Annotated in this window: 50 protein-coding genes and 1 tRNA gene (1 of these 51 cut by a window edge); 21 read left to right on the top strand and 30 right to left on the bottom strand. The window is 67.8% G+C overall.

All coding sequences use genetic code 11. The features are described from left to right. On the top strand, positions 1-107 hold the 3' end of the coding sequence (rimO, locus tag ABUE11_RS13180) for a 30S ribosomal protein S12 methylthiotransferase RimO (RefSeq protein WP_367065716.1). The gene continues 1,285 nt to the left of window position 1, outside the view; only the last 107 of its 1,392 coding nucleotides appear in the window; its start codon lies off the left edge, out of view; its stop codon occupies positions 105-107. Between the two features lie 88 nt (positions 108-195). On the opposite strand, the gene ABUE11_RS13175 is transcribed toward rimO, so the two are convergent. Then, positions 196-555, bottom strand: coding sequence for an FKBP-type peptidyl-prolyl cis-trans isomerase (locus ABUE11_RS13175; protein WP_367065715.1), 360 nt, complete (start codon positions 553-555; stop codon positions 196-198). A gap of 104 nt (positions 556-659) precedes the next feature. Further along, positions 660-965 (bottom strand): winged helix-turn-helix transcriptional regulator, encoded by a 306-nt coding sequence (locus ABUE11_RS13170; protein WP_367065714.1) that lies wholly within the window; start codon positions 963-965, stop codon positions 660-662. Positions 966-1,220: 255 nt separating this feature from the next. On the opposite strand from ABUE11_RS13170, the gene ABUE11_RS13165 reads away from it, so the two are divergent. After that, positions 1,221-2,429: a CaiB/BaiF CoA-transferase family protein gene (locus ABUE11_RS13165; protein ID WP_367065713.1), complete on the top strand. Its 1,209-nt coding sequence runs from the start codon at positions 1,221-1,223 to the stop codon at positions 2,427-2,429. 90 nt (positions 2,430-2,519) lie between these two features. Here ABUE11_RS13165 and ABUE11_RS13160 read toward each other — a convergent pair whose 3' ends face one another. Both ABUE11_RS13160 and ABUE11_RS13155 read right to left on the bottom strand, forming a co-directional pair. Then, positions 2,520-3,470 carry a ketopantoate reductase family protein gene (locus tag ABUE11_RS13160; protein WP_367065711.1) on the bottom strand — a complete coding sequence of 317 codons (951 nt, stop codon included), beginning with the start codon at positions 3,468-3,470 and terminating at the stop codon, positions 2,520-2,522. Between the two features lie 169 nt (positions 3,471-3,639). Next, positions 3,640-5,199: a fumarate hydratase gene (locus ABUE11_RS13155; protein ID WP_367065710.1), complete on the bottom strand. Its 1,560-nt coding sequence runs from the start codon at positions 5,197-5,199 to the stop codon at positions 3,640-3,642. 174 nt (positions 5,200-5,373) lie between these two features. Here ABUE11_RS13155 and fumC point away from each other — a divergent pair, with 174 nt between their 5' ends. Next, positions 5,374-6,759 (top strand): class II fumarate hydratase, encoded by a 1,386-nt coding sequence (gene fumC / locus ABUE11_RS13150; protein WP_367065709.1) that lies wholly within the window; start codon positions 5,374-5,376, stop codon positions 6,757-6,759. 49 nt (positions 6,760-6,808) lie between these two features. Here the strand turns inward: fumC and ABUE11_RS13145 are convergent, their stop codons facing one another. The 4 genes from ABUE11_RS13145 to proV form a co-directional block, all read right to left on the bottom strand. Continuing rightward, positions 6,809-7,597 carry a Crp/Fnr family transcriptional regulator gene (locus ABUE11_RS13145; RefSeq protein WP_367065707.1) on the bottom strand — a complete coding sequence of 263 codons (789 nt, stop codon included), beginning with the start codon at positions 7,595-7,597 and terminating at the stop codon, positions 6,809-6,811. A 114-nt stretch (positions 7,598-7,711) separates the two neighbouring features. Continuing rightward, on the bottom strand, positions 7,712-8,722 hold the full coding sequence (gene proX / locus ABUE11_RS13140) for a glycine betaine/L-proline ABC transporter substrate-binding protein ProX (RefSeq protein ID WP_367065705.1): 1,011 nt from the start codon (positions 8,720-8,722) through the stop codon (positions 7,712-7,714). 65 nt (positions 8,723-8,787) lie between these two features. Continuing rightward, positions 8,788-9,960, bottom strand: a complete 1,173-nt coding sequence (proW, locus tag ABUE11_RS13135) for a glycine betaine/L-proline ABC transporter permease ProW (protein ID WP_367068817.1) — start codon at positions 9,958-9,960, stop codon at positions 8,788-8,790. A gap of 26 nt (positions 9,961-9,986) precedes the next feature. Continuing rightward, entirely contained in the window at positions 9,987-11,279 is a 1,293-nt protein-coding gene (gene proV, locus ABUE11_RS13130) for a glycine betaine/L-proline ABC transporter ATP-binding protein ProV (protein ID WP_367065704.1), read from the bottom strand. A gap of 501 nt (positions 11,280-11,780) precedes the next feature. Between proV and acs the strand changes: the two genes are divergently transcribed. Continuing rightward, positions 11,781-13,775, top strand: a complete 1,995-nt coding sequence (gene acs, locus ABUE11_RS13125) for an acetate--CoA ligase (protein ID WP_367065703.1) — start codon at positions 11,781-11,783, stop codon at positions 13,773-13,775. A gap of 106 nt (positions 13,776-13,881) precedes the next feature. Here the strand turns inward: acs and ABUE11_RS13120 are convergent, their stop codons facing one another. Further along, a complete protein-coding gene (locus tag ABUE11_RS13120) occupies positions 13,882-14,052 on the bottom strand; it encodes a hypothetical protein (protein ID WP_367065702.1) in 171 nt (56 codons plus the stop codon). 7 nt (positions 14,053-14,059) lie between these two features. Further along, complete coding sequence (locus tag ABUE11_RS13115; protein ID WP_367065700.1) at positions 14,060-14,362, bottom strand: c-type cytochrome; 303 nt, start codon at positions 14,360-14,362, stop codon at positions 14,060-14,062. Between the two features lie 107 nt (positions 14,363-14,469). Between ABUE11_RS13115 and ABUE11_RS13110 the strand changes: the two genes are divergently transcribed. Then, positions 14,470-14,709: a TIGR04438 family Trp-rich protein gene (locus tag ABUE11_RS13110; protein ID WP_367065699.1), complete on the top strand. Its 240-nt coding sequence runs from the start codon at positions 14,470-14,472 to the stop codon at positions 14,707-14,709. 26 nt (positions 14,710-14,735) lie between these two features. Here the strand turns inward: ABUE11_RS13110 and ilvD (ABUE11_RS13105) are convergent, their stop codons facing one another. Then, the gene (gene ilvD / locus ABUE11_RS13105) at positions 14,736-16,448 is read right to left on the bottom strand and encodes a dihydroxy-acid dehydratase (RefSeq protein WP_367065698.1); all 1,713 of its coding nucleotides are present in this window, start codon (positions 16,446-16,448) and stop codon (positions 14,736-14,738) included. Between the two features lie 244 nt (positions 16,449-16,692). Between ilvD (ABUE11_RS13105) and ilvD (ABUE11_RS13100) the strand changes: the two genes are divergently transcribed. Both ilvD (ABUE11_RS13100) and ABUE11_RS13095 read left to right on the top strand, forming a co-directional pair. After that, positions 16,693-18,552 (top strand): dihydroxy-acid dehydratase, encoded by a 1,860-nt coding sequence (gene ilvD / locus ABUE11_RS13100; RefSeq protein ID WP_367065697.1) that lies wholly within the window; start codon positions 16,693-16,695, stop codon positions 18,550-18,552. Positions 18,553-18,694: 142 nt separating this feature from the next. Next, on the top strand, positions 18,695-19,117 hold the full coding sequence (locus tag ABUE11_RS13095) for a PaaI family thioesterase (protein WP_367065696.1): 423 nt from the start codon (positions 18,695-18,697) through the stop codon (positions 19,115-19,117). Position 19,118: 1 nt separating this feature from the next. On the opposite strand, the gene ABUE11_RS13090 is transcribed toward ABUE11_RS13095, so the two are convergent. From ABUE11_RS13090 to bfr, 3 genes are all read right to left on the bottom strand, one after another. Continuing rightward, on the bottom strand, positions 19,119-19,409 hold the full coding sequence (locus ABUE11_RS13090) for a hypothetical protein (protein WP_367065695.1): 291 nt from the start codon (positions 19,407-19,409) through the stop codon (positions 19,119-19,121). A gap of 111 nt (positions 19,410-19,520) precedes the next feature. Next, a protein-coding gene (locus tag ABUE11_RS13085) for an IS5 family transposase (RefSeq protein ID WP_367065164.1) occupies positions 19,521-20,284 on the bottom strand; the annotation gives its coding sequence in 2 pieces (ribosomal slippage) (positions 19,521-19,969 and positions 19,969-20,284; 765 coding nt in all). A gap of 110 nt (positions 20,285-20,394) precedes the next feature. Further along, positions 20,395-20,874: a bacterioferritin gene (gene bfr / locus ABUE11_RS13080; RefSeq protein ID WP_367065693.1), complete on the bottom strand. Its 480-nt coding sequence runs from the start codon at positions 20,872-20,874 to the stop codon at positions 20,395-20,397. A 97-nt stretch (positions 20,875-20,971) separates the two neighbouring features. On the opposite strand from bfr, the gene lgt reads away from it, so the two are divergent. Next, the gene (gene lgt, locus ABUE11_RS13075) at positions 20,972-21,781 is read left to right on the top strand and encodes a prolipoprotein diacylglyceryl transferase (RefSeq protein ID WP_367065692.1); all 810 of its coding nucleotides are present in this window, start codon (positions 20,972-20,974) and stop codon (positions 21,779-21,781) included. Positions 21,782-21,947: 166 nt separating this feature from the next. Here the strand turns inward: lgt and ABUE11_RS13070 are convergent. Together ABUE11_RS13070 and ABUE11_RS13065 are read right to left on the bottom strand one after the other, a co-directional pair. After that, positions 21,948-22,023, bottom strand: a tRNA-Lys gene (locus tag ABUE11_RS13070). Positions 22,024-22,106: 83 nt separating this feature from the next. Beyond that, on the bottom strand, positions 22,107-23,084 hold the full coding sequence (locus tag ABUE11_RS13065; protein WP_367065690.1) for a GMP reductase: 978 nt from the start codon (positions 23,082-23,084) through the stop codon (positions 22,107-22,109). 204 nt (positions 23,085-23,288) lie between these two features. Between ABUE11_RS13065 and ABUE11_RS13060 the strand changes: the two genes are divergently transcribed. Both ABUE11_RS13060 and parC read left to right on the top strand, forming a co-directional pair. Continuing rightward, complete coding sequence (locus ABUE11_RS13060) at positions 23,289-25,724, top strand: UvrD-helicase domain-containing protein (RefSeq protein WP_367065688.1); 2,436 nt, start codon at positions 23,289-23,291, stop codon at positions 25,722-25,724. A 233-nt stretch (positions 25,725-25,957) separates the two neighbouring features. After that, complete coding sequence (gene parC, locus ABUE11_RS13055; RefSeq protein WP_367065687.1) at positions 25,958-28,309, top strand: DNA topoisomerase IV subunit A; 2,352 nt, start codon at positions 25,958-25,960, stop codon at positions 28,307-28,309. A 27-nt stretch (positions 28,310-28,336) separates the two neighbouring features. Here parC and ABUE11_RS13050 read toward each other — a convergent pair whose 3' ends face one another. From ABUE11_RS13050 to ABUE11_RS13035, 4 genes are all read right to left on the bottom strand, one after another. Further along, positions 28,337-28,795 (bottom strand): RidA family protein, encoded by a 459-nt coding sequence (locus ABUE11_RS13050; protein WP_367065685.1) that lies wholly within the window; start codon positions 28,793-28,795, stop codon positions 28,337-28,339. A gap of 91 nt (positions 28,796-28,886) precedes the next feature. Beyond that, the gene (locus ABUE11_RS13045; RefSeq protein WP_367065683.1) at positions 28,887-29,261 is read right to left on the bottom strand and encodes a DsrE family protein; all 375 of its coding nucleotides are present in this window, start codon (positions 29,259-29,261) and stop codon (positions 28,887-28,889) included. Between the two features lie 13 nt (positions 29,262-29,274). After that, positions 29,275-29,643, bottom strand: coding sequence for a DUF5368 domain-containing protein (locus ABUE11_RS13040; RefSeq protein WP_367065682.1), 369 nt, complete (start codon positions 29,641-29,643; stop codon positions 29,275-29,277). 73 nt (positions 29,644-29,716) lie between these two features. After that, entirely contained in the window at positions 29,717-31,072 is a 1,356-nt protein-coding gene (locus tag ABUE11_RS13035; RefSeq protein WP_367065681.1) for an FAD/NAD(P)-binding oxidoreductase, read from the bottom strand. 75 nt (positions 31,073-31,147) lie between these two features. Between ABUE11_RS13035 and ABUE11_RS13030 the strand changes: the two genes are divergently transcribed. Both ABUE11_RS13030 and ABUE11_RS13025 read left to right on the top strand, forming a co-directional pair. Next, complete coding sequence (locus ABUE11_RS13030; RefSeq protein WP_367065679.1) at positions 31,148-33,592, top strand: DNA internalization-related competence protein ComEC/Rec2; 2,445 nt, start codon at positions 31,148-31,150, stop codon at positions 33,590-33,592. 151 nt (positions 33,593-33,743) lie between these two features. Further along, entirely contained in the window at positions 33,744-35,180 is a 1,437-nt protein-coding gene (locus ABUE11_RS13025; RefSeq protein WP_367065678.1) for an NAD-dependent succinate-semialdehyde dehydrogenase, read from the top strand. Positions 35,181-35,328: 148 nt separating this feature from the next. Here ABUE11_RS13025 and ABUE11_RS13020 read toward each other — a convergent pair whose 3' ends face one another. From ABUE11_RS13020 to ABUE11_RS13010, 3 genes are all read right to left on the bottom strand, one after another. Beyond that, positions 35,329-36,186: a sulfurtransferase gene (locus ABUE11_RS13020; protein ID WP_367065677.1), complete on the bottom strand. Its 858-nt coding sequence runs from the start codon at positions 36,184-36,186 to the stop codon at positions 35,329-35,331. 70 nt (positions 36,187-36,256) lie between these two features. After that, positions 36,257-37,168 (bottom strand): DMT family transporter, encoded by a 912-nt coding sequence (locus tag ABUE11_RS13015; protein WP_367065676.1) that lies wholly within the window; start codon positions 37,166-37,168, stop codon positions 36,257-36,259. A 95-nt stretch (positions 37,169-37,263) separates the two neighbouring features. Beyond that, positions 37,264-38,403 carry an aromatic ring-hydroxylating dioxygenase subunit alpha gene (locus ABUE11_RS13010; protein WP_367065675.1) on the bottom strand — a complete coding sequence of 380 codons (1,140 nt, stop codon included), beginning with the start codon at positions 38,401-38,403 and terminating at the stop codon, positions 37,264-37,266. 249 nt (positions 38,404-38,652) lie between these two features. Here ABUE11_RS13010 and ABUE11_RS13005 point away from each other — a divergent pair, with 249 nt between their 5' ends. The 4 genes from ABUE11_RS13005 (at position 38,653) to dctP (ending at position 43,042) form a co-directional block, all read left to right on the top strand. Continuing rightward, complete coding sequence (locus tag ABUE11_RS13005) at positions 38,653-38,895, top strand: exodeoxyribonuclease VII small subunit (protein WP_367065674.1); 243 nt, start codon at positions 38,653-38,655, stop codon at positions 38,893-38,895. Continuing rightward, positions 38,895-39,788, top strand: a complete 894-nt coding sequence (locus tag ABUE11_RS13000) for a polyprenyl synthetase family protein (RefSeq protein ID WP_367068816.1) — start codon at positions 38,895-38,897, stop codon at positions 39,786-39,788. The genes ABUE11_RS13005 and ABUE11_RS13000 overlap by 1 nt, the downstream gene beginning before the upstream one ends. An 83-nt stretch (positions 39,789-39,871) precedes the next feature. Next, the gene (dxs, locus tag ABUE11_RS12995) at positions 39,872-41,764 is read left to right on the top strand and encodes a 1-deoxy-D-xylulose-5-phosphate synthase (protein ID WP_367065672.1); all 1,893 of its coding nucleotides are present in this window, start codon (positions 39,872-39,874) and stop codon (positions 41,762-41,764) included. A 195-nt stretch (positions 41,765-41,959) separates the two neighbouring features. Next, positions 41,960-43,042 (top strand): TRAP transporter substrate-binding protein DctP, encoded by a 1,083-nt coding sequence (dctP, locus tag ABUE11_RS12990; RefSeq protein WP_367065670.1) that lies wholly within the window; start codon positions 41,960-41,962, stop codon positions 43,040-43,042. Between the two features lie 104 nt (positions 43,043-43,146). Here the strand turns inward: dctP and ABUE11_RS12985 are convergent, their stop codons facing one another. The 3 genes from ABUE11_RS12985 to ABUE11_RS12975 all read right to left on the bottom strand — a co-directional run bounded on the left by ABUE11_RS12985 (position 43,147) and on the right by ABUE11_RS12975 (position 46,818). Next, complete coding sequence (locus tag ABUE11_RS12985; RefSeq protein ID WP_367065669.1) at positions 43,147-45,000, bottom strand: TRAP transporter large permease subunit; 1,854 nt, start codon at positions 44,998-45,000, stop codon at positions 43,147-43,149. Between the two features lie 23 nt (positions 45,001-45,023). Beyond that, positions 45,024-45,620, bottom strand: a complete 597-nt coding sequence (locus ABUE11_RS12980; protein ID WP_367065667.1) for a TRAP transporter small permease subunit — start codon at positions 45,618-45,620, stop codon at positions 45,024-45,026. Positions 45,621-45,843: 223 nt separating this feature from the next. Beyond that, on the bottom strand, positions 45,844-46,818 hold the full coding sequence (locus ABUE11_RS12975) for an inositol monophosphatase family protein (protein ID WP_367065665.1): 975 nt from the start codon (positions 46,816-46,818) through the stop codon (positions 45,844-45,846). Between the two features lie 156 nt (positions 46,819-46,974). On the opposite strand from ABUE11_RS12975, the gene ABUE11_RS12970 reads away from it, so the two are divergent. Genes ABUE11_RS12970 through ABUE11_RS12960 form a run of 3 tightly spaced genes read left to right on the top strand, consistent with a single transcriptional unit; the run spans position 46,975 to position 49,304 of the window. After that, complete coding sequence (locus ABUE11_RS12970; protein ID WP_367065664.1) at positions 46,975-47,757, top strand: RNA methyltransferase; 783 nt, start codon at positions 46,975-46,977, stop codon at positions 47,755-47,757. 36 nt (positions 47,758-47,793) lie between these two features. Next, entirely contained in the window at positions 47,794-48,585 is a 792-nt protein-coding gene (cysE, locus tag ABUE11_RS12965) for a serine O-acetyltransferase (RefSeq protein ID WP_367065663.1), read from the top strand. 56 nt (positions 48,586-48,641) lie between these two features. Further along, the gene (locus ABUE11_RS12960; protein ID WP_367065662.1) at positions 48,642-49,304 is read left to right on the top strand and encodes a nitroreductase; all 663 of its coding nucleotides are present in this window, start codon (positions 48,642-48,644) and stop codon (positions 49,302-49,304) included. Between the two features lie 164 nt (positions 49,305-49,468). Here the strand turns inward: ABUE11_RS12960 and ABUE11_RS12955 are convergent, their stop codons facing one another. From ABUE11_RS12955 to yjgA, 3 genes are all read right to left on the bottom strand, one after another. Next, positions 49,469-50,566 (bottom strand): NAD(P)-dependent alcohol dehydrogenase, encoded by a 1,098-nt coding sequence (locus tag ABUE11_RS12955; protein WP_367065661.1) that lies wholly within the window; start codon positions 50,564-50,566, stop codon positions 49,469-49,471. Positions 50,567-50,676: 110 nt separating this feature from the next. Continuing rightward, positions 50,677-51,270, bottom strand: a complete 594-nt coding sequence (mog, locus tag ABUE11_RS12950; protein WP_367065659.1) for a molybdopterin adenylyltransferase — start codon at positions 51,268-51,270, stop codon at positions 50,677-50,679. Continuing rightward, positions 51,251-51,934, bottom strand: a complete 684-nt coding sequence (yjgA, locus tag ABUE11_RS12945; protein WP_367065658.1) for a ribosome biogenesis factor YjgA — start codon at positions 51,932-51,934, stop codon at positions 51,251-51,253. The genes mog and yjgA overlap by 20 nt, the downstream gene beginning before the upstream one ends. A 78-nt stretch (positions 51,935-52,012) precedes the next feature. Between yjgA and pmbA the strand changes: the two genes are divergently transcribed. Together pmbA and ABUE11_RS12935 are read left to right on the top strand one after the other, a co-directional pair. Next, the gene (pmbA, locus tag ABUE11_RS12940) at positions 52,013-53,458 is read left to right on the top strand and encodes a metalloprotease PmbA (protein WP_367065656.1); all 1,446 of its coding nucleotides are present in this window, start codon (positions 52,013-52,015) and stop codon (positions 53,456-53,458) included. A 39-nt stretch (positions 53,459-53,497) separates the two neighbouring features. Further along, positions 53,498-54,418, top strand: a complete 921-nt coding sequence (locus tag ABUE11_RS12935) for an EamA family transporter (protein WP_367065654.1) — start codon at positions 53,498-53,500, stop codon at positions 54,416-54,418. Between the two features lie 191 nt (positions 54,419-54,609). On the opposite strand, the gene ABUE11_RS12930 is transcribed toward ABUE11_RS12935, so the two are convergent. Further along, positions 54,610-55,413: a glucose 1-dehydrogenase gene (locus tag ABUE11_RS12930; protein WP_367065653.1), complete on the bottom strand. Its 804-nt coding sequence runs from the start codon at positions 55,411-55,413 to the stop codon at positions 54,610-54,612. Between the last annotated feature and the right edge of the window lie 112 nt (positions 55,414-55,525).

Below are 55,525 nucleotides of genomic sequence, written 5' to 3'. Positions count from 1 at the left end.
ACCTGCTGCCGCCCGAGAAAATCAGCAAGACCTACAAGGTGGGCGACTTCGTCAAGGCGCGCATCGTGGGCACCCAGGGCCATGACCTGGTCGGCCTGCCGGTGTGACGGTTGCACATAAAAAAAGGAGCGTGGGGACCACGCTCCTTTTTTGTTGGCGGCTGCCCCAGGCGGGGCAGGGCGCCAGCACAGCCACTCAGCCCTGGACGGCCAGCAGCTCCACGTCGAACTTGAGCGTGGCGTTGGGCGGGATCACGCCGCCCGCGCCGCGCGCGCCGTAGCCCAGTTCGGGCGGGATGATGAGCGTGCGCTGGCCGCCGATCTGCATGCCCTGCACGCCCTCGTCCCAGCCCTTGATGACCATGCCCGCGCCCAGGGGGAATTCGAACGGGTCGTTGCGGTCGCGGCTGGAGTCGAACTTGGCGCCCTGCTGGCCGTCCTTGTAGAGCCAGCCCGTGTAGTGCACGCGCACGGACTGGCCGCGCGTGGCCGCGGCGCCCGTGCCGACGACGGTGTCTTCATACTGCAGGCCGGAGGCGGTGGTGGTGAAGGCCATGGGTTTCCTTGTCGTTGAAAAAATGATAGCTGCTCGCGCTTGACCAGCAAGCGCTGCAGCTCGAAAACACGCCAGGCGGGGACGGCGTGTGTCTTGCAGGGCGCTTACTTCTTGACGCGCGCGGCTGACCAGCGGTTGGCAAAGGCCTGCACGTCGGACAGGCGCTTGAGCAGGTCCTGCCCCGAGGGCGTGACGATGTAGCCGTCGCTGCCATGATCGAGAAAGCCGGCCTCGCGGAGCTCCTTGATGCGGGTGTTGAGCGTGTTGGGCGTGATGCCGCCCACGCTGTCCTGCAGCAGGCGGAAGGTCTGCGGATGGCCGTCGCGCAGGGCCCACAGCACGCGCAGCGCGTAGCGGCATTCGAGCTTCTCGAACAGCTGGAAGACGGCGGCGTTTTCTTTGGAGCTCATGAACGCTTCTCCTTGCGCTTGGGTTGGGTGAGGGTTGCCGCCCTGGCGGGCCAGGCGGTGGGTCGAAAAACCATAGCAGTATGGTAGCGTGGATTTTGGGATGCTACAAGTTTGGTAGCTCCTGGCGTATGACTACCGTGTCTGTTCGTCTGAAAAGAATCACAGGCCACGTTGACGCTCACCGGGAGTGCTTGCACCCCGTGGCATGCTCGGCGGCCCGCCATCTTCTGTCCCGTCTCTCTTCTTCGCTGCGTCATGAATACGACAACATCTGCTGGCACCGCCCTGCCGCTCGACGGCCTGCGCGTGGTGGAGTTCACCCACATGGTCATGGGCCCCACCTGCGGCATGGTGCTGGCCGACCTGGGGGCCGAGGTCATCAAGGTCGAGCCCATAGACGGCGACCGCACGCGCCACCTGCTCGGTGCGGGTGCGGGGTTCTTTCCCATGTTCAACCGCAACAAGAAAAGCATCGCCATCGACCTGCGCAACCGCGCGGGGCTGGAGGTGGCGATACGCCTGGCCAGCAGCGCCGACGTGGTGGCGCAGAACTTCAAGCCCGGCGTGATGGCCCGCCACGGGTTGGACTACGCGTCCCTGTCGCGCCTCAACGAGGGCCTGATCTACGTGAACCACAGCGGCTTTCTGCCCGGGCCGTACGAGCACCGCACGGCGCTCGACGAGGTGGTGCAGATGATGGGCGGCCTGGCCTACATGACGGGCCGCCCCGGTGACCCGCTGCGCGCGGGCAGCAGCGTCAACGACATCATGGGCGGCATGTTCGGCGCCATCGGGGCCATGGCCGCGCTGATGCAGCGCGGGCGCACGGGCCGCGGTCAGGAGGTGGACGCGGCGCTGTTCGAGAACAACGTGCTGCTCGTGGGCCAGCACATGATGCAATACGCCGTCACCGGTGAGCCGGCCGCGCCCATGCCCGAGCGCATTTCCTCCTGGGGCGTGTACGACGTGTTCGGCGTGAAGGACGGGGGGCAGATCTTCCTGGCCGTCGTCAGCGACGCGCAATGGCAGACCTTTTGCGATGCCATGGGCTATGCCGACCTGAAGGCCGACCCGCGCCACGCGAGCAACAACGACCGCGTGCGCGCCCGCGCCACGCTGCTGCCCGAGCTGCGCCGGCGCCTGGCCGCGCACCGGGCCGAGGAGCTGGCCGCCACGTTCGAGCGCCATGGCCTGCCGTTCGCGCCCATCCTGCGGCCTGAGCAGCTGTTTGACGACCCGCACCTGAACGCCACGGCAGGCCTGGCAGAGATCACGCTGCCCGACGGCGAGCGCGCGGGCCAGCGCGCGCGCACCACGCTGCTGCCGCTGCGCCTGGCGGGCCGACGCCCGGGCGTGCGTGCCGACCCGCCCCGCCTGGGCCAGCACACCCGCGAGCTGCTCGCGGGGCTGGGCTATACGCCGGACGAGGTGGCGGCGCTCCATGAGGCCGCTGCCGTTGCATAGCCAAAATGGCCGCTGGCGCGCCATGGACAAGCGCGAACAGCTATTGTTTTTGCGGATTCCGCACCCGCTTTGCGCGCTGCGTTCCATGGACTACGGGCTGGGGTGCGCCGCCTGCGCCATGCGCACCAGCACCAGCAGCGTGCGGTTGACGGGCGTGGCCACGCCCAGGGCCGCGCCGCGCTGCACCACATAGCCGTTCAGGTGTTCGATCTCCGATGGCCGGCCGCGCGCGAGGTCCTGCGCGGTGGAGGACAGCTGAGCCGGCATGGTCTGTGCAATGCCGCGCACGGCGTCGTGCACGTCGCCCGGCAGCTGCACGCCGTCGGCCTGCGCGACGGCCAGGCATTCGGCCACGAGGTCGGCGATCACCTCCTGGGCCCCGTCCTGCTGCACCAGCCAGCCGTAGGGTTCTTGCACGATGGCCGACAGCGCGTTGTAGGCGCAGTTGATGACCAGCTTGGCCCAGAGTGCGCCGCGCACGTTGTCCGACACCTGGGCCCGGATGCCCGCCGCGCTCAGCTCGCGCGTCAGGCGCGGCGCGAGCGGCGAGGGCGCGATCACCAGCTCGCCGCGCCCGAAGTGGCGCACATGGCCCGGCCCGGCCATGGCCGTGGCCACATAGACCACGGCCGCAGCCACGCTCTGCCCCGGGCCCAGCACGGCGCGCACGCGCTCGTCGTTGTCCACGCCGTTCTGCAGCGTGAGCACCAGGGCGCCGGGCGTGAGGTGGGGCTGAATCTGCCGGGCGGCGGACTCGGTGTCGGTGGACTTGACGCACAGCAGCACCACGTCGGCGCCGGCCACGGCGGCGGCATCGGTGCTCGCCCCCATGGGCAGATGCACATCCTCGGTGGCCGTCTGCAGCCGCAGGCCGCGCGAGGCGATCGCCTGCACATGGTGCGGGCGACCGATGAGGGTGACGGCATGGCCGGCGCGCGCCAGCAGCGCGCCGAAATAGCAGCCCACGGCGCCCGCGCCCATGATGGCAAAGCGCAGGCGCTCGGATGCGGGTGGGGCGGCAGGGATGGGGGAAGGAGACATGGCAGGCCCTGTGCGGTGGCGACGATGGTGCGGCACTGTAGCGCCTGCGGGCCCAGGCCGCATGGCGCGGGGGGCACAAAAAAAGCCGCCAGTCGGCGGCTTCTCATGGGCGGGCAGGGGGCTGCCCGTCCGGTCAGGCTTCTCGGGCCTCTCGTGCTTCCCGAGCCTTTCAGGCCGAGGCGACCTCGATGCCCTTGAACTCGCCCGCGGCGATGCGCTTTTGCCATTCGGCCGGGCCGGTGATGTGGGCGCTGGTGCCGCCCGCGTCCACGGCCACGGTGACGGGCATGTCCACCACGTCGAATTCGTAGATGGCTTCCATGCCCAGGTCTTCAAAGCCGACCACCCTGGCCTGCTTGATGGCCTTGCTCACGAGGTAGGCGGCGCCGCCCACGGCCATCAGGTAGGCGCTCTTGTTGTCCTTGATGGCCTCGATGGCGACCGGGCCGCGCTCGGACTTGCCGATCATGGCGATCAGGCCGGTCTGCTCGAGCATCATGCGCGTGAATTTGTCCATGCGCGTGGCCGTGGTGGGGCCGGCGGGGCCGACCACCTCGTCACGCACCGGGTCCACGGGGCCGACGTAGTAGATGACGCGGTTGGTGAAGTCCACGGGCAGCTTCTCGCCCTTGGCCAGCATGTCCTGGATGCGCTTGTGCGCGGCGTCGCGGCCGGTGAGCATCTTGCCGTTGAGCAGCAGGCGGTCGCCGGGCTTCCAGCTCGCGACCTCTTCCTTGGTCAGCTGGTTCAGATCCACGCGGCGGGACTTGGTGTAGTCCGGCGCCCAGTCGATCTTGGGCCACAGGTCCAGGCTCGGGGCCTCCAGGTACACGGGGCCGCTGCCGTCCATGACGAAATGCGCGTGGCGCGTGGCCGCGCAGTTGGGGATCATGGCCACGGGCTTGCTCGCGGCATGCGTGGGGTACATCTTGATCTTCACGTCCAGCACGGTGGACAGGCCGCCCAGGCCCTGGGCGCCAATGCCCAGCGCGTTGACCTTCTCGTAGAGCTCCAGGCGCAGCTCCTCGACCTGGTCAAGCTTCTCGCCGCGCGCGGCCTTGGCCTGCAGCTCGTACATGTTCAGGTCTTCCATCAGGCTTTCCTTGGCCAGCAGCACGGCCTTTTCCGCCGTGCCGCCGATGCCTATGCCCAGCATGCCCGGCGGGCACCAGCCGGCGCCCATGGTGGGCACGGTCTTCAAGACCCAGTCGACCAGGTTGTCGCTCGGGTTCATCATGACCATCTTGGACTTGTTCTCGCTGCCGCCGCCCTTGGCGGCCACGGTCACGTCGAGCTTGTCGCCCGGCACGATCTGCACGTTGATGACGGCGGGGGTGTTGTCGCGGGTGTTCTTGCGTGCAAACAGCGGGTCGGCCACAACGCTGGCGCGCAGCGTGTTGTCCGGGTGGTTGTAGCCGCGGCGCACGCCCTCGTTGACGGCGTCCTCCAGGCTCTGGTCGGCGGCAAAGCCCTCAAAGCGCACGTTCATGCCGATCTTCAGGAACACGTTGACGATGCCCGTGTCCTGGCAGATCGGGCGGTGGCCCGTGGCGCTCATCTTGCTGTTGGTGAGGATCTGCGCCATCGCGTCCTTGGCCGCGGGGCTTTGCTCGCGCTCATAGGCGCGCGCCAGGTGCGCGATGTAGTCGGCAGGGTGGTAGTAGCTGATGTACTGCAATGCTGCAGCGACGGACTCCACGAGGTCGTGGTACCGGATGGTAGTGGTCATGGTGGGGCGCGTAGTAGTTGGAAAGCAAACCCTGGGATTATCGCCCTGCACCTTGCGCCAGGCTGAAGTGCGCCTATTCGTTTGGTTTGCAAATGAGAATGGTTTTTATCTGGGTGTATTCTTGCCGGTTGACCATCGCTCACATTCCTCCACTCCCTGTCCTGTTGCATCACCATGACCACTCGCATTGAACGTGACACCTTCGGCCCCATCGATGTCCCTGCCGACAGGCTCTGGGGCGCGCAGACGCAGCGCTCGCTGCAGAACTTCGACATCTCGGGCGAGCGCCAGCCGCGCGAGATCATCAAGGCGCTCGCCCAGGTCAAGCGGGCGTCTGCCACGGTGAACCACGCGCTCGGTCTGCTGGGCGCCGAGAAGAAGGACGCCATCGTCGCCGCCGCGCAGGAGGTCATCGACGGCCGGCACCCCGATGAGTTCCCGCTCGTGGTCTGGCAGACCGGCTCGGGCACGCAGACCAACATGAACCTCAACGAGGTCATCGCCAACCGCGCGAGCGAGCTGCTGGGCGGTGAGCGCGGCGAGAGCCGCCTCGTGCACCCCAACGACGACGTGAACAAGAGCCAGTCGTCCAACGACGTGTTTCCCACCGCGGCGCATGTCGCGGCGGTCGACGCGTTGACCAATCGCTTGCTGCCCGCCATCGAGGTGCTGCGCAAGACCTTGGCGCAGAAGGCGCAGGACTTCGACGACATCGTCAAGATCGGCCGCACCCATCTGCAGGACGCCACGCCGCTCACGCTGGGGCAAGAGATTTCTGGCTGGGTCGCACAGCTCGAACATGGGGCCAGGCATGTGCGGGACGCGCTGCCACACCTGTGCGAGCTGGCCCTGGGCGGCACGGCCGTGGGCACGGGCCTGAACGCGCCCAAGGGCTACGCCGAAGGCGTCGCCAAGGAGCTGGCCGCCATCACGGGACTGCCCTTCGTCACCTCACCCAACAAGTTCGAGTCGCTTGCCTCGCAGGATGCGCTGGTGCACGCACACGGCGCGCTCAAGACCCTGGCTGCGAGCATGAACAAGATCGCCAACGATGTGCGCTGGCTCGCCAGCGGGCCCAGGAGCGGCATCGGCGAGATCTCCATCCCCGAGAACGAGCCGGGCTCGAGCATCATGCCGGGCAAGGTCAATCCCACGCAGAGCGAGGCCATCACCATGCTGGCCGCGCAGGTCATGGGCAACGACGTGGCCATCAACATCGGCGGCATGTCGGGCAACTTCGAGCTCAACGTGTTCCGTCCCCTGGTGGCGCACAACTTCCTGCAGAGCGTGCGCCTGCTGGCCGACGGCATCGTGAGCTTCAACAACCACTGCGCCGTGGGCATCGAGCCCAACCGCGAGCGCATAGCCCATCTGGTGCAGCAGTCGCTGATGCTGGTGACCGCGCTGAATCCGCACATCGGCTACGACAAGGCCGCGGCCATCGCCAAGAAGGGGCACAAGGAAGGCACCAGCCTGCGCGAGGCGGCCATCGCCTCGGGCCATGTCACGGCCGAGCAGTTCGACGAATGGGTGGTGCCCGGGAAAATGGTGGGGCGCTGAGCCCCTGCGCGGACTGGCGCAGGGGACGAGGTACGCCTCTCGCCGCCTCTCAGTCGGTCGCCACGTCCTGCGCACCCTCGGCCGCGGCCTGCGCGACGAGCGCCTGCATGGCCTCTTCGTCAAGCACCTCGATGCCGCGGGGGCGCACGCTGATCATGCCCTGGCGCTCCAGCCATTTGAGCTCCACGTTCAGGCGCTGGCGCGAGCTGCCCACGAGGCCCGCCAGTTCCTCCTGCGCCAGCGACAGGCCCAGGGGGCGGCCGGACTGGGCCGGCGCATGGCGTGAGCCGAAGCGCTCGAGCAGGTGCAGCAGCTGCTTGGCCAGACGCGCGCGCAGCGGCATCGTGGCCATGTCCTCCATCACGAAGTAGAGCGAGCGCATGCTCTTGGCCTGCAGCGTGAGCAGGGCCTGGCCGAAGCTCGGGTGCTCCTGCAGCAGGTTGCGCAGCACGGGCTCCGGAACGCTCAGCACCGTGGTGGCCCCATGGGCGTGCGCGTCGTAGGTGCAGGGTCGGCCGTAGAGCACCTCCGCCTCGCCCACCCAGATGCCGGGCTCCACATAGGCCAGCGTGACCTGCTTGCCCGCGGCGGTATGGCGCCGGAAACGCAGTGCGCCGCTGGCGCAGGTGAACCAGTGGCGTATGGGCTGGCCTTGCTCGACGATGGTGTCGCCATGTGCGTGGCGCGTGACATGGCCCAGGCGCAGGATGTCGTGGCGCAGCGATGGCGTGAGTGCGGAGAACCAGGCGTTGCGGCCGATGGCCTCGCGCTCCGCAGCGGTCAGCAGGGGGCGGACAGAGGACGGTGTGTCAGGGATAGGGCGCTGAATGGCATTCATGATGTGTCGCAGGCGGCGGCTCACCGCCTTCGAAATCCATTTTAGGGTTTATCACCTATTCAGGCATCCCCCTCTGAACTGTGGGGTGCACGGGCGCCCGTCCCCTGGTCGGAATCAGCGCGCCGCCGCGCGTGCCTGGTTGATCCAGCCGTCGAACGTCGCCTGGTGCGCACGAATCCAGGCGTTGGTGTGGCGCTCGATGTCGGCGGCCTTGTTCTGGCCCTGGCTCATCAGGTGGTTCTGGGCGTTGATGTCGGCCACCGGCAGTTGCATTACCTCGAACAGCCTGGCGGCGGCGGGGTTCTTCTCTGCCCATGCCTTGTTGGCGACGATCTGCTGGTTGTTCACCACAAAGCCGTAGTTCTTGCCGTTGGGCAGCTTGGTATCCAGCCCCTTCTGCGCGCCCGGCAGCGAGGAGAACGGCACCTCCAGCCACACCACGTCGCGGCCGGGCTTGAGCTCGTTGCTCACCCAGTAGGGTGTCCACGTGTAATAGAGCACCGGCTTGCCTTCGCGATAGCGCGCAATGGTGTCGGCAATCAACGCCGAGTAGCTGCCCTGGTTGTGCGTCACCGTGTCGCGCAGCTGGTAGGCGTCGAGATGGTGCTCGATCACCGCCTCGCAACCCCAGCCGGGGTTGCAGCCGGTCAGGTCCGCCTTACCGTCACCGTTGCTGTCGAACAGCCTGGCAATGGCCGGGTCCTTGAGCTGGCCGATGTTGGTGATCTTGTGCGCGTCGGCGGTCTTCTTGTCGATGAGGTAACCCTGCGCGGCGTTGCCGGAATAGATGCCCTTGCGCCAGAGCTTGGCGTCACCGCCCGCGTTCTTGTAGTAGTCGGCGTGCAGTGGATTCCAGTGGTCGGCCATGAAGGTGGCGTCGCCGTTGGCGATGGCGATGTGCGCCGTGGGGTATTCCACCTCCTTGATGGGCTGCACCTCGTAGCCCAGCTTCTCCAGGGCCTTCATGACCAGCAGGGTCTGGAAGGTTTCCTCGGCAATCGAGCTCTTGAGCGGCTGGACCGTGACACCCTTGTCGGGCAGATCGGCGGCCTGGGCCGTCAGGCCGGCCAGGGCGATGCCGGCTGTGGCAGCCAGCAGGCGCAGGGTCTTGAAGCGTTGTTGCATGCGTATCTCCTGTGTTGAATATGGATAAAAATGGCTTCAATAGCTTGTCTGTAAAGCGCTAGCAGCTATTGTTTTTGAGTGGACTTGCCGCGCGGGCGCAGCAGCAGGCCCAGGGGCCCGGTGTGCCACCAGCGCTGGCCGCTGCGGCGCGGCTCGCCCATGGCCTGGGTGATGCGGTCGAGCACGATGGCCAGCAGCACGATGCCCAGGCCGCCCACCGTGGCCAGGCCCATGTCCAAGCGGCCGATGCCGCGCAGCACCATCTGACCCAGGCCGCCGACGGCAATCATCGAGGCGATGACCACCATGGACAGGCTGAGCATGAGCGACTGGTTGATGCCCGCCATGATGGATGGCATGGCCAGCGGCAGCTGCACCTTCCACAGCAGCTGCCAGGCGGAGGCGCCGTAGGCGCGGCTCGCTTCCACGAGGTCGGGCCGCACCTGGCGCAGGCCCAGGTTGGTCAGGCGCACCAGCGGCGGCAGTGCGAACACGATGGTGACGATGACGCCCGGCACGTTGCCGATGCCGAACAGCATGACCACGGGCACGAGATAGACGAAGGCGGGCGTGGTCTGCATGGCGTCCAGCAGCGGCCGGGTGAGCCTTTGCGCGCGGTCGCTGGTGGCCAGCACGATGCCCAGCGGCAGCCCGATGACGACGCAGAACAGCAGCGAGGTGAGCACCAGCGCCAGCGTGACCATGGCGTCGCTCCAGATGCCCAGCACCACCACGGCGGCCAGTGACACGGCCGTGGCCACGGCCAGCGCGCGCCCGGCAAACTGCCAGGCCAGCAGGGCCATCACCACCACCATGACCGGCCAGGGCAGGGCCAGCAGCGCGTCGGTCATGCCGGTGAGCGTGGCGTCGATGGGCGCACGCACGGCCTGAAAGAAGGGACGGAAGTGCTCCACCACCCAGTGCAGGCCCTCGTTGATCCAGCCCTGGATGGGCAGGCCCTCGGCACTGATCTGTTGCCACAGCGCGCCCAGGCCCTCGCCCTGCTGCGGCTCGGGCGTGGCGGCGGAGCCGTGGAGCCAGTCGCTGCCGGCCGCCGGGGCGGAGGTGGCGTCGGCGCCCCAGGGGTCGGCGGCCGCGCCGGCGGCGTCGGGGGTGTCCGCAGGTGGGGTGCCAGCGGTGTCCGCGGTGGTGTCGGTGCCGCTTTCGGCGGCGGCCCAGGGATCGTTCTGGGCAATCGTGGTGTGGGTGGCGTTGGTGGTGTAGGTGCTGTCGTCAATCATGCGATGAATGGCTCCTCGGGCATTCAGGCGGAGGGCGCCACGGGGTTGGTGGCGCCATGCGGGAATTGCGGGTTCAGGGTCAGCGGGGGGCGCTCGGTCTGCGGCGGCTGCACCGGCGGGGTGTCGCGGTCCAGGAACTTCATCAGCGTGGTGCGGCTGATGACGCCCAGAAAGCGCCCGTCCTCATCCACCACGGGCAGCGGGCAGGGCGCATCGGCCATCACGCCGAACAGCTCCGCCACCGGCGTGTCGGCCGCCAGCGCAGGTGCATTGGGCACAAAGGCGTGCTGCAGCCCCAGCGGGCCGTGGTGCCCATGCAGGGCGCGGCGCAGCGACTGCGAGGACACCGTGCCCAGGAAGCGCTTGCGACTGGAGAGCACATAGGCGTAGTCGCGGTCCGAATCCTCGAGCAGGCGCAGCGTCGCACGGCTGCCGCGGTCGCTGTGCTCGGACACGACGGTGAAGGCCTGGCGCGCAATGTCGCGCGCCTTGAAGACGGCGGCCGTGTCCACGCCGCGCACGAAGTCGCGCACATAGTCGTTGGCCGGATGGCGCAGGATCTCGTCGGGCGTGCCCACCTGCACCACCTGGCCGTCCTTCATGATGGCGATGCGGTCGCCAATGCGCATGGCCTCGTCCAGGTCGTGCGAGATGAAGACGATGGTGCGTCGGCGCACCTGCTGCAGGCGCAGCAGCTCACTTTGCATCTCGGTGCGGATGATGGGGTCGAGTGCCGAGAAGGCCTCGTCCATCAGCAGGATGGACGGGTCCGCCGCCAGAGCGCGCGCCAGGCCCACGCGCTGCTGCATGCCGCCCGAGAGCTCGTCCGGGTAGCTTGCGCCCCAGCCCGCGAGGCCCACCTGCGCAAGCGCCTCCTGCGCCGCCTTCTCGCGTTCGGCGCGGGGCACGCCGGCCAGTTCCAGGCCGAAGGCCGTGTTCTCCAGCACCGTCATGTGCGGCATCAGCGCAAACGACTGGAACACCATGGAGATGTCCTTGCGACGCAGCTGGCGCAGGGCCTTGTCGGACAGCTGGTTGATGTCCTGGTCATTGATCAGGATGCGTCCGCTGGTGGGCTCGATCAGCCGGTTGAGCATGCGCACCAGCGTCGACTTGCCGGAGCCCGACAGGCCCATGACGACGAAGATCTCGCCGGTGCCGATCGTGAAGCTGGCGTCGAAAACGCCGATCGAACTGCCTGTGCGCTGCAGGATCTCCTGCTTGCTCAGGCCTTGCCGAACCAGGTTCATGGCCTGCTCCGGCGCGTCGCCGAAGACCTTGAACACCTGGTCGATGGTGATGATGGGAGTGGCCATCAAGTCTCTCCTTCGAAACACTGGGCCGAACATCCATCCACGCACGCGCAGACGCAGCCGCGACGGCTGTGTCTGGGCGCGCGGTGCCTGGACGATCCAGGACGTTCGGCGAAAGTGACTGAAAGTGGCTCGGATGGCACCAGGGGCGGTGCGCAAGAGCCTCTGTCTAAAGCATTGCGTGCGGCCGCGTCGTGGCGACCGTGGGTTGGCAATGGCGCTGCTGCTGCAGGCACAGCCAACCTGCTCAAACCCCGTCCTGATTCACAAAACAGGAGCGGACAACCTGCGTGGCAGGTGGTGATACACGCAAAAAGTATATGAACGTGAGGTAATTTCGGTCAAAACATATGTTTTTGCGAGCATGCTATACGCGCGTAGGCGGTGTAACGGTGTAAAAGCCACCTTGCGCATTGCTCCTGTCTGTCACTGATGCGTCAGTGGCCTGTAAGTAGCAGAGTCGACAGTACGCCCGGATTTTTCAAGCCAATGGAGACAAACCACATGAGTGCATCCCCTTCCGCCATCGAGTCCGTTCTGGTCGAGAACCGCGTCTTCCCCCCGGCCGAAAGCCTGGTGAAGGCGGCACGTATCTCCGGCATGGCCGGCTATGAGGCCCTGTGCGCCGAAGCCGAGAAGGACTTCGAGGGTTTCTGGGCGCGCCTGGCGCGCGAAAACGTGGTCTGGACCAAGCCCTTCACGCAGACCCTGGACGAATCCAATGCCCCGTTCTACAAGTGGTTTGCCGACGGTGAGCTCAACGCCAGCGCCAACTGCCTGGACAAGCACATGGGCACGCCGGTCGAGAACAAGACCGCCATCATCTTCGAGGCCGACGGCGGCGAGGTCACCAAGGTCACCTACAAGGAACTGCTCGCGCGCGTGAGCCAGTTTGCCAACGCACTCAAGGCGCGCGGCGTGAAGAAGGGCGACCGTGTGCTCATCTACATGCCCATGACCATAGAGGGCATCGTGGCCATGCAGGCCTGCGCGCGCATCGGCGCCACGCACAGCGTGGTCTTCGGTGGCTTCTCGGCCAAGGCCGTGCAGGAGCGCATCCAGGATGCAGGCGCCGTGGCCGTGGTCACCGCCAACTACCAGCTGCGCGGCGGCAAGGAGCTGCCGCTCAAGTCCATCGTCGACGAGGCCATTGCCTCGGGCGGCTGCGAGAGCGTCAAGACCGTGCTGGTGTACGAGCGCACGCCCACCGCCTGGAACCGCGTCGACGGCCGCGACATCTCGTTTGCCGAGGCCCTCGAAGGCCAGAGCACCGAATGCGCGCCGGTGCCCGTGAACGCCGAGCACCCGCTGTTCGTGCTCTACACCTCGGGCTCGACGGGCAAGCCCAAGGGTGTGCAGCATTCCACGGGCGGCTACATGCTGTGGGCCAAGCTCACCATGGACTGGACCTTCGACATCCAGCCCAGCGACGTCTTCTGGTGCACGGCCGACATCGGCTGGGTCACGGGCCACACCTACATCACCTACGGCCCGCTGGCCGCCGGTGCCACCGAGGTGGTCTTCGAGGGCGTGCCCACCTATCCCAAGGCCGATCGCTTCTGGAAGATGATCGAGCGCCACAAGGTCAGCGTGTTCTACACGGCGCCCACGGCCATCCGCTCGCTCATCAAGGCCGCCGACTCCGACGAGTCCGTCCATCCCAAGCAGTCCGATCTGTCGAGCCTGCGCATCCTGGGCAGCGTGGGTGAGCCCATCAACCCCGAAGCCTGGATGTGGTACTACAAAAACGTCGGCGGCGAGCGCTGCCCCATCGTCGACACCTGGTGGCAGACGGAGAACGGCGGCCACCTCATCACGCCGCTGCCTGGCGCCACGCCGCTGGTGCCGGGCTCGTGCACGCTGCCGCTGCCGGGCATTGCCGCCGCCATCGTCGACGAGACGGGCAACGACGTGCCCAATGGCTCGGGCGGCATCCTGGTCATCAAGCGCCCCTGGCCGTCCATGATCCGCACCATCTGGGGCGACCCCGAGCGTTTCAAGAAGAGCTACTTCCCCGAGGAGCTCAAGGGCTACTACCTGGCCGGCGACGGCGCGGTGCGCGATGCCAAGACCGCGTACTTCCGTGTCACGGGTCGTATCGACGACGTGCTCAACGTCTCGGGCCACCGCATGGGCACGATGGAGATCGAGTCTGCCCTGGTCGCCAAGACCGATCTGGTGGCCGAGGCCGCCGTGGTCGGCCGCCCCGACGACCTGACGGGTGAGGCCATCTGCGCCTTCGTGGTGCTCAAGGGCCCGCGCCCCACGGGCGATGAGGCAGCACGCATCGCCAAGGAGCTGCGCGACTGGGTGGCCAAGGAGATCGGCCCCATTGCCAAGCCCAAGGACATCCGCTTCGGCGAGAACCTGCCCAAGACCCGCAGCGGCAAGATCATGCGCCGCCTGCTGCGCTCGCTGGCCAAGGGCGAGGCCATCACCCAGGACACCAGCACCCTGGAAAATCCGGCGATCCTGGATCAGTTGGCGCAGAACAACTGATGCAGGATGGCGCCGCAAGGCGCCTGCGCGCAGCGCACGCCGGATGGGACGGCACTCATATCGGTGCAGCCGATGTGATGTGCCGGCAAAACCTCGCGATCCTGGATCAGTTGGCGCAGAACAACTGATGCAGGATGGCGCCGCAAGGCGCCTGCGCCATCTTCACCAAGCCGCCCTTGCCGGGCGGCTTTTTCATGGCTTGGTTGCGCAAAACAAAAGCCGCGGCGCAGGGTGCGCGGCGGCTCTTTTGATTGCGCCCTGCGGGCGCAGGGGGCAAGGGTGGATTACTTGAGCGACAGAATCCAGGCCACGAGCTTCTTGGCCTCGGCCTCGTTGACCTGTGCGTTGGCGGGCATGGGTACCGGGCCCCAGATGCCCTTGCTGCCCTTCATCACATGCTCGACCAGCGTGGCCTCGGCGCCCTTGCCGGCGTATTTCTTGGCCACTTCCTTGTAGGCAGGACCGACGAGCTTCTTGTCGACGGCATGGCAGGCCATGCAGTTCTTGGACTTGGCCAGAGCCTCGTCCGCCATCGCAGGTGCTGCGACGGACAGTGCCATTGCGAGGGTGATCAGGGAGCTTTTCATCGCGTGGTTCCTCTTGGGGTTGGAGTACAGTAAACCTTCAATGGGATTGTAGTGTTCACGGTTGACGGGCTTGAAACAAAAGCTCGCACGGTCTGGGGGGACTGATCATGTACGCGTTGCTTTTGGGCGTTTTGCTGATTTTGCTCAAATTCCTGGAGATAGGGCCGGTGGCGAACTGGTCGTGGTGGTGGGTGTTGTCGCCGCTTGCCGGGGCCGTGGTCTGGTGGGCCTGGGCCGATGCCACGGGCTATACCAAGCGCAAGGCCATGGAAAAAATGGAGCAGCGCAAGCAGGATCGCATCAACAAGCAAAAGGAGGCGCTCGGCATGCGCCGCAGGACGCGCTGAGCCAGCGCACCGCTGCCGTCTGCGCATCAAGCCTTGCTCCCCGGTGGGTCGAACAGATCGAGCACAGCTCCCTTGCTGGCGCTCGCCGCATTGAAGGCGAATTTGGCCTGCACGCCGCGCGTGTAGCGTGGCGCGGGCGGGGCCCAGCCGGCGCGGCGGCGCGCCAGTTCCTCGTCGCTCACGTTCAGCTGCAGCAGCAACTGATGGGCGTCTATGGTGATGCTGTCGTCCTCGTGCACCAGGGCGATGGTGCCGCCGACAAAGGCCTCGGGCGCGACATGGCCCACGACCATGCCCCAGGTGCCGCCGGAAAAGCGCCCGTCGGTGATCAGGCCCACGCTCTCGCCCAGGCCCTCGCCGATGAGTGCGCTCGTGGGTGCCAACATCTCGGGCATGCCGGGCCCTCCCTTGGGGCCGAGGTAGCGCAGCACCATCACGTCGCCGGGCTTGATCTTTCCCGACAGGATGGCGGCCAGGGCCGACTGCTCGTCGTCGAACACGCGCGCCGGCCCGGTGATGACCGGGTTCTTGAGGCCGGTGATCTTGGCCACCGAACCCTCGGGACTCAGGTTGCCCTTGAGGATGGCGAGGTGCCCCTGCGCATAGAGCGGCTGGGTGATGGGCCGGATCACGTCCTGGTCGGCCCGCGGCTCGTCGGGCACGTCCTTGAGGGTCTCGGCAATAGTTTTGCCGGTGATGGTCATGCAGTCGCCGTGCAAGAGGCCCGCGTTCAGCAGCATCTTCATGACCTGGGGAATGCCGCCGGCCCTGTGCAGGTCCACGGCCAGGTATTTGCCGCTGGGCTTGAGGTCGCAGAACACCGGCACCTTCTTGCGCATGCGCTCGAAATCGTCGATGGACCATTCGACGCCCGCCGCGTGGGCGATGGCCAGGAAGTGCAGCACGGCGTTCGTGGAGCCGCCCACGGCCATGATGACGGCCACGGCGTTCTCGATGGATTGGCGCGTGACGATGTCGCGGGGCTTGAGGTCGCGGCGTATGGCCTCTATCAGCACCCTGGCCGACTCGCGCGCGGAATCGACCTTTTCCTGGTGCGGATTGGCCATGGTGGAGGAGTAGGGCAGGCTCATGCCCAGGGCCTCGAAGGCCGAGGACATGGTGTTGGCCGTGTACATGCCGCCGCAGGAACCCGTGCCGGGAATGGCGTGCTGCTCGATATCCTTCAATTCCTTGTCGCTGATCTTGCCCGCGGCGTTCTCGCCTACGGCCTCGAACACGCTCACGATGTTCAGGTCGCAGCCATGCAGGCAGCCGGGCTCTATGGTGCCGCCATAGACATAGATGCTGGGCACGTTGGCACGCAGCATGCCCATCATGCCGCCGGGCATGTTCTTGTCGCAGCCGCCTATGACCACGCAGCCGTCCATCCACTGGCCCTGCACGCAGGTCTCGACACAGTCGGCGATGACCTCGCGGCTCACCAGGCTGTACTTCATGCCCTCGGTGCCCATGGCCATGCCGTCGCTGATCGTGGGCGTGCCAAAGGTCTGGGCATTGCCACCCGCCTCGCGTATGCCCTCGACGGCCGCATCGGCCAGCTTCTGCAGGCCGCTGTTGCAGGGCGTGATGGTGCTGTGGCCATTGGCCACGCCGACCATGGGCTTGTCGAAGTCTGCCTCGGTGTAGCCCATGCCGTAATACATGGAGCGGTTGGGCGCGCGCGCCTTGCCCTGAGTGATGTGGGCCGAGCGGCGGTTCAGGGGCGCGGAATCGGTCATGCTGCAGTCCTCGCGCAATGCGGTGATGGGGCCAAGTGTGGGCGCCTGCGTCCCGCCTGTCCAGTGCGGGCGCCGGCGCACCCGGCGCGGGTAAGGATTGCAGGGCTGCGACATAATCAAACGGTTTGCCCGCAAACCGGCCCAACAGGCCCAAGAAGCCCAAGAGGCCCTGTGCTGCGGTGCGGACCGGCCCCCAAGCGCACGGGCCACAGAATTCCCTTTGCCCATTTTTCACCTACCCACGATGCCCGCATACCGTTCCAAGACATCCACCCATGGCCGCAACATGGCCGGTGCCCGCGCCCTGTGGCGCGCCACCGGCATGAAGGACGCCGACTTCTCCAAGCCCATCATTGCCGTGGTCAACTCCTTCACCCAGTTCGTGCCCGGCCATGTGCACCTGAAGGACCTGGGCCAGCTGGTCGCGCGCGAGATCGAGGCCGCCGGCGGCGTGGCCAAGGAGTTCAACACCATCGCCGTGGACGACGGCATCGCCATGGGCCATGACGGCATGCTGTACTCGCTGCCCAGCCGCGATGTGATTGCCGACAGCGTGGAATACATGGTCAACGCGCACTGCGCCGACGCCATGGTCTGCATCAGCAACTGCGACAAGATCACCCCCGGCATGCTCATGGCCGCGATGCGGCTCAATATCCCCGTGATCTTCGTCTCCGGCGGGCCGATGGAGGCCGGCAAGGCCAGGCTCGCCGTGCCCGGCCAGGCGACGGTGACCATCACCAAGAAGCTCGACCTGATTGACGCCATGGTCATGGCCGCCGACGACAAGGCCAGCGATGCCGACGTGGCGGAGGTCGAGCGCAGCGCCTGCCCGACCTGCGGCTCGTGCTCGGGCATGTTCACTGCCAACTCCATGAACTGCCTGACCGAGGCGCTCGGCCTGTCCCTTCCCGGCAACGGCACGGTGGTGGCCACGCATGCCGACCGCGAGCAGCTGTTCAGGCGCGCCGGCCGGCGCATCGTGGAGTTGGCGCGCCAGTACTACGAGGGCGGCGACGAGCGTATCCTGCCGCGCTCGGTGGGCTTCAAGGCCTTCGAGAACGCCATGACGCTCGATATCGCCATGGGCGGATCGACCAACACCATCCTGCACCTGCTGGCCATCGCCCAGGAGGCGGAGATCGCCTTCTCCATGGCGGACATCGACCGCCTCTCGCGCAGCGTGCCGCAGCTGTGCAAGGTGGCGCCCAACACCGACAAGTACCACATCGAGGACGTGCACCGCGCGGGCGGCATCTACGCCATCCTGGGCGAGCTCGAGCGTGCGGGCAAGCTGCACACCGACGTGCCCACCATCCACGCCCCCACGCTGGGCGAGGCGCTGGCGCAGTGGGATGTGACGCGCACCGACGACGAGGCCGTGCATACCTTCTACAAGGCCGGCCCCGGCGGCGTGCCCACGCAGGTGGCCTTCAGCCAGAACGCGCGCTGGCCCAGCCTGGACCTGGACCGCGCCCTGGGCTGCATCCGCTCCTACGACCATGCCTTCAGCAAGGAAGGCGGCCTGGCCGTGCTGACGGGCAACATTGCGCAGGACGGCTGCGTCGTCAAGACCGCGGGTGTCGATGAATCCATTCTGGTGTTCGAGGGCCCGGCCCATGTGGTCGAGAGCCAGGACGAGGCCGTCGAGCACATCCTGGGCGACCAGGTCAAGGCGGGCGACGTGGTCATCGTGCGCTACGAAGGCCCCAAGGGCGGCCCCGGCATGCAGGAAATGCTCTACCCGACGAGCTACATCAAGAGCAAGGGTCTGGGCAAGGCCTGTGCGCTCCTGACCGACGGGCGCTTCTCGGGAGGCACCTCGGGCCTGTCGATAGGCCATTGCTCGCCCGAGGCCGCGGCCGGTGGCGCCATCGGCCTGGTGCGAAACGGCGACCGCATCCGCATCGACATTCCCAACCGCAGCATCAACGTGCTGGTCAGCGACGACGTGCTGGCCCGCCGCCGCGCCGAGCAGGACGCCGTCGGCTGGAAGCCCGCCCAGCCGCGCCCGCGCAAGGTGTCGGCCGCGCTCAAGGCCTACGCCAAGCTGGTGACCAGCGCCGACAAGGGTGCGGTGCGTGACCTGTCGCTGCTCGACTGATGTGCCCGGAGTGGCGCTCGCGTCACTCCTGTTTTGAGAGCTGCCGGCGCCTGTGTATCAATGTTCTGAGTATGGGTTAAATACGAAAACATTGAGAAACGGGCGCTGACAGCTCTTGTTATTGAAGCAAACACCGAATGCCATGAACCCGCTGCACGACCGCATCGCCGCCAGCTTCAACGCCCAGGGACTGATGACCACGCTGGGCGCGCGCCTGGTGCTGGTGCAGGAAGGGGAGGTGCATATCGAGCTGCCGTTCTCCAGCCACCTCACGCAGCAGCAGGGTTTTGTGCACGCCGGTGCCATCACGAGCATCGTGGACAACGCCTGCGGCTATGCGGCGCTGACCCGCTCGCCACCGGGCACCGAAGTGGTCACGGCGGAGTTCAAGACCAACTTCATGCGACCCGCCATCGGCGAGCGCTTTCTGGCCGTGGGTCGCGTGGAGAACGCGGGGCGCATGCTCACCGTGTGCTCGGGCGAGGTGCGGGCCTACGCGGGCGCTGGACCGGACTACAAGGTCGTGGCGCTGATGCAGGCCACCATGGTCTGCGTGCCGGGCTAGCCTACGGGCTGCCGGCAGCCATGTCGCGCCCGGCCGGGCTGCGCCAGCAGGCGGGCGCGAGCGCAAAGACCAGCAGCGACGCCAGGTAGACCCCGCCCGAGACGGGGTCGCGCGATGCGATGAGCTCGGCCCAGGAGCGCAGTCCCTGCGCATGGGCTACCAGCAGTTCAGCGACGATGAGCAGCGCGAGCGCGATGCCGCCGGCGAGCAGGCGCGCCGGCCGGCCCAGTCCCGCATGACGTCGCGCCAGGCGCCAGGACGCCCAGGCAATCACGGCGAGCATCACGGGCATTTCGATCAGCTCGGCGGTGCGTGCACCCCAGCGCGGCACCAGAAACGGCACCCGCACCAGCGCCAGCGCAAAGCCCGCGCCGAAAACCCACAGGAAATAGACTAGGGCCTGTTAACACATCCGAAGCCCATCAGCGACGAGTACAAAGCTGATGAAGCCGAGGAACATGATGTCGAGTTTCTCGAACCGCGTGAAGATGCGCCGGAAGCCCTTGAGGCGGCGGAATAGACGCTCAACCTCGTTGCGGCGCTTGTACATCTCGCGGTCGTACTCCCAAGGCTCGACGCGGGTACGCAGCGGTGGCACGACGGGGATGTAGCCCAAATCGAGCGCCAACTGGCGCGTCTCGTTGCCCTCGTAGGCCTTGTCCATGAGCAGGTGCAGCGGCCGGTTCGGGGCGCCCAGGCTGGCGAGCAGTTCGCGCCCTTGTGGGGCATCGCCGGCCTGGCCCGGCGACAGTGAGAACGTTATGGCCGTTCGAGCATCCGCGGCAACCATATGAATCTTGGTTGTCCATCCACCTCGAGACTTGCCGATGGATTGGGGGCCGTTTTTTTTAGCGCGCCCGTGCCGTCTGGGTGCACCTTGATGCTTGTGGAGTCCAGTGACACCGCCTCGATCTTGATGCGCACAACCTGAGCCTTCTGCAGTTCCTCGAACATTCTGTCGAGGACCCCAGCCTTGGTCCAGCGGTTCATGCGCGTGTAGATCGTGTGCCAGTTACCGAAGCGCTTGGGCAGTCCACGCCACTTGCAGCCATGCTCGGCTACGTAGAGGATGGCGTTGACGACCTGCAAGTTGCTCAGGCTGACGTTTCCTCGCTGCGTGGGAAGGCAGTGCTCGATCTTGGCGAATTGTTCTGGCGTTATCTCCATGGCTGCCAGTCTGTGCCATGGCGGGCGCAAAAACAATTAGTGTTAACACGCCATAGTCCCGCCTTCAGGACGTTCATGGACCGGTCCCGGCGCTGCAGGCCCCTGCGGATTCAGTCGGCCACGCCGTCGGCCTGGCTTTGCAGGTAATTCTGCAGGCCCATCTTGTCGATCAGGCCGATCTGCTTCTCCAGCCAGTAGGCGTGGTCTTCCTCGGTGTCGCGCAACTGGGCCAGCAGCAGGTCGCGGCTCACGTAGTCGCGGTGCGTCTCGCACAGGGCGATGGCGTCCATCAGGTGCTTGCGCACGGAGTATTCGGTGTCCAGGTCCTTGCGCAGCATCTCCTGCACCGTGTCGCCCGGTGTGAAGGCGTGCGGGCGCATGTCCGGTTTGCCCTCGAGCAGCAGGATGCGGCGCAGGATGGCGTCGGCATGCTGCGTCTCTTCCTGCATCTCGTGGTCCAGGCGTTCGTACAGGCGCACGAAGCCCTGGTCCTCGTATTGACGCGAATGGATGAAGTACTGGTCGCGCGCGGCCAGTTCGCCCCGCAGCAGGTCTGTGAGGCAGGCGATGACGTCGGGATGGCCTTGCATGATCGTGGTCTTGTAGGAGTGGGAATCCGTGGAGTATCGCGCGCATTGCGCGTTGGTTCAAATTCGGCGTCCATACACCTGCGGCACAATTCGCGCCATGCTGATGTACCCGCATATCGATCCCGTGGCGCTGCAGATCGGACCCGTGGCCGTCCACTGGTATGGACTGACCTATCTGGCCGGCTTTGCGCTGTTCATGTTCCTTGGGCTGCGCCGCCTGCACCACGAACCCTATGCCTCGCTCAAGGGCGAGCAGGCCTGGTCCCGCAAGGACGTGGAGGACATTCTGTTTCTCGGCGTGGTCGGCGTGGTCGTGGGGGGGCGCCTGGGCTACTGCCTGTTCTACAAGCCGGGCTACTACCTCGCTCACCCACTGGAGGTCTTCTACGTCTGGCAGGGCGGCATGAGCTTTCACGGCGGACTGCTGGGCGTGATCGGCGCGATGCTGTGGTTTGCGCATTCGCGCCGCAGGCCCTGGCTGCAGGTGGCGGACTTCGTCGCACCCTGTGTGCCCACGGGGCTGGCGGCCGGGCGCATAGGCAACTTCATCAACGGCGAACTCTGGGGGCGCTTTGCGCCGCAGGATCTGCCCTGGGGCATGGTGTTCCCGCAGAGCGGCAGCATGCTGCCGCGCCACCCTTCGCAGATCTACCAGTTCCTGCTCGAAGGCCTGCTGCTGTTCGTGCTGCTGTGGCTGTACGCGCGGCGCCCGCGCAAGCGCGGCGAGGTGGCTGCGGCCTTTCTCGTCGGCTATGGCGTGCTGCGCTTTGCGGCCGAGTATTTCCGCGAGCCCGACAGCTTTCTGGGCCTGTTGTCGCTGGGCATGAGCATGGGGCAGTGGCTGTGCGTGCCCATGGTGCTGGCCGGCGTAGGGCTGTGGCTCTGGGCACAGAAGAGGGCTGGGTAGGCCGTGACGGGCCCGCCTGAGCGCGGGCACCAAACCCGCCTCCAAACCCACCTGCGAAGAGTGGGCATAGGGCCATCCATTCGCCACCAGGCCCAAGACTGTCGCCAGATGGTTGCCAAGAAAAAAGCGCACTACCGTTTCGATAGTGCGCTTTCCTTGTATAGCTTGGTGGGCCCTGAAGGATTCGAACCTTCGACCAACGGATTAAGAGTCCGCTGCTCTACCAACTGAGCTAAGAGCCCTCTCTTTCGAGTTGCGCTGCACTGCAGCACAGCCATGAATTATGCACTAGTTTTTTGCCGCTTTCGGAAAAAACCAGAAAAATTCACATCAAAAGATGCTCGCCCGCGTTGTCGCCGCCCAGGATCACATAGTTGACCTTGCGGATGTCCATGAGCTTTCGGCCGCCGGCGTAGCTGATGGAGCTCTGCACGTCCTGCTCCATCTCGATGAGGGTGTCGGCCAGCTTGCCCTTGATGGGCTCGAGGATGCGCTTGCCCTCGACATGCTTGTACTCGCCCTTGTTGAAGTCGCTGGCCGAGCCGTAGTACTCCTTGAACAGTTCGCCATCAACCTCGACGGTCTTGCCGGGCGACTCCTCATGGCCCGCGAACAGCGAGCCAATCATGACCATGGTGGCGCCGAAGCGGATGCTCTTGGCGATGTCGCCGTGGCTGCGGATGCCGCCGTCGGCAATGATGGGCTTGGTGGCCACGCGTGCGCACCACTTCATGGCCGACAGCTGCCAGCCGCCCGTGCCAAAGCCGGTCTTGAGCTTGGTGATGCAGACCTTGCCCGGGCCCACGCCGACCTTGGTGGCGTCGGCGCCCCAGTTCTCCAGGTCGATCACGGCCTCGGGCGTGGCCACGTTGCCGGCGATCACGAAGGCCTGAGGCAGGTGTTGCTTGAGGTAGCCGATCATGTCGCGCACGCTGTCGGAATGGCCGTGGGCGATGTCGATGGTGATGAACTCGGGCGTCAGGCCCTCGGCCTTGAGGCGGTCCACGGTGGCGTAGTCGGCCTGCTTGATGCCCAGCGAGATCGAGGCAAAGCACCCCTTGGCGCGCATGTCGCGCACGAACTGCACGTTGTCCAGGTCGAAGCGGTGCATGACGTAGAAGTAGCCGTTCTGGGCCAGCCAGGCGCAGATCTTCTCGTCCACCACGGTCTTCATGTTGGCCGGCACCACGGGCAGCTTGAAGCGCCTGCCGCCGAGCTCCACGCTGGTGTCGCATTCCGAGCGGCTTTGCACGCGGCACTTGCGCGGCAGCAGCAGGATGTTGTCGTAATCGAAGATTTCCATGAGGTTCCAAGCTCCTGTAGAGGTCGCCCGCAAGGGATTTCGCGGGCGATGGGCGCTTGGCTTGGGCTCCGGTTCTGCCGGCCGCATGGGCACAAAAAAACCGGGCGCAAGAAACTTGGGCCCGGTGCTTGATTGTACTGATGTACTGACTATGGGCAGCGCCGGGATGGCATGGGGATGGTGGTGGGTTTCTACAATCGGGCCATGCCCTCATATGAACCTACTCACGGCGCGTCGGCGCCGTTTGGCGCTGGTGCCGGCGCTGGTGCCGGCGCTGGTGCCTCGCCCCTGCTGCAAGGCCTCAACCCCGAGCAGCTCGCCGCCGTCACCCTGCCCGCGGGCCATGCGCTGATCCTGGCGGGTGCCGGCTCGGGCAAGACGCGCGTGCTCACCACGCGCATTGCCTGGCTGCTGCAGCACGGCCACGCCACGCCCGGCGGCATTCTGGCCGTCACCTTCACCAACAAGGCGGCCAAGGAGATGGTGGCGCGCCTGTCGGCCATGCTGCCCATCAACGTGCGCGGCATGTGGATAGGCACCTTTCACGGCCTGTGCAACCGCCTCTTGCGCGCGCACCACAGGCTCGTCGGCCTGCCGCAGACCTTTCAGATTCTGGACACGCAGGACCAGCTCTCGGCCGTCAAGCGGCTGTGCAAGCAGTTCAACGTGGACGAGGAGCGCTTCCCGCCGAAGCAGCTGGCCTGGTTCATCAGCGGCTGCAAGGAGGAGGGCATGCGCCCGCGCGACGTGCCCGCGCACGATGCCGACGCGCGCAAGAAGGTGGAGCTGTACCAACTCTACGAGGAGCAATGCCAGCGCGAGGGCGTGGTGGACTTTGGCGAGCTGATGCTGCGCAGCTTCGAGCTGCTGCGCGACAACGATGCCGTGCGCGCGCATTACCAGCGGCGCTTTGCCCACATCCTCGTGGACGAGTTCCAGGACACCAACCGGCTGCAGTACGCCTGGCTCAAGCAGCTCGCGGGCGATGTGGTCGATGGCCGCCTCGTCACCCAGGGCAGCGTGATCGCCGTGGGCGACGATGACCAGAGCATCTACGCCTTTCGCGGCGCGCGCGTGGGCAACATGCAGGACTTCGTGCGCGAGTTTGGCGTCGAGCGGCAGATCAAGCTCGAGCAGAACTACCGCAGCTACAGCAACATCCTCGACTCGGCCAACGCGCTCATCAGTCACAACAGCCGGCGTCTGGGCAAGAACCTGCGCACCACGCAGGGGCCGGGCGAGCCGGTGCGCATCTACGAGGCCAGCAGCGACATCGCCGAGGCGCAATGGATGGTGGACGAAATCAAGCAGCTCCTGCGTGACGAACAGCTCGCGCGCAGCGAGATCGCCGTGCTCTACCGCAGCAACGCGCAAAGCCGGGTCATCGAATCCACGCTGTTCAACGCCGGCCTGCCGTATCGCGTGTATGGCGGCCTGCGCTTCTTCGAGCGCGCCGAGATCAAGCATGCGCTGGCCTATCTGCGCCTGCTGGAGAACCCGCACGACGACACCAGCTTCATGCGCGTGGTCAACTTCCCCGCGCGCGGCATAGGCGCGCGCACGCTCGAGCAGCTGCAGGACGCGGCGCGCGCCGCGGGCTGCTCGCTGCACGACGCCGTGAGCGCCGTGGCCGGCAAGGCGGGCGCCAACCTGGGTGGCTTCGTGGCCATGATCGACGTGCTGCGCGAGCAGACCCAGGGGCAGAACCTGCGCAGCATCATCGGCCAGACGCTGGAATCAAGCGGCCTGCTCGAGCATTACCGCAACGAGAAGGAGGGCGCGGACCGACTCGAGAACCTCGACGAGCTCATCAGCGCGGCCGAGAGCTTTGTCACCCAGGAGGGCTTTGGCAAGGACGCCGTGGCCCTGCCCATCGACGAAACCGGCGCGCCGCTCACGCAAAGCCCGGCGAGCCAGGGGCTGGATGCGAGCCAGCCGCTGTTGCAGCAGCCCATGGTGGACGCGGACACGGGCGAGACCCTGTCGCCGCTGGCCGCCTTTCTGACGCACGCCGCGCTCGAGGCCGGCGACAACCAGGCCCAGGCCGGGCAGGACGCCGTGCAGCTCATGACCGTGCACGCCAGCAAGGGCCTGGAGTTCGACTGCGTGTTCATCGGCGGGCTGGAAGAAGGCCTGTTCCCGCACGAGAACGCCATGAGCGACCAGGGCGGGCTGGAGGAGGAGCGCCGCCTGATGTACGTGGCCATCACGCGCGCCCGAAAGCGCCTGTACCTGAGCCACGCCCAGACCCGGCTGCTGCATGGCCAGACGCGCTACAACGTCAGAAGCCGCTTCTTCGACGAGCTGCCCGAGGGCGCGCTCAAATGGCTCACGCCGCGCCAGCAGGGCTTTGGCTCGTTTGCTCCTGATTCAAGAGCTTCTGGCGCTTATGGGGCGGGCGCCAGGGGCCAATTTGGCTTCAAGACGGAGAGCTTTGCCAGCCCGCCCGTGCCGCCGCGCAAGCAGGCGCCCGGCCATGGCCTGCGCGTGGGGCTGGTCGTGTTCCACACCAAGTTCGGCGAGGGCAAGGTGCTGGCCATCGAGGGCGCGGGCGACGACGCGCGCGCCCAGGTGCACTTCCCGCGCCATGGCAGCAAGTGGCTGGCGCTGTCCGTGGCCAAGCTCACGGTGGTCGAGTGAGCGTTCCGCGCGGGGCCGGGGGATGGATTCCCGCTTGCGCGGGAATGACGGCGGAGGGTAGTGGCATACCCCACCTCCCGTCATCCCCGCGCAAGCGGGGATCCACAACGGCAAGGCCCGCACCATGCCGCCACGGCAACACCATGCCCCTGCAGTTGAATATCAAAAACAATAGCTGCTCGCGCTTTCTGTACAAGCGCTAGAGCCCACTTTCATCAAAACCACTACTGACAATGTCCGATCCCACCACTCTCGACCTGCCGCCGGCCGATGCCGGCGACAGCCTGCCGCTGGGCGACTATGCCCAGCGTGCCTACCTGGAATATGCGCTGTCCGTCGTCAAGGGCCGCGCACTGCCCGATGTGTGCGATGGCATGAAGCCCGTGCAGCGGCGCATCCTCTACGCCATGCAGCAAATGGGCCTGGGCTATGGCGGCCCGGGCGGCAACACCCCTGCCAAGCCCGTGAAAAGCGCGCGCGTGGTGGGCGATGTGCTGGGGCGCTTTCACCCGCATGGCGACCAGTCGGCCTATGACGCGCTGGTGCGCCTGGCGCAGGACTTCAACCAGCGCTATCCGCTGATCGACGGCCAGGGCAACTTCGGCTCGCGCGACGGCGACGGCGCCGCGGCCATGCGCTACACCGAGGCGCGGCTGGCGAAGATCACCAGCCTGCTGCTCGGCGAGATCGACATGGGCACGGTGGACTTCCAGCCCAACTACGACGGCAGCACGGAGGAGCCGCGCCAGCTGCCCGCGCGCCTGCCGTTTGCGCTCTTGAACGGTGCGAGCGGCATCGCCGTGGGCCTGGCGACCGAGATCCCGAGCCACAACCTGCGCGAGGTGGCCGACGCCTGTGTGGCGCTCGTGAAGAACCCGCAGTTGCCCGACGACGAGCTGTTCACGCTGATCCCCGGCCCCGACTATCCCGGCGGCGGCCAGATCATCAGCGCGAGCAGCGACATTCAGGACGCCTACCGCAGCGGGCGCGGCAGTCTCAAGGTGCGCGCGCGCTGGAAGATCGAGGACCTGGCGCGCGGCCAGTGGCAGCTCGTGGTGACCGAGCTGCCGCCCGGCGTGTCGGCGCAAAAGGTGCTCGAGGAGATCGAGGACATCACCAACCCCAAGATCAAGACCGGCAAGAAGGCGCTTACCCAGGAGCAGACCCAGCTCAAGGCCGCCATGCTGGCGCTGCTCGACGGCGTGCGCGACGAATCGAGCAAGGACGCGCCCGTGCGCCTGGTGTTCGAGCCCAAGACGGGCCGCGTGCCGCAGCAGGACCTGACCACGGCCCTGCTCGCGCACACCAGCCTCGAGACCTCGGCCCCCATCAACCTGACGATGGTGGGCATAGACGGCAAGCCGGTACAGAAAAGCCTGCGCCAGATGCTGGTCGAGTGGATCGCCTTCCGCCAGCAGACCATCACGCGGCGCAGCCAGCATCGCCTCTCCAAGGTGCTCGACCGCATTCACATCCTCGAGGGGCGCCAGCTCGTGCTGCTCAACATCGACGAGGTGATCGCCATCATCCGCGCGGCCGACGAGCCCAAGGCGGCGCTGATCGCGCGCTTCAATTTGTCGGAGCGCCAGGCCGAGGACATTCTGGAAATCCGCCTGCGCCAGCTCGCACGGCTGGAAGCTTTTCGGATCGAGCAGGAGCTCTCGGAGCTGCGCAAGGAGCAGGGTCAGCTCGAGGATGTGCTGGCCAACCCGGCCTCGCTGCGCCGCCTGATGGTCAAGGAAATCGAGGCCGACGCCAAGCAGTTCGCCGACGCGCGCCGCACGCTGATCCAGGCCGAGAAAAAGGCCGTGGCCGAGGTGCGCGTGGTGGACGAGCCGACCACCGTCGTCGTGTCGCAAAAGGGCTGGGTGCGCACGCGCCAGGGTCATGGACACGAGGCCGCGGCCTTCGCCTTCAAGGCCGGGGACGGCCTGTACGCCACCTTTGAATGCCGCACGGTGGACCAGCTCATCGTCTTCGGCAGCAACGGGCGCCTGTACTCCGTGCCCGTGGCGCAGCTGCCGGGCGGCAGAGGCGACGGCCAGCCCATCACCACGCTCATCGATCTGGAGGCCGGCACCCAGGTGCGCCACTACTTCGCCGGGCCTTTGCCGGCCACGCTGCTGCTGGCGGGGTCGGGCGGTTACGGTTTTCTCGCGCAGGTCGAGCACATGGTCTCGCGCAACAAGGGCGGCAAGGCCTTTGTGACGCTGGGCGAGGGCGAGAGCCTGTGCGCGCCCTCGCATGTGGCGGGCACGAGCGCCGCCGCGCCGCTGGCCGACGCCACCCATGTCTGCTGCGCATCGGTGGGCGGGCGCATCCTGACCTTTGACATCGGCGAGCTCAAGACCATGGCCAACGGCGGCCGCGGCCTGATGCTCATCGCGCTCGAGGACAAGGACAGCCTGGCCGGCGCCGCGGCCTACACGCGCAGCGTGCGCATCACCGGCCTGGGCCGCGGCGGCAAGGAGCGCGAGGAACAGCTCGAGATCCGCAGCCTGAACAACGCGCGTGGCGCTCGCGGCCGCAAGGGCAAGGCCGCGGACCTGGGCTTCAAGCCGCAGGCCGTGCTGCGCGTGGAGTGAGGACGGGACCCGGGCGCGGCCCGGGTCTTACTCGATCTCTGCGATCAGCTCGATCTCCACGCAGGCGCCCATGGGGATCTGCGCCACGCCGAAGGCGCTGCGCGCATGCTTGCCCTTGTCGCCAAACACCTCGCCCAGCAGCTCGCTGGCGCCGTTGGTCACGAGGTGCTGCTCGGTGTAGTCGCCCGTGGAGTTCACCAGGCTCATCACCTTGACGATGCGGCGCACGCGGTTCAGGTCGCCGCCGGTGGCGGCATGCAGCGTGCCCAGCAGGTCGATGGCCACGGCGCGCGCGGCGGCCTTGCCCTCTTCGGTGGTGATGTTGCGGCCGAACTGCGCGGCCCAGGGCTTGCCGTCCTTGCGCGCGATGTGGCCGCTCAGAAACACCAGATTGCCGCTCTGCACATAGGGCACATAGGCCGCGGCGGGCACGGCCACGGGGGGCAGGGTGATGTGGAGTTCCTTCAGCTTGTCGTAAACACTCATGGCAGTCTTTCAAAAAATGCAAGGCCGCGCGGCATCCGCGCGGCCCGGGTGAGTGTTGCACATTCCGCGCGGCCGCGATGCGGGGCGGCCCTCAGGCGACCTGCAGCGAGCCCTTGGCGCCCATGACGAGGTCGATCACGTCGGGCGCGGTGATGATCTCGAAGCGGCCATCCATCTGTGAGGCCTCGAGCCCCGTGTGCAGCATGCAGGACTTGCACACCGCCACGCGCCCGCCCAGCTGCAGGTATTCGGCCAGCAGCCCGGCCGCGGGCTCGAACGGCGCGCCGATGTCGATGCCGTCCGCGGCGCCGGGCACGCCCAGCGTGACGCCCTCGGCCATCAGGATCAGGCAGGCCGTGTGGCCCTTGCGGCGCGCGGCCAGCGCCATGGTCAGGGCGATGGTCACCTTGTCGGGGTTGCCCCGGCCGTGGTAGAGGGTGGAGACATAGTCGGCGGTACTCACCATGGATGGTTTCCTTTCAGGTATTGGCGGGTTGCCGGCTGCGGCCGTCACCGGAGAGCCAGCCGGCAAGGGTATAGGCCACGACGACGGCGCCCACGGCGCCGAGCGTGAAGACCAGGGCGATCAGCAGCCAGTCGGCCGGGCCGCCCGCGTCGGTGAAGCCCGAGGACGATACGCCGGCCATGATCCACAGCGCAAGAGCCCCGCCGGGCAGGGCCAGCAGCTGCGCGCGCACCAGGCGGCGCGAGCGCAGGCCGCGCTCGCGCAGCACCAGCAGCCAGAAGGCCAGGGTGCCGAGCACCACCACGGCCACGAGCGGCCACAGCATGGCGCCCAGCATTTCCTGGAACACGGCGAACAGGATGCGGGGGTCGAGTTCCTTCATGATCGTCCTCCTTCAACTATCAAAACAAGAGCTTTCAACGCTTGATACACAAGGGCTACGTGCCAAAAAACCTTCAGGCCAGCCCACGCAGCATGCTGATGTAGGTGGGCTTGAGGGCCATGGTCTTCATGACCCAGCTGACCCACAGCTCCTCCAGCGGGGCGATCACGCCGGGGAAGGAGGGCGTGAGGTTGTTCTCGTAGTCGAACTCCACCAGCATGGCCTGGCCGAGCCGCGTGATCAGCGGGCAGGAGGTGTAGCCCGTGTACAGCGCGCTGGACTGGCGCCCCGCGATCTGCGCCACGAGGTGGTCCACGGCCACGGGCACCTGCCATTTGACGCTGGCGGCCGTCTTGCCCTTGGGCACGCCGGCGATGTCGCCCACGCCGAACACGTTGGCGTAGCGCAGGTGGCGCAGCGTGCCCTTGTCCACTTCCATCCAACCCTCGGCGGCCCAGGCCTTGTGCCTGTCGGCGCTCCAGGGCAGGGGGCTGTTCCTGATGGCCTCGGGCGCGCGCATGGGCGGGATGACGTGGATGAAGTCGTAGGGCTGCTCCTCTGGGCCCGTGGGCGTGGCAAAGGTGGCGATGCGCCTGCCCGGGTCTATGGCCGTGAGCACGCGCTCGTAGTTCACGGCGATGCCGCGCTCCTGGTAGAGCATGCGCACCTTCTCCGAGACGATGGGCACGCTGAACAGCGCCTTGTTGTTGCTGTTGTAGACCAGCTCGGCCTTGCCGCGCGTGCCGCGGCGCGTCAGGTGGTCCTCGGTGATGAAGGTGTACTTGAGCGGCGCGCCCGCGCATTTCATCTCGGTTGCGGGGCGCAGGAACACGCCGCGCCCGCCCCGGTCGGCAAAGGCCGACATGGCGCGCCAGGTGGCCTCGGCGGCCTGGGGGCCCGCATACACGCTGCCTATGCCGTTCTCGCCGATGAGCCGGATGTCCATGCCCTCGATCAGGCCGTACTCGAGCTGCAGGCCCGTGGCGACGACGAGAAAGTCGTAGGGCAGGCGCTGACCGCTGTCGGTCACGACCTGGTTGCCGTCCACGTCGAACTCGGCCACGCGCTCGGGCACGAGCCGCACGCCTGCGGGCACATAGTCGGCCGTGTTGGAGACCACATAGCCCGCGGGCTTGATGCCCGCGCCGACCAGCGTGAAGCCCGGCTGGTAGAAATGTTCCCTGCGCGCATCGACCAGGGTGATGCTCGCGCCCTCGAGTGCTGCCGACAGACGTGCCGCCGTGGCCAGCCCCGCCGCGCCCGCGCCCGCGATGACGATGCGCGCCTGGGTTTTCACCCTGGCGGGCGCCGCGGCCCGCGCCGACCCTGCGGTCATGGCGCAGAGCGTGGCGAGCAGAAAGCCGCGGCGCTGGCTTGGCGCCTGCAGCAAGGTGTCGATGAGCCGGCGTTGCTCGGGCGTGACTGGCATGGTGCACTCCTTCTGAAGAGGGGTTGTCTCCTTGTTGTTTAGGATAATCTAAAGTTAGATAAAAGTGAAATAAATATGTGGAGGGAGTCCCTGCACCATGGGCAGGCGGCCCATGAGCGCCCCACCCATGCGCTGGCCGCGGTGCTCTGCGGCGTGCTGCTGGGCACGGTGCTGCAGCTGCAGCAGCGGGCGCTGTGGCCTGCGGCCGCCTATGCGGGCGTGCTGGCCCTGGGGTTGCTGGCACTGGCGCTGCCCTGGCGCAGGCCTGGGCTGCGCTCGCTGGCCGTGGCGCTGCTGGTGTGGGGTCTGTGCGGCCTGCGTGCGGCGGCCTTTCTGGCCGGGGCGCTCGCGCCCGGGCTCGAGGGCCGGGACATCCGCGTGACCGGCGTGATCGCCACCATGCCGCAGCCGCGTGAAGCGGGCCTGCGCCTGCGGCTGGCCGTGGAGTCGGCCACCCTGGACGGCGCGCCCGTGCGCGTGCCCGAGCTCATCGACCTGAGCTGGTACGCGGGCGCGGGGGACGACGCGGCCACCCCGCCCCCGCTGCGCGCGGGCGAGCGCTGGCGCCTGACGGTGCGGCTCAAGGCCCCGCATGGCGCGCGCAACCCGCACGGCTTCGACTATGAGCTGTGGCTGTGGGAGCAGGGCGTGCAGGCCACGGGCTATGTGCGCAGCAGCACGCGCCTGGACGCGCTGCACGGCCCGCCCGAGCGCCTGGCCGCCACCTGGCGGCACCCCGTGGAGCAGCTGCGCCAGCGCGTGCGCGATGCCATCGTGCGGCGCGCCGCCACGGGCGCCGTGGACGATACGGGCGCGCAGCGCGCCATGGGCGTGGTGGCGGCGCTGGTCACGGGCGACCAGCGCGCCATCGAACGCGCCGACTGGGAGCTGTTTCGCGCCACGGGCGTGGCGCACCTCATGAGCATCTCGGGCCTGCACATCACGCTGTTTGCCTGGCTGGCGTCGGCCCTCATCGGCCGGGGCTGGCGCCGCGTGCCCCGGCTGTGCCTGGCCTGGCCCGCGCCCACGGCGGCGCTTGTCGGCGGCGTGCTGCTGGCCGCGGCCTATGCGGTCTTCAGCGGCTGGGGCGTGCCCGCGCAGCGTACGGTGTGCATGTTGGCCACGGTGGCGCTGTTGCGCCTTTCGGGGCGGCGCTGGCCCTTGCCGCAGGTCTGGCTGCTGGCCTGCGCCGTGGTGCTGCTGGCCGACCCCTGGGCGCTCTTGCAGCCGGGCTTCTGGCTCAGCTTTGTCGCCGTGGGGGTGTTGTTTGCTACGGATTCAAGAGCTGTTGTCGCCCATCCAATGGGCGTCAAAGGCCGATTTGTCACCATGCTGCGCGAGCAATGGGTGGTGACGCTGGCGCTTGCGCCGCTCACGCTGCTGCTGTTCGGCCAGGTCTCGCTCGTGGGCCTGCTGGCCAATCTGCTGGCCATTCCCTGGGTCACGCTGCTGGTCACACCGCTGGCGCTGCTGGGCGTGCTATGGGCGCCGCTGTGGTCGGCCGCGGCCTGGGGCGTGCAGATGCTGGCCTGGCTGCTGCAATGGCTCGCCGCCTGGCCCTGGGCCCAGGTCAGCCTGCCCATGGCGCCGCTGTGGGCGGGGGCGGCGGCCGTGGCCGGGGGCCTGCTGCTGGTGCTGCGCCTGCCCTGGGGCTGGCGCGTGCTGGGGCTGCCGCTGATGCTGCCCGCGCTGTGGTGGCAGGCGCCGCGCCCGCCGGCGGGGCAGTTCGAGCTGCTGGCCGCCGACGTGGGCCAGGGCCAGGCCGTGCTGGTGCGCACGGCGCGCCATGCGCTGCTCTACGACGCCGGCCCGCGTTACCACCAGGACAGCGACGCCGGCCGGCAGGTGCTGGTGCCGCTCATGCGCGCGCTCGGCGAATCGCTCGATCTGCTGGTGCTGAGCCACCGCGACAGCGACCACACGGGCGGCGCCGCCGCCGTGCTCGGCGCGCAGCCCAGGGCGCGGGTGCTGGGCTCGATAGAGGCCGAACACGCGCTGCAGGCGCTGCGCCCCATCGAGCCCTGCGTGGCCGGCCAGGCCTGGCAATGGGATGGCGTGCGCTTCGAGCTGCTGCACCCGCCGCCGGACATGCTCGCTGCCGCCGTCGGCGCTGCGGCGCCCAAACCCAATGCGCAGAGCTGCGTGCTGCGCGTCACGGCTGCGGACGGCACGGCCGCGCTGCTCGTGGGCGACATAGAGCGCGCCCAGGAGCAGGCGCTGCTCGATGCGGGCGCCCCTCTGGCGGCCGATCTGCTGCTGGTGCCGCACCATGGCAGCAAGACCTCGTCGAGCGCGGCGTTTCTCGACGCCGTGGCCCCGCAGGTCGCGCTGGTGCAGGCCGGCTACCGCAACCGCTTCGGCCACCCGGCTGCGGAGGTGGCGGCACGCTATGACGCGCGCGGCATCGCCCTGGTGCAAAGCCCGCAATGCGGCGCGGCGCGCTGGGCGTCGGGTGCGCCCCAGGCCTGGCGCTGCGAGCGCGAGGCAGGGCGGCGCTACTGGCATCACAGCCAGCCGTGATGTGCTCGTGATGTGCCCGTGATGTGGCGCAGGAATGTCCGCATTGGCGGTTGGGTACCGCCCGTCCGAGCCGGTGCCCGCCCGCGCCACGGCCTATAGTTGACCGGTAGTTGTTCGTCACTCATTCATCACCAACACAAGGAGCCAACGCATGACCTACCCCGATACCCGCCTCTTCATCGCCGGTCAATGGCAGGACGCCGCCGACGGCAGGACGCTGCCCGTCGTCAACCCCGCCACCGGCCAGGAGATTGGCCGCGTCGCCCACGCCGGCATGGCCGACCTGGACCGCGCGCTGGCCGCGGCGCAAAAGGGTTTCGAGGCCTGGCGCGACATGCCCGCCATCGAGCGCGCCAAGGCCATGCGCCGCGCCGCCGCGCTGGTGCGCGAGCGCGCCGACGCCATCGCCGCCATCATGACCCAGGAGCAGGGCAAGCCCCGCGCCGAGGCACGCATCGAGACCCTGGCCGCTGCCGACATCATCGAGTGGTTTGCCGACGAGGGCATGCGTGTCTACGGCCGCATCGTGCCCTCGCGCAACCTGGCCGTGCGCCAGCTGGTGGTGAAGGACCCGGTGGGCGTGGTGGCCGCGTTCACGCCCTGGAACTTCCCCATCAACCAGGTCGTGCGCAAGCTCGGCGCGGCGCTGGCCGCGGGCTGCGCGGTGCTGGTCAAGGCCGCCGAGGAAACACCCGCGAGCCCGGCCGAGCTGATCCGCGCCTTTGCCGACGCGGGCCTGCCTGCGGGCACCGTGGGCCTGGTCTATGGCAACCCGGCCGAGATCTCCAACTACCTGATCCCACACCCCGTGGTGCGCAAGGTGTCGTTCACCGGCTCGACCGTGGTGGGCAAGCAGCTCGCGGCCCTGGCCGGCCAGCACATGAAGCGCGTGACCATGGAGCTCGGCGGCCATGCGCCCGTCATCGTCTGCGAGGACGCCGACATCGAGCTGGCCGTCAAGGCCTCGGCCGGTGCCAAGTTCCGCAACGCGGGCCAGGTCTGCATCGCGCCCACGCGCTTTCTCGTGCACGAGGACGTGCGCGCCGACTTCGTGGCCGCGCTCACGCGCCACGCCCAGGGCCTGAAGGTGGGCGACGGCCTGGCCGAGGGCACGCAGATGGGGCCGCTGGCCAACCCGCGCCGCGTGGCCGCCATGACCGAGCTGCTGGGCGACGCCGTGCACCGCGGCGCCACCGTGCGCACCGGCGGCGAGCGCATCGGCGACGTGGGCAACTTCTTCGCGCCCACGGTGCTCGACAACGTGCCCACGAGCGCACGCATCTTCAACGAGGAGCCCTTCGGCCCCGTGGCCTCGGTGCGCGGCTTCACGCAGCTTGAGGACGCCATCGCCGAATCCAACCGCCTGCCCTATGGCCTGGCGGCCTATGCCTACACGCGCTCGCTCAAGAACGCGCATCTGCTCTCGCAACGCGTGGAGGTGGGCATGCTCTGGGTCAACCAGCCCGCCACGCCCTCGGCCGAGCTGCCGTTTGGTGGTCTCAAGGACTCGGGCTATGGCTCCGAGGGCGGCCCCGAGGCGCTCGAGGCCTGCCTGAACACGCGGGCGATCTCCATCACCAACGTCTGAACGTTGGGCGCGTCGGCGCTGCGTCGATAAAAGACGTCATCCCCGCGCAAGCGGGGATCCACCGCAGTCGGCAAGAGACGGGCGGGGTTGCGCCTGGATCCCCGCCTGCGCGGGGATGACGGGCAAAGCGTGTCCCCTTGCGCGGGCCTCAGCCGCGCTCCACGGGCCGGCTCGGGTCGCTGCACCATTCGCTCCAGCTGCCCGCGAAGAGCTGCGTGGGCCCCAGGCCTGCGACCTCCATGGCCAGCAGGTTGGGGATGGCGCTTACGCCGCTGCCGCACTGGTGCACCACCGTGGCGGCGGGGCGGCCGGCCAGCAGGGCGGTGAATTCGGCGCGCAGCTGCTCAGGACTTTTGAACCTTCCGTCCGCGCCCAGGTTGTCGCCAAAGGGGCGGTTGAGCGCGCCCGGGATATGGCCGGCCACCGGGTCCAGCGGCTCGACCTCGCCACGGTAGCGCGGCGCGCCGCGCGCGTCCACGATGGTCTGGCCGGCGTCGCCCAGGCGCGTCAGCACCTCGTCCACGCCCACCAAGCGGCGCAGCGGCGCGCCCAGGGCGAACGCGCTGCTCGCACGTGCGGGCTCGTCGCCGCTGGCCAGGGCGCCGCCCGCGGCCTGCCAGGCCTGCAGGCCGCCGTCGAGCACGGCCGCGGCCTCGTGCCCGGCCCATTTGAGCATCCACCACAGGCGGCCGCAGTAGTTGGCGCCGTTGCGGTCATAGACCACGGCCTGCATGCCGTTGGCGAGGCCGACCTGCGACAGCCAGGCGGCAAAGCGCTCGCGCGTGGGCAGGGGGTGGCGCCCGCCCGAGGCGGCCGCGCCGCTGCCGGCGCTCAGGTGTCGGTCCAGATCGGCGAAAGCCGCGCCGGGGATATGGGACTCACGGTACTGGCTCGCGCCCAGCGCGGGCTGGGCCAGGTCGAAGCTGCAGTCGAACACCATGAGCGGCTGGCCGCCATGCATCAGGGCCTGCAGTTGGGAGGCGGAAATCAGGGTGGTGTAGGGCATGACCGGGTTGGGAGGATTTCTGGCCGCCCGATTGTGCCCCGCCATCCGTGGCGCCGCGCAGTGCGAGGGCTCAGCGCTCGTCCACTGGCGCATCGGGCGTGCCGCGCGCACGCAGCACGGTGGCGGCGATGCCGCTGGCGATGATGAGCAGCATGCCCACCCAGGCGATGAGGGGAGGGCGGTCGCCAAACACCAGCACGCCGTAGATGGCGGCAAAGATCAGGCCGGTGTACTGCAGATTGGCCACGACCAGCGTGCCGCGCGCCGAGGGCGAGCGCGCATAGGCCAGCGTCATGCACAGCTGCCCGCCCGCGGCCAGCAGGCCCAGGGGCAGCAGCCACAGCGCGGGCCAGCCGGGCCAGGGCGAGATGCCGGTGACAAACAGCGCCGCCCCACCCGCCACCGCGCAGGCCGTGGCGAAGTAGAACACCGTGCGCGCCTCGGGCTCGCCCAGGCGCGACAGCGCCACCACCTGCATGTAGGCCAGGGCCGTGGCCATGCCCGAGAACATGCCGACCACGCCGGCAAAGCCCTGCGAGCCTTCGAGGCTGGGGCGCATCATCATGAGGATGCCGCCAAAGCCCACGAGCACGCACAGCACCAGCGGCACCTGCAGCGGCGGGCGCGGCGCGTCGCCGCTCGGGCGCCAGGCCAGCAGCGTGCCGCCGACGAGGAAGGCCGCGATCCACAGGCTGCTGGTGTAGTTGAAGGTCATGGCCGTGGGCAGCGGCAGCTGGCCGAGCACGTAGAACCAGCAGCCCAGCGAGGTCACGCCGACCAGGCTGCGCCAGGCATGCATGCCCGGGTAGTGTGTGCCCAGGGCCACGCCCTGGCGCCGGGCCAGCAGCCAGAGCACGGCCATGCTGATGAGGCCGCGGTAGAACACCAGCTCGGCCGCGTTGAAGTGGGCCGAGGCGAGCTTGACGCACACCCCCATGCTGGCGAACAGAAACGCCGCCAAGACCATCCAGAGTGCTTGCATGGGAGAGGTGGTGATTGGATATGAAAATAGCTGCCCGCACTTGTGCAGCAAGCGCGGGCAGCTATGTTAACGAGAGTAAATCAAGGCTGCGGCGATCAGCCCTGCGGCAGGGCGTCCGCGAGGCGCTGGCGGTACCACTCGTGGAAATGCTGCATGCCGTCTTCCATGGGGCTCTGGTAGGGGCCGACCTCGTTGTCGCCGCGCAGCATGAGGGCCTTGCGGCCGGCGTCCATGCGCTCGGCGATCTCGTCGTCCTCGATGGCCGTTTCCATGTAGGCAGCGCGCTGGGCCTCGACGAACTCGCGCTCGAAGCAGGCGATCTCCTCGGGGTAGTAGAACTCCACCATGTTCAGCGTCTTGTCCACGCTGATCGGATGCAGCGTGGAGACGGTGAGCACATGCGGGTACCACTCCACCATGATGTGCGGGTAGTAGGTGAGCCAGATGGCGCCGCGGTCGGGCAGCTGGCCGCCCTGGTACTTGAGCAGCACCTCGTGCCATTTTTTGTAAACGTCCGAGCCGGGCCTGCCGAAGCTCGGCGCCACGCCCACGGTCTGCACCGAGTATTCCTTGGCGAACTGCCACTTCAGGTCATCGCAGGTCACGAACTTGCCCAGCCCCGGGTGGAAGGGGCCGACGTGGTAGTCCTCCAGATAGACCTCGATGAAGGTCTTCCAGTTGTAGTTGCACTCGTGCAGCTCCACATGGTCGAGCATGTAGCCCTCGAACGAGAGCTCATGCTGCAGGCCCATGCCCGTGAGGTCGGCGGCGATGTCGCGGCCGTTGTCCTCGAAGATGAGGCCGTTCCACTCGCGCAGGCGGTACTGGTTCAGGTTCAGGCAGGGGTCGTGCGCAAAATGCGGCGCGCCCAGCAGCTCGCCCTTTTGCGAATAGGTCCAGCGGTGGATGGGGCAGACGATGTTGCCGCCCGCATGGCCCTTGCCCTGCACCTGCAGGTTGCCGCGGCCCTGCAGCATCACGGCCTGGCGGTGGCGGCAGACGTTGGAGATCAGCCCCACCTGGCCGTCGCGCCCGTGCACGAGCGCGCGGCCCGAGGCCTCCTGGGGCAGGACGTAGTAGTCGCCGATCTCGGGCACGCTCAGCCGGTGCCCCACATAGCGCGGGCCCTGCTGGAACAAGGTCTGCAGTTCGCGCTGGAACAGCGCCTCGTCGAAGTAGCTGGAAACCGGTAGTTGGCTTGCGGCCTGCTGCAGTTGAAGACTTAAATCAGACATGGGTGACCTGACCTAAAGACTCCCCACAGGGAGGGTGCGCGTGCGCACGGGGAACAGAAAAAACGAAACCGGCCCAGGGAAGAATCCATAGCCGGTTCGTGTCGAAGGAATGGGATTATAGGCGGTGGGGTTATTTCCGCAGCCCCTGTGCGTGTATTGCGCGGCACTGTCCCGGGCGGGGCGGCGTCGGTTTTGCACGAGCGCCTAAAATCACTGGTTTTTCATCCGGCGCACGGCGCCCATCGATTCATGCCCAAGGCCCCCGCCACCACCGCCCAGCCATCCGAACCAGCGAGCTACGAGGCCGCGCTGGAGGAGCTCGAGCAGCTCGTGGCCCGCATCGAGTCGGGTCAGCTGCCGCTGGAGCAGATGCTCGCGGGCTATCAGCGCGGCGCGCAGCTCCTGAACTTCTGCCGCGCGCGCCTGGAGGCCGTGCAGGAGCAGATCAAGGTGCTTGACGAAGGGGCGCTGCAGCCATGGACGCAAGACTGATGGCGGGCAGCGATTTCGACTTCGGCGCCTGGATGCATGCGCAGCTCGCGCGCGTGGAGGCCGGCCTGTCGCGCTGGGTGCGGCGCGATGCCCCCGCCGGGCTGGGCGAGGCCATGCGCTACGCCGTGCTCGACGGCGGCAAGCGCCTGCGCCCGCTGCTGGTGCTGGCCGCCTGCGAGGCCGTCGGCGGCCAGCCTGAGGCAGCGCTGCGCGCCGCCTGCGCGGTGGAGCTGATCCACGCCTATTCGCTCGTGCATGACGACATGCCCTGCATGGACAACGACGTGCTGCGCCGCGGCAAGCCCACGGTGCATGTGCGTTTTGGCCAGGCCCAGGCGCTTCTGGCCGGCGACGCGCTGCAGGCGCTGGCCTTCGAGATACTGACGCCCGAGGACGGCGTGCCCGCCGCCATGCAGGCCAGGCTGTGCCGCCTGCTGGCCCTGGCCGCGGGCGCCGACGGCATGGCCGGTGGCCAGGCCATAGACCTGGCCAGCGTGGGCCTGCGGCTGACCGAGCAGGAGCTGCGCCACATGCACCGCCTCAAGACCGGGGCGCTGCTGCGCGCCAGCGTCGTCATGGGCGCGGCCTGCGGCCAGGCCGGCGCGGCGGCCGAGAAGGCGCTGGCCCAGTATGGCGAGCATGTGGGCCTGGCCTTCCAGGTGGTCGACGATGTGCTGGACGTGACGCAGGACTCCTGCACGCTGGGCAAGACCGCGGGCAAGGATGCCGCCTGCGACAAGCCCACCTATGTCTCGTTCATGGGCCTGGAGGCCGCGCGTGCCCATGCCGAGGCGCTGCGCGGCCAGGCGCATGCGGCGCTGGCGGCCAGCGCCCTGGCCGACACGCGGGCGCTCGCGGCGCTGGCCGACATGGTGGTGCGCCGCTCGCACTGAACATTGGCGGCTCGAGCGTATCGAGCCAAATTGGCCTCCAGGGCTTGTCCGACAAGCGCTGGCAGCTAGAAAAAACAGAGCTTATGTCCACGACGAACTATCCGCTGCTTGAACAAGTGAACGACCCGGCCGACCTGCGCCGCCTGTCGCGCGCCGAGCTCAAGAGCCTGGCCACGGAACTGCGCGCCTTCGTGCTCGAGAGCGTGTCCAGAACCGGCGGCCACCTGTCGTCCAACCTGGGCACGGTGGAGCTCACGGTGGCGCTGCACACCGTGTTCGACACGCCGCACGATCGCGTGGTCTGGGACGTGGGCCATCAGACCTATCCGCACAAGATCCTCACGGGCCGGCGCGAGCGCATGGCCACGCTGCGCCAGCTCGGCGGCATCTCTGGCTTTCCGCAGCGCGCCGAGAGCGAGTACGACACCTTCGGCACGGCGCATTCGTCCACCAGCATCTCCGCGGCCCTGGGCATGGCGCTGGCGGCGCGCCAGCGCGGTGAGGAGCGCCGCGCGATTGCCGTGATCGGCGACGGCGCCATGACGGCCGGCATGGCCTTCGAGGCGCTGAACAACGCGGGCGTGCAGGACTGCAACCTGCTCGTCATCTTGAACGACAACGACATGAGCATCAGCCCGCCCGTGGGTGCGCTCAACCGCTACCTGGCCCAGCTCATGAGCGGGCAGTTCTATGCCAAGGCGCGCGACATGGGCAAGAGCGTGCTCAAGAACGCGCCGCCGCTCCTGGAGCTCGCCAAGCGCCTGGAGCAGCAGGCCAAGGGCATGGTGCTGCCGGCCACGCTGTTCGAGAAGTTCGGCTTCAACTACATCGGCCCCATCGACGGGCATGACCTCGACTCGCTGATTCCCACGCTGGAGAACATCAAGGGCCTCAAGGGGCCGCAGTTCCTGCATGTGGTCACCAAGAAGGGCCAGGGCTACAAGCTCGCCGAGCAGGACCCCGTGGCCTACCACGGCCCGGGCAAGTTCGACCCGCGCGTGGGCCTGGTCAAGCCCGCCACGCCGCCGAAGCAGACCTTCACCCAGGTGTTTGGCGACTGGCTGTGCGACATGGCGGCCCAGGACCAGCGCCTCGTGGGCATCACGCCCGCCATGCGCGAGGGCTCGGGCATGGTGGAGTTCCATCGGCGCTTTCCGGGCCGCTACTACGACGTGGGCATTGCCGAGCAGCATGCCGTGACCTTTGCCGCGGGCATGGCCTGCGAGGGCGTAAAGCCCGTGGTCGCGATCTACTCCACCTTTCTGCAGCGCGCCTACGACCAGCTGATCCACGACGTGGCGCTGCAGAACCTGCCCGTGGTGTTCGCGCTCGACCGCGCGGGCCTCGTGGGCGCCGACGGCGCCACCCATGCCGGCGCCTACGACATCGCCTTCATCCGCTGCATCCCCAACATGAGCCTGGCCTGCCCGGCCGACGAGCGCGAATGCCGCCAGCTCCTGTCCACCGCCTACGCGCAGAACCACCCCGTGGCCGTGCGCTACCCGCGCGGGGCCGGCGTGGGCGTGCAGCCGCTGCAGGGTCTGGAGGGCCTGCCGTTTGGCAAGGGCGAGCTGCGCCGCCAGGGCAAGCGCATCGCCATCCTGGCCTTCGGCACGCTGCTCTATCCGGCGCTCGAGGCCGCCGAGAGACTCGACGCCACCGTGGTCAACATGCGCTGGGCCAAGCCGCTCGATACCGAGCTGCTGCTGCAGGTCGCGGCCGAGCACGAGGCCCTGGTCACCGTGGAGGAGGGCTGCATCATGGGCGGCGCCGGCAGCGCCGTGGCCGAGGCCCTGAACGCAGCGGGCGTGCAGCGCCCGCTGCTGCAGCTGGGCCTGCCCGATGTCTTCATCGAGCATGGCGACCCCGCCAAGCTGCTGGCCCTGCAGGGCCTGGACGCCCAGGGCATGGAGCGCGCGATCGCCGAGCGCTTCGGCCAGACGCCGCCCGCCGCACTGCCGCGCGCCGTGGCCTGAATGTCCAGCGCGGCGCCACCGTGCGTCCGCGCATGACGCCCATGCGACGATGGTTTGCAATATCGGGGCAACCCCTGGGCAACGAGCCCGCCGCGTTGGCAATAACTAATTACACTTGACCGGCTCTGCTGGCCGGTGGCGCGATGCTGCACGCCAGAGACATGTTTGGTGATTATTCAACTGGAGATATTGCTCATGGATCGTCGTTCCCTCATCAAGAATGCCGGTATCGCCGGCGTGCTGGCCGCCGGTGTGGCGCCCGCCGTGCACGCCCAGGCGGCGGTGCGCTGGCGCCTGGCCACCTCGTTCCCGAAGTCGCTGGAGACCCTGCATGGCTGCGCCGTGAAGTTCTCCGAAACCGTCAAGGCGCTGTCGGGCGGCAAGTTCGAGGTTTCCGTGCATGCGGCGGGCGAGTTGGTGCCGGCCTTTGGCATCGTCGACGCCTTGGCCGAGGATTCGCTGGAAATGGGCGAGACGGCCTCGTACTACTACACCGGCAAGCACCCGGCATTCGTCTTCGGCTGCGCCGTGCCGTTTGGCCTCACGGCCCAGCAGACGCAGGCCTGGAAGCACCATGGCAACGGCCGCAAGCTCATGGACGAGCTCTATGACAGATACAACTTCTTCGGCCTGAGCGCCCTGAACACCGGAACCCAGATGGGCGGCTGGTACCGCAAGGAAATCAAGACCCCGGCCGACTTCCAGGGCCTGAAGATGCGCCTGGGCGGCGGCGTGTTCGGCGAATCCATGGCCAAGCTGGGCGTGGTGGCGCAGAACATGCCCGTGGGCGAGGTGTACCAGGCCCTGGAAAAGGGCACGCTCGATGCCGTGGAGTTCGTCGGCCCCTACGACGACGAGAAGCTGGGCTTCAACAAGGTCGCCAAGTACTACTACTACGGCGCCTGGTGGGAAGGCGGCGCGGACCTCGAGTTCTTCATCAACAAGAAGGCGTTTGCCAAGCTCTCGCCCGAGAACCAGGCCATCATCCGCGCCGCCGCCGAGGTGGCCTACAACGACGGCACCTCCAAGTACATGTACCTCAACCCCACCTCGCTCAAGCGCCTGGTGGGCTCGGGCACGCAGCTCAAGCGCTTCCCCAAGGCCGTGGTCGAGGCCGGCTTCAAGTCGGCGCAGGAGGTCTACAAGGAGCACAGCGCCAAGGACGCACTGTTCAAGAAGATCTTCGAGGACATGCGCGCCTTCCAGCGTGACCAGGTCCTCTGGAACCGCATCTCCGAGCTGGCGTTCACCCAGGACATGAGCACGCTGAAGATCTGAGCGTCTCTGTGCACCATCGCCCCCCGGCGGCCTTGCCGGGGACGAAAAAAAACCGCAGCCTGTCATGGGCTGCGGTTTTTTTTTATGGACCTGGGCCCGTGGGGCTACGGCTTGCCGACCGCGCGCTCCAGGGCCTTGACGGGGTCGTCCTCCTCGTTGCTCTCGTGGCCCTCCTGGCCTGCCTCCGGCGTGGACGGGTCGGTGGGTGCGTCCAGGCCTTCGATGGCGGGCGGCTCCTCGCTGCCGCTGCCCGGTTCCTCGCCGAAACCTTCTTCCCGGTTCTCTCCCAGACCGTCGCCCTCGCTGTCCTGGTTGAGCTGCTCGAACATCTGCTCGCCCACGGCCTTCATGTCCACGTCGACCTTCTTGTCCAGGTTGCCCGTCACCAGGCCGGGGAAGGCGATGAGGATGGCGACCATGGACAGCTGCAGCACCAGGAAGGGAATTGCGCCCTTGTAGATCTGCATCGTGGTCACCGGGGCGATGGTCTTGTGCGTCACATGGTCCACATAGGGCTTGTCGGGTGCGACCGAGCGCAGGAAGAACAGCGCAAAGCCAAACGGCGGGTGCATGAAGGAGGTCTGCATGTTCACCGCCAGCAGCACGCCGAACCAGATCAGGTCGATGCCCATCTTGTCGGCAATTGGCGCCAGCAGCGGCACGACGATGAAGGACAGCTCGAAGAAGTCCAGGAAGAACGCCAACACGAAGATCATCACGTTGACGAAGATCAGAAAGCCCAGCTGTCCGCCGGGCAGCTGGGTCAGCAGGTGCTCGACCCACACTGGACCGTCGGCCGCCTGGAACACCATGCTGAAGATGGTGGCGCCGATCAGGATGAACATCACGAACGACGACAGCTTGGTGGTCGTGCCCAGTGCCTGCTTGAGCAGGTCCATGTTGATGCGCCGGCGCATGGCGGCCATGATCAGTGCGCCCATGGCACCCATGGCGCCACCCTCGGTTGGCGTGGCCACGCCCAGGAAGATGGTGCCCAGCACGAGGAAGATGAGCAGCAGCGGCGGAATCAGCACGAAGGTCACGCGCTCGGCCAGTTGCGACAGCAGCCCCATGCGCGTGATGCGGTTGACGAGCGCGATCAGCCAGGCCACGAAGGTGCCGCCGCACATGGCGACGACGATCTTCTCGTCGGTGGGCACGAACTCGACGGGCGTGCCCTGCCACCAGGTGTGCACGGCCTCCATGTTCCTGGCCAGCACCACGGCCACCGCCGTGGACAGCAGGGCCAGCACGCCCAGCGAGCGGTAGCCCGAATGGCCATTGGGCTCGCGGAAGGTGCGGGCCTCGGGCGGCAGTGCCGGCACCATGCTGGGCTTGAAGATGGCGAGCGCAAACACCCACAGGATGTACAGGCCCATGAGCGCAAAGCCGGGGATGAAGGCGCCCTTGTACATGTCGCCCACGCTCTTGCCCATCTGGTCGGCCAGCACGATCAGCACCAGCGATGGCGGGATGATCTGCGCCAGCGTGCCCGAGGCCGCGATCACGCCCGAGGCCAGGCGCCGGTCATAGCCATAGCGCAGCATGATGGGCATGGAGATCAGGCCCATGGAGATCACCGATGCGGCCACCACGCCGGTGGTGGCGGCCAGCATGGCGCCCACCAGCACCACGGCCAGGGCCAGACCGCCGCGCAGCGGGCCGAACACCTGGCCCACGGTCTCGAGCAGGTCCTCGGCCATGCCGCTGCGCTCCAGAATCAGCCCCATGAGGGTGAAGAAGGGCACGGCCAGCAGGGTCTCGTTGCTCATGATGCCTATGAGGCGCTGCGGCAGCCAGGAATAGATGGCGCTGGTGAATACCCCCAGCTCCACGCCCACCAGGGCAAAGAACAGACCGGCCGCGCCCAGGCTGAAGGCCACGGGAAAGCCCAGAATCAGGAACACGATCAACCCCGCGAACATCACCGGGGCAAAGTTGGCAGCAAGAAATTCCATTGTGCAAATGCTCCGCTTGTGCTTCAGTGGGTCTGGCTGGCGCCCTGGTGTTGGCGCAGGGCCTCGACGAGCTCCTGCTCAGCGGATTTTTCCTGCAGCTTCACGGTCGGATCGGGCCCCTGGCCGCGCAGGAAGGCAATGCACTTGATCAGCTCGGACCAGCCCTGCAGCAGCAGCAGCGCCACGCCTGCGGGCAGGGCCACCCAGACCGGCCAGCGGATCAGGCCGCCGGGGTTGGGCGACATCTCGCCCGAGACATAGCGCTCGGCGACGATGGGAATGCTCAGCCACAGCACCATCAGGCACATGGGCGTGAGGAAGAACACCAGGCCCAGGATCTCTATCCACAGCTGTGCCTTCTTGGACAGGCGGCTGTTGAGCACGTCGATGCGCACATGCTCGCGGTGCAGCAGCGTCCAGCCCGCGGCGATCAGGAACGACCAGGCAAACAGATACCACTGCACCTCCAGAAAGCCGTTGGAGCTGTAGTTGAACACCTTGCGCACGATGGCGTTGAGCGCGCTGATGACCGTGGCGGCAAAGATCAGCCAGATGCTGTACTTGCCGACAAAGGCATTGAGCTTGTCGATGGCCCGCGAGAGGGCGAGTAAGGCCTGCATGGTGTCTCCAGTGTGTGGATGGGGCGCGCGGGGCGGGGTGCATGCGGTGTGGGCATGGGCCTGCCCCGGCTGCAAAACGTGGGCGCTGGTGTCATGGGAGCAGGACAAGGCAGGCGCCGTATACACGTTTTTACAGGGGCCGCATTCTACGGACTTGCCGCTGGCGCTGCAGTCGCGCCTGCGCCATGGCGCCAGGCGCGCCGGCAGCTATGGTTTTTGGGGCCTATGGAGTCGCGTCTGGGCGCGTCTGCGCGTTCTCGGCCGCGCTGTCCGGGTGTGCGGTGGCGTCCTCGTCCAGGCGGGGCTCGGCGGCCTCGCCGTCATCCGCGCCGGCCGCGCCGTCGGCTCCGTTGGCCAGGGCCTGGCGCACGGCGGCCTTGTCGCCGGCCGGGGCGAACTTGCTGTACTTGCCCAGCAGGCCGACGAGCTGGCCGTAGATGCGCGGCGTGCCGGCCAGGCATTCGCGCTGCTCGAGGAAGTCCGCCTCGCCCGTGAAGTTGCCCACCAGGCCGCCGGCCTCGGTCACCAGCAGGCTGCCCGCGGCCACGTCCCAGATCGACAGGCCGGCCTCGAAGAAGCCGTCGCAAAAGCCAGCGGCCACATAGGCGAGGTCAAGCGCCGCGGCGCCGGGGCGGCGCAGGCCCGCCGTGCGCGGCATGAGCTCGGCCATCATGGCCATGTACTGCTTGAAGTTGTCGCCCGGGCGGAAGGGAAAGCCCGTGGAGATCAGGCAGTCCCCGAGGCGCGTGCGCTTGGAGACGCGGATGCGCCGCTCGTTGAGGAAGGCGCCGCGCCCGCGCGTGGCCGTGAACAGGTCGTTGCGCGTGGGGTCGTAGACCACGGCATGCTCGATCTTGCCCTTGCAGGACAGCGCAATGCTCACGCAGTAGACGGGAAAGCCGTGGATGAAGTTGGTCGTGCCGTCCAGCGGGTCGATGATCCAGACATAGTCCGAATGCTGGGAGCCGCGCGTGGAGCCCGATTCCTCGGCCAGGATGCCATGGCCCGGGTAGGCCGTGAGCAGGGTGTCGATGATGGCCTGCTCGGCCGCGTGGTCGACCTCGGTCACAAAGTCGTTGATCTGCTTTTGCGAGATGCGCACGGCCTCCACATCGAGGGCCGCGCGGTTGATGATGGCGCCTGCGGCGCGAGCGGCCTTGATGGCCACGTTGAGCATGGGGTGCAGATTGGACGACATATTTTGTGAGGAGGAGCGGGCGACCCTGGGGCCGGAAGGCGCGCGGCCGGCGATGCGGGCGCAAAGGCGGCATTTTACTTGCGTCATGCCGGGGCGTGCTTGCGGCGACAATGGCGGGCTTGCCCGCGGCCTGCGGGCCAAGCCGTCAACTCCGCCATGAAAACCCGCTTCATCCTCATTCAGACCAGCCATGCCGGCAACGTGGGCGCCGCCGCGCGCGCCATGAAGACCATGGGCTTTGACGACCTGGTACTCGTCGCCCCGCGCTGGCCCAATGTGCTGCGCAGGGAGGAAACCATCCAGCGCGCCAGCGGTGCGCTGGACGTGCTGCAGAACGCGCGCATCGTCGCCACGCTGGACGAGGCGCTCGATGGCATGAGCCATCTGTGCGCCACGGCCATGACGCCGCGCGACTTCGGCCCGCCCACGCGCGCGCCGCGTGCGCATTTCGAGATGCTATTGAAAGAGGAGCTGTTCGCGCCATGTGGTAGTGGGCTGGAGACCGATTTGGCTGTAAGTTCAGGTCCCGAATCGGGCGTGGCCTTTCTGTTCGGCTCCGAGCGCTTCGGCATGGCCAACGAGGATGTCTACCGCTGCCATGTGGCGCTCTCGATTCCGACCAATCCGTGCTTTGGCTCGCTCAACCTGGGTGCGGCCGTGCAGCTCATCGCCTATGAATGGCGCCAGGCGCTGGGCGGCTTTGTCGTGCAGGACGTGGCGCCCCAGGGCCAGCGCGCCGATGGCGCGCAGCTCGCCGGCATGCTCGCGCATTGGGAGCAGGCCCTCACGGCCATCGGCTTTCTCGATCCGGCGGCGCCCAAGAAGCTCATGCCGCGGCTCAACCAGCTGTTCAACCGCGCGCAGCTCACGCAGGAGGAAATCCACATCCTGCGCGGTGTCGCCAAGTCCATGCTGCAGGCCGCGGGGCCAAACCGCTAGACTGCAGACCCGTTCGCCCCAACCCCATTGCCCCTGATGCTCTCCCGCCTGCGATCCGACATCCAGTGCATTCTTGACCGCGACCCGGCCGCCCGCTCGCGCTTCGAGGTCATCACCTGTTACCCGGGCCTGCACGCCATCTGGCTGCATCTGCCCGCGCACTGGTGCTGGACGCATGGCTTCAAGTGGCTCGGGCGTTTCATCTCGCATGTGGCGCGCTGGCTCACGGGCATAGAGATACACCCGGGCGCCGTCATCGGCGAACGCGTGTTCATCGACCACGGCATGGGCGTGGTGATCGGCGAGACGGCCGTCGTGGGCGACGGCTGCACCATCTACCACGGCGTGACGCTGGGCGGCACCTCGCTCTACAAGGGCGCCAAGCGCCACCCCACGCTGGGCGAGAACGTCGTGGTTGCCGCGGGCGCCAAGGTGCTGGGCGGCTTCGAGGTGGGCGACGGCGCGAAGATCGGCAGCAACGCCGTGGTCATCAAGCCCGTGCCCGCGGGCGCCACGGCCGTGGGCATACCGGCACGCATCATCCCCTCCAAGGAGGGACATAGCGCCGATGTGACAGAGCCGCACAGGCCCGAGGAAGCAAAATTCAGCGCCTATGGCGTGACCGGCATGCAGGACGACCCGCTGACCCAGGCCATGCGTGGCCTGATCGACAGCGCGGGCGCGCAGGAGCACCAGATCGCCCTGCTGTGGCAGGCCATAGAAAAGCTCTCGCAGTCCACGCCCCAGGGCGAGGGCTGCGTGCCCTGCGATGCCGCCCTGCGCGAGCAGTTCCCCGCGGCCAAGCTCAACGACATCATCGGCAAGTGACCGCGGGCCAGCCGGCCGGGGCCTTGCCCCATTCTTGAATCGACAAGGGAGACTCCATGGAAGTGATCGAAGCCCTGCGCCAGCGCCGCTCGGTGCGCGCGTTCTTGCCCGAGGCACCGCCGGCCGCGCTGGTGCAGACCCTGCTGCAGGAGGCCGCGCAGGCCGCATCGGGCGGCAACCTGCAGCCCTGGCGCGTGGTGGCGCTCACGGGCGAGCCGCTGCGCAAGCTGGTGACGGCCGTGTCCCGTGCCCAGCCCGACGAGGACCGTGGCAACCAGACCTACCCGCCCAGCCTGTGGGAGCCCTACCGCTCGCGCCGCTTTGAGAACGGCGAGGACCTGTACCGCGCCATCGGCATTCCGCGCGAGGACAAGGCCGGGCGCCTTGAGCAGCTGGCCAAGAACGCGCGGTTCTTCGGCGCGCCCGTGGGCATCTTCATCTGCGTCGACGAGCGCATGGGCCTGCCGCAATGGGCAGACCTCGGCATCTACCTGCAGTCGCTGATGCTGCTGGCCGTGCACCACGGCCTGGCGACCTGCGCGCAGGGCTTCTGGCGCCGCTACGCCAGCACGCTGCAGCGCGAGCTGGCGCTGCCCGAGCCCTATCACGTGGCCTGTGGCGTGGCCCTGGGCTACGAGGACCAGGCCGCGCCCATCAACACCATGCGCTCCACGCGCGCGCCCTGGGAGGAGTGGGCCGAGCTGCGCGGGTTCTCCTGATGCCGAGGGCGGTGGGGTGGGGCGCAGGCCCGCACGGCCCAGCACAGCGCCGCCATCCCCGCGCAGGCGGGGCTCCACCGCTGTGAATGGCTGCCCAGGGCCAGCCTTGGCGGCACGGGGTGGATTCCCGCTTGCGCGGGAATGACGGGGCGGAATGCTCCGCGCTACGGGTGGATGGCGATCTTCAGCACCCCGTCGCGCTGGTGGGCAAACAGGTCGTAGGCCTCGACGATGTCGTCGAGCCTGCGCTGGTGCGTGACCAGCAGGCCCAGATCCAGTCGGTTGGCGGCAATCACGTTCATGAGGCGGCGCATGCGCTCCTTGCCGCCCGGGCACAGCGCGCTGCGTATGGTGTGGTCGCCCAGTCCCGCGGCAAACTGCGCCAGCGGGATCGACAGGTCTTCGGAGTACACGCCCAGGCTCGACAGCGTGCCGCCGGGCTTGAGCACCTGCATGGCCTGCGCGAAGGTGGCCTGTGTGCCCAGGGCCTCGATGGAGCTGTCGGCGCCCTTGCCGCCCGTGAGCCTCATCACCTCCTCCACCACGTCCACTTCGCGGAAGTTCAGCGTCACGTCGGCGCCGAGCTTTCTCGATATGCCCAGACGGTGGTCGTTGCCGTCCACGGCAATCACCGTCGTGGCCCCAAGCAGGCGCGCGCCGGCCGCGGCGCACAGGCCGATGGGGCCCTGGGCGAACACCACCACGGTGTCGCCGAGCCGGATGTTGGCGTTCTCCGCGCCCTTGAAGCCCGTGGACATGATGTCCGGGCACATCAGCACCTGCTCGTCGCTCAGGCCGTCGGGGATGGGGGCCAGGTTCGCCTGGGCGTCGGGCACCAGCACATATTCGGCCTGGGTGCCGTCGATCAGGTTGCCAAAGCGCCAGCCCGCCGTGGCCTTGTAGCCGTGGCAGCCGCACAGGCCGCGCGGCACGAGGTAGCTGCCGTCCTGGCTGGGGAAGCCGTCCTGTGCGGCGTAGCTGTTGAAGTTGGGACAGATGGCGCCGGCGATCACGCGCTGGCCCTCCTGGTAGCCCTGCACGGCGCTGCCGAGCTTTTCGATGACGCCCACGGGCTCATGGCCCACGGTCAGCCCCTGGGCGACCGGGTATTCGCCCTTGAGGATGTGCACGTCCGTGCCGCAGATGGTGGTGGTTGTGATGCGGATCAACGCATCGTTGGGGCCCACCTCGGGGATGGGCTTGTCGGCCAGCTCGATGCGGCCTTTCTCGACGAAGATGGCGGCTTTCATCATGGCGGTCATGGTGGGCTCCTTTCGCGTGAAAGATCCACCATACGCCGCGACGGCCGCGCTGGGCAGACACCGCAGCAGGCCGCTCGGGAATTGCCCGGGCCGGCACTGCAAAGGCGGCGTCAGCGCGCGGCCGACTTGGGCCGGAAGGCCTTGCAGACCTCGGAGCGCGTCTCCAGGTACGGCCCGCCGATGAGGTCGATGCAATAGGGCACGGCCGCGAAGATGCCCGCGACGCGCTGCGTGCCGTCGGTGTTCTTCAGGCCCTCCAGCGTCTCGGCGATGGCCTTGGGCTGGCCCGGCAGGTTGATGATCAGGCTGTTGCCGCGGATCACCGCCACCTGGCGTGACAGGATGGCCGTTGGCACGAAGGCCAGCGAGATCTGGCGCATCTGCTCGCCAAAGCCCGGCATCTCCCTGTCGGCCACGGCCAGCGTGGCCTCGGGCGTGACGTCGCGCGGCGCGGGGCCGGTGCCGCCGGTGGTCAGCACCAGGGAGCAGCCGGCATCGACCAGTTCGATGAGCGTGGCGCTGATGCGCTCCTTCTCGTCGGGGATCAGGCGCGGCTCGAAGGCGATGGGGTTGTGCAGCGCGCGCTTGAGCCAGTCGTGCAGCGCGGGCAGGCCCTTGTCCTCGTAGCTGCCGCTGCTGGCGCGGTCGCTGATGGAGACTATGCCGATCCTGACCGGCGCGTACTCATGGTTGCTGTGGGGCATGGCCGTCCTCCTCGTCATCGGTATGGGCTGGGGTGTCATTGTCGGCCAGGGCGGCGCTCATTTGCGCACGCACCAGCTGGAACAGCTCGCGGTAGGCGCGGCCCTTGCGCGGCGCCAGGCCCTGGGAGACGGCGGCCCTGTCGGCGGGCGGGGCGTCCTTGCGCGCCTGGCGGATCAGCGCGCGCAGCTGCTGCGTGTCCGTGCCCGGGTATTGCTGCAGCCAGGGTTGCAGCGCGGCGTCGTCGGCGATCAGACGGTCGCGCCAATGCTCGGCCTGGTGCAGGGCCAGCTTCTCGGCGGCCGAGCCGCTCCTTTGCTCGTCCAGCGCCGACTGGATGGCCGCGACCTGGTCGTCGTCGAGCTTGCGCATGAGCTTGCCGATGAACTGCATCTGCCGGCGCTTGCCCTCGAAGTTGGTGATGCGCCGCGCGTCGGCCAGCGCCTCCTGCAGCTTCTCGGGGAGCTGAAGGCGTGCAAACAGGTCGGCGCGCAGCGTGAGCAGCTCGCCGCCGAGCGCCTGCAGCGACTCCATCTCGCGCTTGAGGTCGGTCTTGGTGGCACCGGTGGTGCCCTTGAGTTCGGCCTTGAGTTGCAGGTCCAGCTCGCTGCCCTCGGCAACGAAGTGGCCTTTCACAAAATAGCCTTTTTGGGGTTTGCGTGACATGGTGGGGCAGGGCAGGAACAGTGCCGCAGCGGCCTTTGCCCTGCGGCGATTGAGGCGGCAAGTATCATAGCCGCCGCTATGAACAAACCCAGCTCCCGCGCCCTGCGCAGCGCATCGGCGCAGACCTCGTCCCGCACCTCTTCCCAGTCGCCGTCCCAGCCCGACAGCGGCTTCAGCTACACCCGCGAATTCTTCGAGGGCCTGGTCGACCATGCCCTGGCCCATGCCAAAAAACTCGGCGCGAGCGACGCCGGCGCCGATGCCTCCGAGGGCTGCGGTCTGTCGGTCAACGTGCGCAAGGGCGAGCTCGAGACCGTGGAGCGCAACCGTGACAAGTCCCTGGGCGTGACCGTGTACCTCGGCCACCGTCGCGGCAACGCCAGCACCTCGGACTTCTCGGCCGCCGCCGTCGAGCGCACCGTGCAGGCCGCGTTCGACATTGCCCGCTTCACCGCCGAGGATCCCGTGGCCGGCCTTCCCGACGAGGCCGACATCGCCCCCGCGGACAGCCACCGAGACCTGCAGCTGTTTCACCCCTGGTCCGTCACCAGCGAGGAGGCTGCGCGGCTGGCGCTGGCCTGCGAGTCCGCGGCCTTCAAGACCCACAGGCGCATCACCAACAGCGAGGGCGCGGGCGTGTCGGCGCAGCAGAGCCATTTCTTCAGCGCACACACGCGCGGCTTTCGCGGCGGCTACGCGAGCTCGCGTCACAGCATCTCGGTGGCGCCCATTGCCTCCCTGCCCGGACGCAATGGCGAGATGCAGCGCGACGCCTGGTACAGCTCCATGCGCAGCGCGCAGGACCTGGCCACGCCCGAGGCCGTGGGCCGCTACGCCGCCCAGCGCGCCCTGAGCCGCCTGGGCGCGCGCAAGATTCCCACCACGCAATGCCCGGTGCTGTTCGAGTCGCCGCTGGCCGCCGGCCTGCTGGGCGGCTTCGTGCAGGCCATCAGTGGCGGCGCGCTCTACCGCAAGAGCAGCTATCTGGTCGACTCGCTGGGCAAGCAGGTGTTTGCCGACCACATCGACCTCATCGAAGACCCCTTCATCCTCGGCGGCAAGGGCAGCGCGCCGTATGACGACGAGGGCGTGCGCGTGGCGCGGCGCCAGGTGGTCGAGGCCGGGCGCGTGCAGGGCTATTTCCTGAGCAGCTACTCGGCGCGCAAGCTCGGCATGAAGACCACGGGCAACGCCGGTGGCTCGCACAACCTGGTGCTGTCCTCGCGCCTGACACAGCCCGGCGACGATCTGGACGCCATGCTCAAGAAACTCGGCACGGGCCTGTTCGTCATCGAGCTCATGGGCCAGGGCGTGAACTATGTGACCGGCGACTACTCGCGCGGCGCCAGCGGCTTCTGGGTGGAAAACGGCCAGATCGCCCACCCGGTGCACGAGATCACGATCGCCGGCAACCTCAGGGACATGCTGCGCGGCATCGTGGCCATGGGGGCGGACGCCTACACCCATGGCGCCAAGACCGTGGGCTCCATCCTCGTCGAGCGCATGAAGGTCGCCGGCAGCTGACGGCCCCCGAGCGGCACCTGAGCCAGATCGAGACGATCCATGAGCATGGCACTGACGCGCGCCGACTGGGCCAAGGCCCTGGTGGTGGTCGCCGTCTGGGGGCTGAACTTCGTGGTCATGAAGTGGGGGCTGGCCACCGTGTCGCCGCTGCTCCTGTGTGCGCTGCGCTTTCTGGCCGCGTCCCTGCCCTTTGTGCTCTTCGTGCCCCGGCCGCGGCAGCTGTCCTGGGGCATTCTGGCGGCCTACGGCCTGGTGCAGGGCGTGGGGCAGTTCGGCCTGCTGTTCACGGGCATGCACCTGGGCATGCCGGCCGGCATCTCCTCGGTGGTGCTGCAGACGCAGGCCTTCATCACCATGCTGATGGCCGCGGCCCTGATGGGCGAGACGCCCCGGCGCTGGCAATGGCTGGGCCTGTGCATCGCCATTGGCGGGCTGGTGCTCATCGGCGCCGCGCACGGCGACGGGGCCTCGGGCATGACGCTGGTCGGCTTCGTGCTGACCGTGGGCGCCGCGGCCATGTGGGCCGGCTCCAACCTGCTCACGCGCCTGGCCGCGCGCCAGGGGCCCTATGAACCCGTGCCCTTCGTCGTCTGGAGCAGCCTGTTTCCCATCGTGCCCCTGCTGGTGCTGGCCTGCGCCGTCGAGGGCACGGAGGCGGTCGGCACGCAGCTGCGTCAACTGGGCTGGCGCGAGCTGGCCGTGGTGGCCTATCTGGCGCTGCTCTCCACGTTGCTGGGCTACGGTCTGTGGACGCGCCTGCTGCAGCGCTACGCCGCGAGCACCGTGGCGCCGCTGTCGCTGCTGGTGCCGGTGGTCGGTCTGCTGTCAGCCATGCTGCTGCTGGGCGAGCGGCCCACCGCGTGGCAGTGGCTGGGCACGCTGGGCGTGCTCACGGGCATGGTGGTGAACCAGTTCGGCGGCCTGTGGTCGCAGCGGGGCAGGGGCGCGGCGGTGGGGTGATGGGGGCGATGAGGGCGATGAGGGCGATGAGGGCGATGAGGGCGATGAGGGCGATGAGGGGGCGGCCATGGTTGGTTGCGCTGGGAGGCTGTCGGATTTGGAAATCGCCGGCTGCAAATTGACCGCAGCGGCCCATTTTTGGCTTCGCCGCTCTTCGAGAGCGCTTTCGGCGCTCCAAGCCCGACAGCCTCCTAGCCGGAGGCAGAGGGAGTGGCCGCAGCGCCGGCCAGAATGCCACCATCGACATGGAGCTCCGCGCCGGTCATGTAGCTGGACTCATCCGAGGCCAGCATGACCGCCACCGCTGCCACCTCCTCGGGCTTGCCGAAGCGTCGCATGGGGGTGTCCTGCACGAACAGGGCCATGTTCGATTCGCGCTGCGCTCCGGTGCCCAACATGCCTTCCCACATCGGCGTGAGAATGGCCGCCGGATGAATCGAGTTGCAGCGCACTTGCAGCCCCTGCTGCGCGCAGTAGAGGGCGACGCTCTTGGTGTGATTGCGAACTGCGGCCTTGCTGGACGCATAGGCCGCGGCCGTGGGGATGCCCACGATGCCCGAGCGCGACGAGATATTGATGATGGAGCCGGTCGCCGTGGCGCGCATGGCGCGAATCGCGTACTTGCAGCCCAGAAACACTCCATCGAGATTCGTCTGATGAACCGCGCGCCAGGCCTGCAGCGACGCGTTTTCCGGATCCTGCGGGCCCATGTCGTCCTCAAACCCCGTGATACCCGCGTTGTTCACGAGCACATCGAGCCTGCCGTGCCGCTGCATGACCAGCGTTGTCGCCTCATGCCAGGCCTGTTCGCTGCGCACGTCCAGTTCGATGAACGATGCGTTGTGGCCCAGTACATCGGCGACGCGCTGGCCGTTGTCGCGGTCGATGTCCGAGACGTACACGCACGCACCCTCCGCCACAAAGGCCCGGGCGATGGCCTCGCCAATCCCTCGGGCGGCGCCTGTGATGAGGGTCACCTTGTCTCTCAGGCGCATGCAATACCTCCTTGCGCACATTGCAGACCGTTTGCATGTCCAGGGTCCTACGGCTGCCGAATCAATAAAAACAATAGCTGCTCGCGCTTGCTGCGCAAGGGTTATGTGCCAA

Source organism: Oryzisolibacter sp. LB2S (genome assembly GCF_040732315.1).
Taxonomy (GTDB): domain Bacteria; phylum Pseudomonadota; class Gammaproteobacteria; order Burkholderiales; family Burkholderiaceae_C; genus Alicycliphilus; species Alicycliphilus soli.
The sequence above is the reverse complement of the archived record's forward strand: the minus strand, read 5'-3'. Positions and strand labels throughout refer to the sequence as shown.

What these genes read in the sequence shown, in the direction of transcription:
- ABUE11_RS13175 (WP_367065715.1), bottom strand. Translation starts at nt 555, where the DNA reads ATGGCCTTCACCACCACCGCCTCCGGCCTGCAGTATGAAGACACCGTC.
- ABUE11_RS13170 (WP_367065714.1), bottom strand. Translation starts at nt 965, where the DNA reads ATGAGCTCCAAAGAAAACGCCGCCGTCTTCCAGCTGTTCGAGAAGCTC.
- ABUE11_RS13165 (WP_367065713.1), top strand. Translation starts at nt 1,221, where the DNA reads ATGAATACGACAACATCTGCTGGCACCGCCCTGCCGCTCGACGGCCTG.
- ABUE11_RS13160 (WP_367065711.1), bottom strand. Translation starts at nt 3,470, where the DNA reads ATGTCTCCTTCCCCCATCCCTGCCGCCCCACCCGCATCCGAGCGCCTG.
- ABUE11_RS13155 (WP_367065710.1), bottom strand. Translation starts at nt 5,199, where the DNA reads ATGACCACTACCATCCGGTACCACGACCTCGTGGAGTCCGTCGCTGCA.
- fumC (WP_367065709.1), top strand. Translation starts at nt 5,374, where the DNA reads ATGACCACTCGCATTGAACGTGACACCTTCGGCCCCATCGATGTCCCT.
- ABUE11_RS13145 (WP_367065707.1), bottom strand. Translation starts at nt 7,597, where the DNA reads ATGAATGCCATTCAGCGCCCTATCCCTGACACACCGTCCTCTGTCCGC.
- proX (WP_367065705.1), bottom strand. Translation starts at nt 8,722, where the DNA reads ATGCAACAACGCTTCAAGACCCTGCGCCTGCTGGCTGCCACAGCCGGC.
- proV (WP_367065704.1), bottom strand. Translation starts at nt 11,279, where the DNA reads ATGGCCACTCCCATCATCACCATCGACCAGGTGTTCAAGGTCTTCGGC.
- acs (WP_367065703.1), top strand. Translation starts at nt 11,781, where the DNA reads ATGAGTGCATCCCCTTCCGCCATCGAGTCCGTTCTGGTCGAGAACCGC.
- ABUE11_RS13115 (WP_367065700.1), bottom strand. Translation starts at nt 14,362, where the DNA reads ATGAAAAGCTCCCTGATCACCCTCGCAATGGCACTGTCCGTCGCAGCA.
- ABUE11_RS13110 (WP_367065699.1), top strand. Translation starts at nt 14,470, where the DNA reads ATGTACGCGTTGCTTTTGGGCGTTTTGCTGATTTTGCTCAAATTCCTG.
- ilvD (WP_367065698.1), bottom strand. Translation starts at nt 16,448, where the DNA reads ATGACCGATTCCGCGCCCCTGAACCGCCGCTCGGCCCACATCACTCAG.
- ilvD (WP_367065697.1), top strand. Translation starts at nt 16,693, where the DNA reads ATGCCCGCATACCGTTCCAAGACATCCACCCATGGCCGCAACATGGCC.
- ABUE11_RS13095 (WP_367065696.1), top strand. Translation starts at nt 18,695, where the DNA reads ATGAACCCGCTGCACGACCGCATCGCCGCCAGCTTCAACGCCCAGGGA.
- ABUE11_RS13090 (WP_367065695.1), bottom strand. Translation starts at nt 19,409, where the DNA reads ATGCCCGTGATGCTCGCCGTGATTGCCTGGGCGTCCTGGCGCCTGGCG.
- bfr (WP_367065693.1), bottom strand. Translation starts at nt 20,874, where the DNA reads ATGCAAGGCCATCCCGACGTCATCGCCTGCCTCACAGACCTGCTGCGG.
- lgt (WP_367065692.1), top strand. Translation starts at nt 20,972, where the DNA reads ATGCTGATGTACCCGCATATCGATCCCGTGGCGCTGCAGATCGGACCC.
- ABUE11_RS13065 (WP_367065690.1), bottom strand. Translation starts at nt 23,084, where the DNA reads ATGGAAATCTTCGATTACGACAACATCCTGCTGCTGCCGCGCAAGTGC.
- ABUE11_RS13060 (WP_367065688.1), top strand. Translation starts at nt 23,289, where the DNA reads ATGCCCTCATATGAACCTACTCACGGCGCGTCGGCGCCGTTTGGCGCT.
- parC (WP_367065687.1), top strand. Translation starts at nt 25,958, where the DNA reads ATGTCCGATCCCACCACTCTCGACCTGCCGCCGGCCGATGCCGGCGAC.
- ABUE11_RS13050 (WP_367065685.1), bottom strand. Translation starts at nt 28,795, where the DNA reads ATGAGTGTTTACGACAAGCTGAAGGAACTCCACATCACCCTGCCCCCC.
- ABUE11_RS13045 (WP_367065683.1), bottom strand. Translation starts at nt 29,261, where the DNA reads ATGGTGAGTACCGCCGACTATGTCTCCACCCTCTACCACGGCCGGGGC.
- ABUE11_RS13040 (WP_367065682.1), bottom strand. Translation starts at nt 29,643, where the DNA reads ATGAAGGAACTCGACCCCCGCATCCTGTTCGCCGTGTTCCAGGAAATG.
- ABUE11_RS13035 (WP_367065681.1), bottom strand. Translation starts at nt 31,072, where the DNA reads ATGCCAGTCACGCCCGAGCAACGCCGGCTCATCGACACCTTGCTGCAG.
- ABUE11_RS13030 (WP_367065679.1), top strand. Translation starts at nt 31,148, where the DNA reads ATGTGGAGGGAGTCCCTGCACCATGGGCAGGCGGCCCATGAGCGCCCC.
- ABUE11_RS13025 (WP_367065678.1), top strand. Translation starts at nt 33,744, where the DNA reads ATGACCTACCCCGATACCCGCCTCTTCATCGCCGGTCAATGGCAGGAC.
- ABUE11_RS13020 (WP_367065677.1), bottom strand. Translation starts at nt 36,186, where the DNA reads ATGCCCTACACCACCCTGATTTCCGCCTCCCAACTGCAGGCCCTGATG.
- ABUE11_RS13015 (WP_367065676.1), bottom strand. Translation starts at nt 37,168, where the DNA reads ATGCAAGCACTCTGGATGGTCTTGGCGGCGTTTCTGTTCGCCAGCATG.
- ABUE11_RS13010 (WP_367065675.1), bottom strand. Translation starts at nt 38,403, where the DNA reads ATGTCTGATTTAAGTCTTCAACTGCAGCAGGCCGCAAGCCAACTACCG.
- ABUE11_RS13005 (WP_367065674.1), top strand. Translation starts at nt 38,653, where the DNA reads ATGCCCAAGGCCCCCGCCACCACCGCCCAGCCATCCGAACCAGCGAGC.
- ABUE11_RS13000 (WP_367068816.1), top strand. Translation starts at nt 38,895, where the DNA reads ATGGCGGGCAGCGATTTCGACTTCGGCGCCTGGATGCATGCGCAGCTC.
- dxs (WP_367065672.1), top strand. Translation starts at nt 39,872, where the DNA reads ATGTCCACGACGAACTATCCGCTGCTTGAACAAGTGAACGACCCGGCC.
- dctP (WP_367065670.1), top strand. Translation starts at nt 41,960, where the DNA reads ATGGATCGTCGTTCCCTCATCAAGAATGCCGGTATCGCCGGCGTGCTG.
- ABUE11_RS12985 (WP_367065669.1), bottom strand. Translation starts at nt 45,000, where the DNA reads ATGGAATTTCTTGCTGCCAACTTTGCCCCGGTGATGTTCGCGGGGTTG.
- ABUE11_RS12980 (WP_367065667.1), bottom strand. Translation starts at nt 45,620, where the DNA reads ATGCAGGCCTTACTCGCCCTCTCGCGGGCCATCGACAAGCTCAATGCC.
- ABUE11_RS12975 (WP_367065665.1), bottom strand. Translation starts at nt 46,818, where the DNA reads ATGTCGTCCAATCTGCACCCCATGCTCAACGTGGCCATCAAGGCCGCT.
- ABUE11_RS12970 (WP_367065664.1), top strand. Translation starts at nt 46,975, where the DNA reads ATGAAAACCCGCTTCATCCTCATTCAGACCAGCCATGCCGGCAACGTG.
- cysE (WP_367065663.1), top strand. Translation starts at nt 47,794, where the DNA reads ATGCTCTCCCGCCTGCGATCCGACATCCAGTGCATTCTTGACCGCGAC.
- ABUE11_RS12960 (WP_367065662.1), top strand. Translation starts at nt 48,642, where the DNA reads ATGGAAGTGATCGAAGCCCTGCGCCAGCGCCGCTCGGTGCGCGCGTTC.
- ABUE11_RS12955 (WP_367065661.1), bottom strand. Translation starts at nt 50,566, where the DNA reads ATGACCGCCATGATGAAAGCCGCCATCTTCGTCGAGAAAGGCCGCATC.
- mog (WP_367065659.1), bottom strand. Translation starts at nt 51,270, where the DNA reads ATGCCCCACAGCAACCATGAGTACGCGCCGGTCAGGATCGGCATAGTC.
- yjgA (WP_367065658.1), bottom strand. Translation starts at nt 51,934, where the DNA reads ATGTCACGCAAACCCCAAAAAGGCTATTTTGTGAAAGGCCACTTCGTT.
- pmbA (WP_367065656.1), top strand. Translation starts at nt 52,013, where the DNA reads ATGAACAAACCCAGCTCCCGCGCCCTGCGCAGCGCATCGGCGCAGACC.
- ABUE11_RS12935 (WP_367065654.1), top strand. Translation starts at nt 53,498, where the DNA reads ATGAGCATGGCACTGACGCGCGCCGACTGGGCCAAGGCCCTGGTGGTG.
- ABUE11_RS12930 (WP_367065653.1), bottom strand. Translation starts at nt 55,413, where the DNA reads ATGCGCCTGAGAGACAAGGTGACCCTCATCACAGGCGCCGCCCGAGGG.